This window comes from Anabaena sp. UHCC 0399 (genome assembly GCF_034931465.1).
Lineage (GTDB): Bacteria > Cyanobacteriota > Cyanobacteriia > Cyanobacteriales > Nostocaceae > Trichormus > Trichormus minutissimus.
In genome coordinates, this window is record NZ_JAYGGZ010000007.1 from 57,672 (window position 1) to 101,149 (window position 43,478).

At 41.8% G+C, this 43,478-nt stretch carries 31 protein-coding genes and 1 CRISPR repeat array (1 of these 32 only partly in view); of the genes, 16 read left to right on the forward strand and 15 right to left on the reverse strand.

The window, feature by feature from the left end; translation table 11 throughout:
• From VB693_RS05845 to pheT, 5 genes are all read left to right on the forward strand, one after another.
• Nucleotides 1–625 carry the 3' portion of a type IV pilus biogenesis protein PilM gene (locus tag VB693_RS05845; RefSeq protein ID WP_323265429.1) on the forward strand. The gene continues 485 nt to the left of window position 1, outside the view, so only the last 625 of its 1,110 coding nucleotides appear in the window; its start codon lies off the left edge, out of view; it ends in the stop codon at nucleotides 623–625.
• A gap of 4 nt (nucleotides 626–629) precedes the next feature.
• A complete protein-coding gene (locus VB693_RS05850; protein WP_323265430.1) occupies nucleotides 630–1,391 on the forward strand; it encodes a PilN domain-containing protein in 762 nt (253 codons plus the stop codon).
• Nucleotides 1,388–2,149 (forward strand): pilus assembly protein PilO, encoded by a 762-nt coding sequence (locus VB693_RS05855; RefSeq protein ID WP_323265431.1) that lies wholly within the window; start codon nucleotides 1,388–1,390, stop codon nucleotides 2,147–2,149. The genes VB693_RS05850 and VB693_RS05855 overlap by 4 nt, the downstream gene beginning before the upstream one ends.
• A gap of 192 nt (nucleotides 2,150–2,341) precedes the next feature.
• Nucleotides 2,342–4,768 carry an AMIN domain-containing protein gene (locus VB693_RS05860; protein ID WP_323265432.1) on the forward strand — a complete coding sequence of 809 codons (2,427 nt, stop codon included), beginning with the start codon at nucleotides 2,342–2,344 and terminating at the stop codon, nucleotides 4,766–4,768.
• Nucleotides 4,769–5,084: 316 nt separating this feature from the next.
• Complete coding sequence (gene pheT, locus VB693_RS05865; protein ID WP_323265433.1) at nucleotides 5,085–7,520, forward strand: phenylalanine--tRNA ligase subunit beta; 2,436 nt, start codon at nucleotides 5,085–5,087, stop codon at nucleotides 7,518–7,520.
• Between the two features lie 135 nt (nucleotides 7,521–7,655).
• Here pheT and VB693_RS05870 read toward each other — a convergent pair whose 3' ends face one another.
• Both VB693_RS05870 and VB693_RS05875 read right to left on the reverse strand, forming a co-directional pair.
• Nucleotides 7,656–7,907, reverse strand: a complete 252-nt coding sequence (locus VB693_RS05870) for a hypothetical protein (RefSeq protein WP_323265434.1) — start codon at nucleotides 7,905–7,907, stop codon at nucleotides 7,656–7,658.
• A 146-nt stretch (nucleotides 7,908–8,053) separates the two neighbouring features.
• Nucleotides 8,054–8,176: a hypothetical protein gene (locus VB693_RS05875; RefSeq protein WP_323265435.1), complete on the reverse strand. Its 123-nt coding sequence runs from the start codon at nucleotides 8,174–8,176 to the stop codon at nucleotides 8,054–8,056.
• Nucleotides 8,177–8,186: 10 nt separating this feature from the next.
• On the opposite strand from VB693_RS05875, the gene VB693_RS05880 reads away from it, so the two are divergent.
• Nucleotides 8,187–11,027 carry an NACHT domain-containing protein gene (locus tag VB693_RS05880; protein WP_323265436.1) on the forward strand — a complete coding sequence of 947 codons (2,841 nt, stop codon included), beginning with the start codon at nucleotides 8,187–8,189 and terminating at the stop codon, nucleotides 11,025–11,027.
• Nucleotides 11,028–11,220: 193 nt separating this feature from the next.
• Here VB693_RS05880 and VB693_RS05885 read toward each other — a convergent pair whose 3' ends face one another.
• Together VB693_RS05885 and VB693_RS05890 are read right to left on the reverse strand one after the other, a co-directional pair.
• The gene (locus tag VB693_RS05885) at nucleotides 11,221–11,589 is read right to left on the reverse strand and encodes a DUF5615 family PIN-like protein (RefSeq protein WP_323265437.1); all 369 of its coding nucleotides are present in this window, start codon (nucleotides 11,587–11,589) and stop codon (nucleotides 11,221–11,223) included.
• Nucleotides 11,586–11,816, reverse strand: coding sequence for a DUF433 domain-containing protein (locus VB693_RS05890; protein WP_322646418.1), 231 nt, complete (start codon nucleotides 11,814–11,816; stop codon nucleotides 11,586–11,588). The genes VB693_RS05885 and VB693_RS05890 overlap by 4 nt, the downstream gene beginning before the upstream one ends.
• Before the next feature lie 255 nt (nucleotides 11,817–12,071).
• Between VB693_RS05890 and VB693_RS05895 the strand changes: the two genes are divergently transcribed.
• Both VB693_RS05895 and VB693_RS05900 read left to right on the forward strand, forming a co-directional pair.
• Nucleotides 12,072–12,341 carry a YciI family protein gene (locus tag VB693_RS05895; RefSeq protein WP_237990939.1) on the forward strand — a complete coding sequence of 90 codons (270 nt, stop codon included), beginning with the start codon at nucleotides 12,072–12,074 and terminating at the stop codon, nucleotides 12,339–12,341.
• A gap of 269 nt (nucleotides 12,342–12,610) precedes the next feature.
• Nucleotides 12,611–13,012, forward strand: coding sequence for a hypothetical protein (locus VB693_RS05900; protein WP_323265438.1), 402 nt, complete (start codon nucleotides 12,611–12,613; stop codon nucleotides 13,010–13,012).
• Between the two features lie 85 nt (nucleotides 13,013–13,097).
• On the opposite strand, the gene VB693_RS05905 is transcribed toward VB693_RS05900, so the two are convergent.
• The gene (locus VB693_RS05905) at nucleotides 13,098–13,286 is read right to left on the reverse strand and encodes a hypothetical protein (RefSeq protein WP_190699821.1); all 189 of its coding nucleotides are present in this window, start codon (nucleotides 13,284–13,286) and stop codon (nucleotides 13,098–13,100) included.
• Between the two features lie 655 nt (nucleotides 13,287–13,941).
• On the opposite strand from VB693_RS05905, the gene VB693_RS05910 reads away from it, so the two are divergent.
• Together VB693_RS05910 and VB693_RS05915 are read left to right on the forward strand one after the other, a co-directional pair.
• Nucleotides 13,942–16,470, forward strand: coding sequence for a mannose-1-phosphate guanyltransferase (locus tag VB693_RS05910; protein WP_323265439.1), 2,529 nt, complete (start codon nucleotides 13,942–13,944; stop codon nucleotides 16,468–16,470).
• A 249-nt stretch (nucleotides 16,471–16,719) separates the two neighbouring features.
• Nucleotides 16,720–17,709 carry a hypothetical protein gene (locus tag VB693_RS05915; RefSeq protein WP_323265498.1) on the forward strand — a complete coding sequence of 330 codons (990 nt, stop codon included), beginning with the start codon at nucleotides 16,720–16,722 and terminating at the stop codon, nucleotides 17,707–17,709.
• 406 nt (nucleotides 17,710–18,115) lie between these two features.
• On the opposite strand, the gene VB693_RS05920 is transcribed toward VB693_RS05915, so the two are convergent.
• A complete protein-coding gene (locus VB693_RS05920) occupies nucleotides 18,116–18,601 on the reverse strand; it encodes an allophycocyanin (RefSeq protein ID WP_190699827.1) in 486 nt (161 codons plus the stop codon).
• A gap of 636 nt (nucleotides 18,602–19,237) precedes the next feature.
• A CRISPR array of direct repeats spans nucleotides 19,238–21,534; the repeat unit is 37 nt; unit sequence GTTTCAATCCCTGATAGGGAGTTAATGAAATTGCAAT.
• Nucleotides 21,535–21,768: 234 nt separating this feature from the next.
• Nucleotides 21,769–23,052: an ABC transporter ATP-binding protein gene (locus VB693_RS05925; protein WP_323265499.1), complete on the reverse strand. Its 1,284-nt coding sequence runs from the start codon at nucleotides 23,050–23,052 to the stop codon at nucleotides 21,769–21,771.
• 188 nt (nucleotides 23,053–23,240) lie between these two features.
• On the opposite strand from VB693_RS05925, the gene VB693_RS05930 reads away from it, so the two are divergent.
• Entirely contained in the window at nucleotides 23,241–24,455 is a 1,215-nt protein-coding gene (locus VB693_RS05930; RefSeq protein ID WP_323265440.1) for an FAD-dependent oxidoreductase, read from the forward strand.
• A 37-nt stretch (nucleotides 24,456–24,492) separates the two neighbouring features.
• Here VB693_RS05930 and VB693_RS05935 read toward each other — a convergent pair whose 3' ends face one another.
• On the reverse strand, nucleotides 24,493–25,323 hold the full coding sequence (locus VB693_RS05935) for a tetratricopeptide repeat protein (RefSeq protein WP_323265441.1): 831 nt from the start codon (nucleotides 25,321–25,323) through the stop codon (nucleotides 24,493–24,495).
• A gap of 450 nt (nucleotides 25,324–25,773) precedes the next feature.
• On the opposite strand from VB693_RS05935, the gene VB693_RS05940 reads away from it, so the two are divergent.
• On the forward strand, nucleotides 25,774–26,715 hold the full coding sequence (locus VB693_RS05940) for a GNAT family N-acetyltransferase (protein WP_323265442.1): 942 nt from the start codon (nucleotides 25,774–25,776) through the stop codon (nucleotides 26,713–26,715).
• Nucleotides 26,716–27,198: 483 nt separating this feature from the next.
• Here the strand turns inward: VB693_RS05940 and VB693_RS05945 are convergent, their stop codons facing one another.
• A complete protein-coding gene (locus VB693_RS05945) occupies nucleotides 27,199–27,369 on the reverse strand; it encodes a hypothetical protein (RefSeq protein ID WP_323265443.1) in 171 nt (56 codons plus the stop codon).
• 389 nt (nucleotides 27,370–27,758) lie between these two features.
• On the opposite strand from VB693_RS05945, the gene VB693_RS05950 reads away from it, so the two are divergent.
• Nucleotides 27,759–28,292: a single-stranded DNA-binding protein gene (locus VB693_RS05950; protein WP_323265444.1), complete on the forward strand. Its 534-nt coding sequence runs from the start codon at nucleotides 27,759–27,761 to the stop codon at nucleotides 28,290–28,292.
• A 295-nt stretch (nucleotides 28,293–28,587) separates the two neighbouring features.
• Here VB693_RS05950 and VB693_RS05955 read toward each other — a convergent pair whose 3' ends face one another.
• From VB693_RS05955 to VB693_RS05970, 4 genes are all read right to left on the reverse strand, one after another.
• Nucleotides 28,588–28,785, reverse strand: a complete 198-nt coding sequence (locus VB693_RS05955) for a hypothetical protein (RefSeq protein ID WP_190699839.1) — start codon at nucleotides 28,783–28,785, stop codon at nucleotides 28,588–28,590.
• 84 nt (nucleotides 28,786–28,869) lie between these two features.
• Nucleotides 28,870–29,097 (reverse strand): hypothetical protein, encoded by a 228-nt coding sequence (locus tag VB693_RS05960; protein WP_323265445.1) that lies wholly within the window; start codon nucleotides 29,095–29,097, stop codon nucleotides 28,870–28,872.
• A gap of 256 nt (nucleotides 29,098–29,353) precedes the next feature.
• Nucleotides 29,354–30,280 (reverse strand): N-acetylmuramic acid 6-phosphate etherase, encoded by a 927-nt coding sequence (gene murQ / locus VB693_RS05965; protein WP_190699844.1) that lies wholly within the window; start codon nucleotides 30,278–30,280, stop codon nucleotides 29,354–29,356.
• 263 nt (nucleotides 30,281–30,543) lie between these two features.
• Nucleotides 30,544–30,981, reverse strand: coding sequence for a DUF3110 domain-containing protein (locus VB693_RS05970; protein WP_323265446.1), 438 nt, complete (start codon nucleotides 30,979–30,981; stop codon nucleotides 30,544–30,546).
• A gap of 292 nt (nucleotides 30,982–31,273) precedes the next feature.
• Between VB693_RS05970 and VB693_RS05975 the strand changes: the two genes are divergently transcribed.
• Nucleotides 31,274–37,159: a translocation/assembly module TamB domain-containing protein gene (locus tag VB693_RS05975; protein WP_323265447.1), complete on the forward strand. Its 5,886-nt coding sequence runs from the start codon at nucleotides 31,274–31,276 to the stop codon at nucleotides 37,157–37,159.
• 68 nt (nucleotides 37,160–37,227) lie between these two features.
• Here the strand turns inward: VB693_RS05975 and VB693_RS05980 are convergent, their stop codons facing one another.
• Nucleotides 37,228–39,033: a ShlB/FhaC/HecB family hemolysin secretion/activation protein gene (locus VB693_RS05980; RefSeq protein ID WP_323265500.1), complete on the reverse strand. Its 1,806-nt coding sequence runs from the start codon at nucleotides 39,031–39,033 to the stop codon at nucleotides 37,228–37,230.
• A gap of 269 nt (nucleotides 39,034–39,302) precedes the next feature.
• Nucleotides 39,303–41,504, reverse strand: a complete 2,202-nt coding sequence (locus tag VB693_RS05985) for an HAD-IIB family hydrolase (RefSeq protein WP_323265448.1) — start codon at nucleotides 41,502–41,504, stop codon at nucleotides 39,303–39,305.
• Nucleotides 41,505–42,054: 550 nt separating this feature from the next.
• On the opposite strand from VB693_RS05985, the gene VB693_RS05990 reads away from it, so the two are divergent.
• Nucleotides 42,055–42,783, forward strand: coding sequence for a toll/interleukin-1 receptor domain-containing protein (locus VB693_RS05990; RefSeq protein ID WP_323265449.1), 729 nt, complete (start codon nucleotides 42,055–42,057; stop codon nucleotides 42,781–42,783).
• 38 nt (nucleotides 42,784–42,821) lie between these two features.
• Nucleotides 42,822–43,478 (forward strand): TIR domain-containing protein (locus VB693_RS05995; protein ID WP_323265450.1); only part of this gene is annotated, 657 nt, incomplete at its 3' end.

Below are 43,478 nucleotides of genomic sequence, written 5' to 3' on the forward strand. Positions count from 1 at the left end.
TACCTTTGAGCAGGCAGGATTGCAAATTAATGTTTTAGAGATTAACAGTTTTGCACTGATTCGGACAATTCGCGATCGCCATTTGCGCGAATTAAGTCCACAAGAAGCAGCCGTCTTAGTTGACATCGAGTTCGACAGTACAGAAATAGCGATCGTCGTTAATGGTATACCCCAATTTTCCCGGACTGTGCCTATTGGTACATACCAAATGCAAATGGCTTTAGCTAGAGCCATGAGCCTACCTACATCACGGGATATGGAACTGTTATATGAAATGAAAATTCCATTAACTCCCATAGACGGTGATAAAACTGGGGTGACAGAAGCTGACCCAGGGATGGCTGGGGTGTTGCGAATCTTGGGAGAACTCACCGATGAGCTACGCCGCTCTATAGATTTTTACCTAAATCAAAGTGAAAACTTAGAGGTGGCACAGATTTTCTTAGCTGGCCCTGGAGGTGGATTACAACAGTTAGATGAATTTTTTACACAAAGATTAAGTATACCTACTAGCCAAATAGATCCTATTGGGTCTTTGTTGTTGCAAGTTGATCAAGAGAAGTACCCCGCAACACAGCGTTCTGGTTTAGGAATAATCCTTGGTTTAGGAATGCGGGAGGTGTAATAAAATGTACAGTTTAGATATTAACTTTCTTAAAGATCGTCCAGCCTACCAGCCCAAACTTGATAAAAAGTCAGGAATTAAACTGCCAACTGGAAATTTAACACCAGTGTATATAGGGGTGGTTCTGGGTCTAGGTTGTCCTGTCTTGGTAGGTGCTGGGTTGTGGTTTTTGCAAGCCAAAACTAGTGAACTAGAACAAGCGATCGCCCAACTAGAAGAACAAAGTAAGAAATTAGACGCAGAAATCAGCAATATTAACCAAATCAAGGCACAGACATCCGCCGTTAAAGCGGAAACCCAAAGTCTAGTTACCGTCTTTGACCAAATTCGACCTTGGTCAGCCATGTTAGAAGATTTGCGCGATCGCATCCCCGCGACAGTGCAAATTGAAAATGTCAGGCAAATTCCCCCAGCCGCCGCAGTAGAAGGACAACCTTCTCCTAACCCCGCAGGTGGAATAGAAATCACCGGATTGGCTCGCTCTTTTGACAATGTGAACGACTTTTTATTAAGTCTGCAACAGTCGCGGTTCTTAAAGTCTTCCGCAAGCAGGATTATTACAGCTACTTTAGTAGATGCACCAGTACAAGCAACAGCTAGTAATGGTGTAACAATCAAACCACCCCAAGTAGTTAAATATACGATTCAATCGAGCCTCAGTGATGTTCCAGCTTCGGAATTGATTCGGGAATTAGAGCAAAAAGGCACAGTGGGACTAGTAACCCGAATTCGCAGTATGCAACAAACAGGAGTCATTACACGATGACGCTGAGTGAAGATTTAAATTTTGCCGAACACGCTGGAGAGCTAGATTCAGAGCCAACTTACCCTGTTGTTTTTGGTATCAGCTTTACACCCAAAATCATTGGTATTTTGGTGGGGGTCGTAGGTCTGGCAGGAGCTATGTATATGCTGCTCAATATGCTAATGCCCGCTTGGGACAGCTATCAGCAAAAGCAAGGACAAAATGACGAACTCCAAGGACAAATCCAGCAAAAGCAGGCTACTATCAAACAGATTGGTAAGGTTAAAGAAGAGCTAGCCCAAGCAAAACAGCAAAAACAACAGGTTTTAGCTTTATTTTCTGACGAGAAAACCTTAGATACCCTACTGTTGGATATAAATCGTTTAGTAGAGTCTGGTAGTTCTCCAACTCCTCTAAATGCAGTGAGAGCCAAACTACAAAAGTTTGTACCAACTACAGATAAACCAGAAATTGTTACCGATAGTTCCCTGGGAGCATCCGTCAACGGCAAGCTCAAACGCAGTAGCATTAATGTCGAAATCGTTGGTACTTATGAACAAACCCAATCTATTATTCGGAATATAGAGCGTTTACAGCCATTACTAATAGTTAAAGACTATCAATCAGCATTAGCAAATATACAAGCTACAGATCCATCTGGCAAACCTCTACGGAGGGTAGGGGCTGCACCAATTACTACATCTTTCCAATTACAAGCATTAATGCCGCTTAATTCAGAAGATGCAGCTGCTGCGGCTAAAGCAGCGACTAAGAAGTAATTCGTAATTCGTAATTCGTAATTATTTCTGATTTGTAGGTTGGGTTAAGCGCAGCGCAACCCAACATTTGTCAACATTTGCTTTGTATTGTTGGGTTTCCTTACGTCAAACGCCACTCGCCCCAAGACGGTGGTTTCCCAACCTACACTCTATTTTTCAATTTTGAATTGCTTATTAAGTGAGGAATGAACTGTGAAACAGTTTCACGGTAATAATTTTATTTTGGGTGCTGCTGCTTTATCTTTTCTGGCAGCACAACCAGTATCAGCACAAATTACACAAGTTAATGAAGTCAAGTTAGCTCCCGTCAATGGCGGAGTTAGCGTGACTCTCAAAACTTCTGCCGGCTCGCGTCCACAAGTTTTTACGACGAAACGAGGTAAGACTTTAGTTTCAGATATCATTAACACCCAATTGCGTTTAAGGCAAGGGAATAATTTCCGCCAAGAAAAACCGGTTCCGGGAATTGCTTCTGTTGAAGTTGTACAACTTGATGCTAATAGTATCCGCGTGATAGTGACTGGTGATAATGATGCCCCTGGTGGTCAACCTGTGGTCAGAAAATCAGATGCAATTACCCTCGGCTATACTCCATCAACAGGGACTACAGCATCAGCACCAATTACCCCTACACCACCGACATCGACAACACCACCTGGGGCTATTGTTGCTCAACCGGGTGCAGTTCCAAATGTGCTTGTACCCAACCCAGAAATCACAATTGATGGTAAACCAGCACAATCGGCTGGTGTCAGTCAACCTGTCAGCCAAGCCCCGCCATTCTTACCCAGAGCCGTCGCCCCACCAGTCGGGGATATTGCCGTTTCTGCTACTGATGCGTCCCCTAGCACCATAGATTTAGGTACTCAAGAACGTGTGCCTCGTTTAGTCTTGCGGGATGCGCCAGTCCGTGAGGTTTTATCGCTGCTAGCTCGTGCGGCTAATCTCAACTTGGCTTATATCGGTGATGGTGATGCTAAAGCTGCACCTGGAGGGCAAGGAATATCTCAAACAATCTCTTTAGATATAGAAAATGAGCCTGTGCAAGATGTGTTTAACTATGTCTTGCGCCTGAGTGGTTTAGAAGCTAACCGCAGCAATAGGACTATTTTTGTTGGGCCGAAACTGCCTAATTCAACGCGGGACGTAGTTATGCGTAGCTTGCGGCTCAATCAAGTAAATGTCGGAGTTGCTTTAAACTTTTTAGTTGGCTTGGGGGCTGAAACTGCCGTCAGTAGGGAACGCCAAGTAACTAACGTAAATGCTGTACCTGTGGGTACTGGAGTTGCTCCTATTACCCAAACACAGACGACCACAGAAACTAGAGTTGAGACTCAAAGGATTGATTTTAAAGACTCTAGTCCATTACTTCGAGGTTTACAAGCATTAGGTGATGAGCGTACCAATGCGCTGACCTTGATTGGACCTCCTAGGTTAGTTGAGATGGCGATGAATCAATTAACTCAGCTTGATATTCGTCGTCGTCAAGCGGTAGTGAATGTCAAAATTATCGATGTTAACCTGACAGGAAATCAAGATTACAACGCCAGTTTTTCTTTCGGTATTGGTAATAATTACTTCTCTACGGATAGTGGTGCAGCATCTCTAAATTTTGGCGGTTCTAGACCAGCGACTAGTGCGGAAGTGAGGAATAGTGTAACTGGGACACCAGTGGTTGCAAATCCCGTTACAGGTCAGCCTTTCCTTGATCCAAATAGTAGTGTATCCATTCCAGGAACTACTCCAGGTACGGTAGTAGTAGACCAAAATGGTAATATTACTAGAGTACAAAACTCTGGTTCGGGAAACTTTTATAGACCTACCGCACCTACTGGAAATCCATTAGAGCCAGGTTTTTCTGAGATCACACCAGCAACTGATAATGTTATTACGAGAAATGCTGATGGGACATCAACCATCACACAAGGCACTCTTGGTACAGCTACTACATCTTTGCCAAGTTTGTACCAGTTTCCTAAGCGTCTTCTTGCTAGTTTGCAAGCTCAGGTTACAAATGGTAACGCCAAGATTTTGACTGACCCAACTTTAATTGTGCAAGAAGGTCAAACCGCTAATGTCAAACTTACCCAGGAAGTAGTAGGAAACATCACGAGCGAAACTACTCGCGGTGATGGTACTTCTACACAAACAGTTACAGCTGAAAAAACAGATGTAGGTTTAACCTTGGCCGTCAAACTTGATCGGATTGATGACAATGGTTTTGTTTCTTTATCAGTAGCTCCTGTTGTCAAAGCACCCCAATCTTCGGCTGTACTCAACGTTTCAGGTAATAGTCAAACAATATTCTTGGTGTCTGAACGCTCTCTTAATTCTGGCTTGATTCGCTTGCGAGATGGGCAAACACTAATTCTCTCAGGTATTATTCAAGACCAAGACCGAACAAGTGTATCTAAGATTCCTATTTTGGGTGATCTTCCACTGATTGGTTCACTGTTTAGAAGTACAAACAGAACTAATGAACGCAGAGAGGTAATTGTGTTGCTGACACCTCAGATTATGGATGATTCGGAAAACTCTTCTTATGGCTATAATTACACCCCTAGCCCACAGGTGCGGCAAGTGCTTGAGCGTCGTGGTTTGGGTACGCCTAAACGATAATTCGTAATTCCAAAAAGTCAGATATGTCTAAATTTTGGGTTGATATCTGTTGGCTGATTTTGGCGAATTGGTATTAGGAAAAAAATGCAATCTACTAGATAAACCACAAGCTTTTAAGCTTTGTGGTATCTTTTTTTGATGTACAAACTCTTCAGTAGTGCTATTCGCCTCACTTTTGATTGATTGCAAATGCGATCGCCTGGTTTAATTGGAACTGCCTCCACACAACGTAGTAGGATGATGAACGGGAAAACCTCAAAACCACAGAGGCAACCTAGAATTAGAGCAAAAGACGAATTTTAAAACAAGCACACTCATGCGTATATCTCTGAATTGGCTGCGGGAACTAGTAGAGATAAAACTGAGCCACGAAGAATTGGCGGAAACCCTGACGATGGCTGGGTTTGAAGTCGAAGACATTGAAGACCGTCGCACTTGGGCAAACGGCGTTGTAGTGGGAAGAGTGCTTGAGCGTCAACCCCACCCCAACGCTGATAAATTGAGTGTTTGCCAGGTCGATGTCGGTACAGGTGAGACTTTAAATATTGTCTGTGGTGCTGCTAATGTGCGGGCAGATATCTATGTTCCAGTGGCGACTACAGGAACTTATTTACCAAACATCGATTTAAAAATCAAACCCGCCAAACTGCGCGGTGTCCCTTCTCAGGGGATGATTTGTTCTTTAAAAGAACTCGGTTTACCTACTGATTTAGACGGGATTCATATTTTCCCCCAAGAAAATCTCTCCGTGGGTAGTGATGTACGGCCATTGTTGGGTTTGGATGATGTAATTTTAGATGTCGCCGCCACAGCTAACCGTGCTGATGCTTTGAGTATGGTAGGGATAGCGCGGGAAGTAGCGGCTTTGACTGGCGCACAGTTGAGCATTCCTGCACCTGGGGAAGTATCTGTATTTCAAAATGCCGGGGCGTTAAGTTTAAAAATCGCTGACACCCAAGCTTGTCCGGCTTACATTGGTACAGTTATTGACCAGGTAAAAATTGCCACTTCCCCAGAATGGTTACAACAGCGTTTGCGGGCGGCGGGAGTGCGACCAATTAATAATATAGTTGATATTACTAACTATGTATTGTTGGAATGGGGACAACCACTACACGCTTTTGACAAAGAGCGTTTAAAATCTGTAGGTGGCACAGAAACCTTACAGATTGGTGTGCGCTTTGCTAACTCAGGGGAAACCCTCAAAACCCTAGATGGGCAAACTCGCAACCTCGCCACACAGAATCTATTAATTACTGCTAATGATAAACCCGTGGCTTTAGCTGGGGTCATGGGTGGGGAAGAAACAGAAGTTCATGACGGTACACAAAGCCTAGTTTTAGAAGCAGCGTTATTTGATTCCGTCGCCATTCGCCGTTCCTCCCGCAGTGTAGGCTTGAGAAGTGAAGCTTCGGGAAGGTATGAACGCGGTGTCAACCGTGCAGAATTAGAAGTAGCTTGTCGCCGGGCTTTATCCCTCATCGCTGAATTAGCTGGGGGTGTCATTGTCCATCAAGAAATTGCGGATACTCGTCCTGACCCTTCTACCTGGAGTCATTCGATTTCACTGCGTTTAGACAAAGTGAATGATGTGCTAGGGCCAGTGATTTTAGGTGAAGACACGGGGGAACTAGTAGCAGAAGATGTAGAAAGAATCCTGACGGCGTTGGGTTGTCAGCTAACTGCGACGGAAGAGAAAAGTTGGAATGTTACCGTTCCGCCTTATCGTTACCGTGACTTAGAGAGGGAAATTGATTTAATTGAAGAAGTTGCTCGTCTCTATGGTTACGATCGCTTCTGTGATACTTTACCGGATAAGGCAGAAGCTGGTTATTTACCCTTAGACCAAGAATTAACTCGCAAGTTACGCGCGGCGTTGCGGGCGGAAGGTTTGACGGAATTGATTCAATATTCCTTAGTCAAGCCAGGGAATAGCAGACAAATCGTTTTAAGTAACCCTTTATTTGCTGAATATTCCGCTTTGCGTACCGATTTACTGTCTGGGTTAATAGACGCGTTTCAATACAACCTCGAACAAGGTAACGGTTCTCTCAACGGTTTTGAAATTGGGCGAATTTTCTGGCAAGAAGAAGAAGGTTTGTTAGAAAAAGATGCGATCGCTGGCATCATGGGAGGAGATAGGACTATCGGCAAATGGTCAAAAGGTGGAAAAGAACAACCTATGACCTGGTTTGAAGCCAAAGGGATTTTAGAAAGCGTCTTCCAGGAACTAGGAATACAAGTAGAATATCAGCCCGATTGCCGTGATGCACGCCTCCACCCAGGACGCACCGCTTCTTTATGGATTAGGGGAACTAGTTTAGGTGTGTTTGGACAACTCCATCCCCAACTCCGGCGCGACAAAGATTTACCCGAATCTGTCTACCTATTCCAGTTAGATTTAAATGTGCTATTGGATGCCTTAGACCAAGATGAAATTCTCATCCCAGCATTCAAAGCATATTCTACCTATCCAGCGAGCGATCGCGATATCGCTTTCTTTGCACCGGTGAAAATCTCCGTCGCCGACATTGAAAAAGCTATCACCAAAGCTGGTACAGGTTTATTGGAATCTGTAGAAATGTTTGACGAATATCGTGGCGAAAACGTCCCCCAAGGACAACGCAGTTTAGCCTTTCGTCTAGTATATCGGGCAGGCGATCGTACTCTTACTGATACGGAAGTTGAGCCGGTTCACAACAAAGTCCGCGAAGCCTTGGTAGAGAAATTCGGCGTTAACCTCAGAAGTTAAAAGCAACCCCTCTCCAAACCTCTCCCCTGCAAGGAGAGAGGCTTTGATTCTTGCTCCCCTTCCCTGTCTCCGACACGCTGCGCGAATGTAGGGAAGGGGTTGGGGGTTAGGTCTCAGAGAAAGTTGCACACAGCGTTACTTATTACCCTTTCCTTTCTCATCCTCCAAACCTTTAACCCGTTGCAGCACTGGAAAACATTGATTAATCAGCCAAATCAACACCTCAATTGCTGATTCACCTTGTTGAATGCGACTTTTAGCTTGGACACTCAGGAGTAGGGTTTGCAAAACCAGCAATAAAGCAATGATTTTTCTCGCTTTGTTCTTTGTCGAGAGGAATTTTTTAACAGCTTGCGTAGACAATTGTTTAGATGAGTGGGTGGACATTGTTAAACCTTCCTGCGTGTTGATAATTCAACAAATATCCGTTTCACCTAATCGTTAGCTAGAAGCCAGTCAATGCGGATAAATGCGAGTATGAATCTGCACCCTAAAATTTTTCTACAACTGGCTAAAAATAAGAACCCTGGCGATTAGAAATCGCGGCTATACAAACAAAGTCCGCCGTCGCGGACTTCATACAACCCGCGTAGGCGGGTTTCGTCTGTGTAGCCGCGAATTCCATTCGCTCGGTGTAAAATATGGCTACGCAACACAACCGCACTAATGAATCAACCGCGTAGACCGAAAGGTTTTCTTGCTAGTAAGGAAGGCTTGGAAAAACTCCAAACAAAAAAGCGTGAAAAACGTTTTACTTATGAAAACATCAGAAAAGAAGCAAAAGTAACTCTTGATCAGGTCAAGCGACTATTTAACCCAAAATGGGGATACAAAATTGGCTCAGAAGCTATCGAGTTAATTGCTGCTGTTCTTGACTTGCAGCCAGAGGAAATTATTGGTGTTGAGGTATGGAATTCATCAGCTAGCGATACTGAGTTAGAAACTGCACAGATTAACTGGCGTGAAGTTTGCACCGCCATGCTGGAAAGTCAGCAAGAAGCTGCAAGACTTAGACGCAAAGCGACAGAACAAGGTTTTGAAATTAACGTTTATGTTCCCTTGGGACTGGTGGAACGCAAACAGCAGCAACGCCGACAGCTAAATGAACAGCGAGACAGAGAAAATGTCTATGAATTAACCCAAGAAGTCATAGTCAAAACCTATGAACATGACGCATTTCTACAAGAAGTAATTACACAACAGCCAAGCGAAAATAATAAACATATTGCTATCATCGGTGAACCAGGAGCAGGTAAAACTACTTTATTGAGTACCATTGCTTTCTTTATTAAAGACAAAACTCAAGATTTACCCATCTGTATTTCTCTCGCCAATTTACAGGGAAGAACTATTGAGGAATATTTACTCAAACAATGGCTGACTGAAGCAATGAGATTAGTTAAATCTGATGTTGTCGTCACGCCAGAAATTGAACATCAATTACTTGCTTGTTTTGGTAAAGAGAGAGTTTGGCTACTGTTAGATGGTGTAGATGAAATGGGTGAAAATTCACCTGCGGAAGCCTTAGCCAAACTTAATCGAGAACTGACAGCATCTTTGACACAGGCGCGAGTGGTTTTAACTTGTCGTTTAAATGTTTGGGATGCCCAGGTTAATAATACACTCACAGGATTTGATACTTATAAAACTCAAGAGTTTAAACTAGAACAAATTGATGAATTTATTCAACAGTGGTTTGAGCGTGCTGGTGATTTACAAAAAGGGAAGACATTACAGGCAAAATTAAAAGAAACTAAACATGAAAATATTCGTAAATTAGTAACAAATCCTCTGCGTTTGTCGCTGTTATGTCAGGCATTTGATTTAGATAAGCAGGGAGAATTACCAGAAACGAAAGCCGCACTTTACCAGAGGTTTACCCGCTATTTTTATGAATGGAAATCAAAGTTATTTCCTGAGTTATGTAACTCTGATAATTTAAAGGATGAATTACACTGTGCTTTAAGCAAATTAGCTTTTGCAGGAATTAACAGTAGTGCAATTTTTCGCTTGCGGCGGAGTTCAGCACATAAAGAAATGGGTGAGAGATTATTTAAATTAGCTTGTGATGTTGGTTGGTTGAATTTAGTAGATAGATTAGCGGAAACTGATGAAGAAGTTTATGCTTTCTTTCATCCTAATTTTCAAGAATATTTTGCAGCTTTAAAAGTAGATTATTGGCATGAATTTCTGAATCATGTTCCCCACAACCCAGCACAGGGAACTTACCGCATTTTTGAACCACAGTGGAGGCAACCTATATTATTATGGTTAGGAAGAAATGATATTCAAAAAGAACATAAGGATTGTTTTTTGAACCATTTAATCGAATTTAATGATCAATATGGAATACTGGATTTTTATTCATCACAAGCCCATAAATTAGCTGAATCTGGGTTGAATGAATTTCCAGAATCTAGCCTTAATGAAGAAATTTTAGATATAATTGATGAAGATGGAACTCCCATATATGCTCGTCGTTTTGATACAATACCTCAATGGGTTGTGTATCTGGGAGAGCCTGTAGATTTCCGAGAGAGTTACTATAAAATATACCAGTGGCTAGATAACAATTTAGTAGAAGAAATTAGCAAAGATTTAGACTTTAATTGGGAAAGAGACTTTAGTGGAGAATTGAAAGTAAAATTCATATCAAATGAGCAATATGTCTCAGAGATAGTAAAAATATTTGGTCAAAGAGATGAAAAATGGAAAAAGTTCTTGCATAAAATTGATTGTTCAGGCTTAGATATTCTGGATGCTTTAATACAAAAATTATCACTTATTCATAACAGTATAGATGAATTATTATCAGAATTAATAAATATACTAAAAACTAATGTTAACTATATAACTGGCTTTGCGGTAATTGAAAGTTTACAACAAATTCTTCAACAAGAAAATAGGAAAGAATACTTTTCACTCATAGTAGAAAATTTAAGTCATTATGTTGCTAACAAGCATCTTGATCCATACGATTTCTGTTTTAGAATAGTTAAAGTGTGTGCCTACAATCTGAATTACATAGAGTTTTATACAGCATGGCATAAGCACCAAAATAAAAAAATAAATTTAACCCAACACAACTTACCCCAATGCTTGCAAGCTACAACTAATAATGACCCTCGCCTTAGCCAAAACATTCACTTAATCTGTATCGACACTAGTAAATTCATCGATCCTGATAACCCAGCCAGCAAAATTTACACTGCAATTTTCAAAGCTGGCTGTCCTAAATGTCCAGATGGTACGCCGAAAACAATGGCGGAACTCCAAACCTATTGGGATTTGCTAGAAACTGATAAGCGGGTGGTTTTAGTGTTTCACTCAGGCGCAACTAATAATAAAGGTGAGGAGAGATACAGCAATGTGTTTCTCAACGCCATCAGCAAATTTGAAGGTAAGATTTGTTTGATTAGCGACCCCATACCAGACTACAACACCCTCAAAGTCTTTACACACAGCCAGTCAGTTGATGAAATTTTAGAATGGTTGGGTTGTAGTTGATTATCTTTGTGCGTTATTCACAACAGTTTGAACATTTATTATAAATGCGTACTTATTCGCTGCAATTGCGTGAGCATTTACAATAGTTGGTTGAACTTTAGTAACAACAGCTTGAGTCTTTGTATCTAATGCTTGTGCATTTTTGGCTTAGATGTATCTTGATACAAAGTGAACAACCTTTTAAAGCTGCCCGTTATTTACGAATTGGTAAAATACGCACCCTCGATTGAGCTTTGTCAATAGTGACCAATGCGCCTGACACTAGTAAGGACTCAAACTGATTTAAAGCTGAAATGACTATATTTTCGATACTGTTCGGCAAAATATCCTGAGCGCGAACTTGAATTACACTTGGGGTATCAGCACCCGTTGCAGCTAATAAAGTACCAAAGTCTAAATCGTGAGTAAAGACAATATAACCATTAGTTCTCGCCCACTCCATAATCATTGCATCTTTCTCACAGGGGTCGCCAATGCTAGACCAGTGGACAGATGAAATATCGTACTTATCAAAAATCGCAACCCAATCAGGGGAAAGGTTCATATCAATCAAAATTCTCATGCACTTCTGAGAGGTACTTCAATTTCTTCAACTCGCCATGCAGCATAGGCAAGTGCCTCATAAATATCAGCTTCTTCAAGGTAGGGATATGCTTTAAGGATATCGCTATTGCTGTGTCCAGATGCCATTAAGCCAACTATAGTACCAACAGTGACGCGCATTCCCCGAATGCAGGGTTTACCACCCATGACTTCTGGATTACGGGTAATTCTAGTAAGATTTTGCATGGTTGTTGCCTCGCTATGTGCGCTTATTGAATTGAGAACCTAGAGATAAATACGCCAATCTTTTCCATTATCTGACCTTTCTCATGAAGTGGTAAAACCTTGATGTTGCTCTCAACCAACACATGAAGCAAAACTTATAATCCAAATCCTATACTATATAACAGCACAACTCAGATTCATAACCATGAGTTTCTCTGCCCAAATGCCATTTTCTTCTAAGATGACAACAGGTAGTTAATCAATCTAAAATTCATCATGCCCAAATATGTGATGTGGGGTTCTTACTGCGAAGACGTTTTGGAAAAACGCGCACCTTACCGTGAAGCACACTTAGACGGTTTAGCCAAACAAAAAGAATCTGGTGTACTAATTACGATTGGCCCTACTAAAGATGTCACCAAAGTTTTTGGTCTTTACGAGGCTGAAGATGAAGCCACTGTGCGCCAGCTAATCGAAAATGACCCCTACTGGCAAAATGGTATTTGGACTGAATACTCTGTCAAAGAGTGGATTCAAGCTTTTTAGGTTTATCACACACATAATACTTGGTACATTAAAAATCTGATAATGTGCCAGTTTTATTATTGTCTACTACGAGAATATTTTTTAAAGAAATATAAAAGATTACGGCTTATAGTAGATGCTATTGCTATTTTATTAATGCCATTATGCAATAGTGACATTAACAAAATAGTTGCAGTTGTCTACACCAAAAATAACAACATCTACTACATCTGCAACAGCAAAAATTGCTATTTTGTCATTAGTGTAGATGTTTTCACAACGTGAACCCTATGAAAAAAATCCTCAAACGTGCATTTCTACCCAGCCTCATGGCTGCAAGTTTAGCCAGTGTTACCTTGCTACAAGCACAACCGGCTGCTGCTGATAACAAAGTCGTAGAAGATGCCTTAATTGGTGCTGGTGCTAGTGCAGTAACTGGAATTTTTACCAGGTGCGGTTCTGTAGCAAACAATGCTATTAAGGGTGCAGTGGCTGGTGCAGCTGTGAACGGTGCTAATGGCTTGAGAAGCAATCGCAGAAACCGTAATTTGGGTCAAGATGCGGTTGTAGGTGCTGGTGCTAGTACAGTAGCTGGGGCGGTAATTGGTGGTTGCAGAAGACCAGGAAATAATGCTATCAATGGTGCAGCCGCAGGTACAGCCGTTCATATTTATCGCAATAGAAAAAGATAATTTTTTTTGAATCTCAAACAATCTAGAACCCCGGTTTTTTCAATAAACCGGGGTTCTGTAGTAGAAATATTCTCACTTCTCTAATCTAACCCTTCAAAGCTTTCCTGAAGTTACTCCGATAAGATTTATTGGCAACAAATAAAACCGGCCATAACAAAGATAAACCAATACGATTGGGTAGAGATTTGGAAAAATTAGTCCGTGTAAAACCAGTCCAAAATTTCCAAGCACCACCTGCATAAACCACAATTAAAGCAAAAATAAATAGATTCATCGCCATCAACTCCATTAGTTAGTGACAAAATTCAAGATAAGTATTACTACATGATGTAGGCATTTCATAACTAACATCAATACACCAATATTTAAACTCTGAGTTAGTTCATCATACCTCTGCCCTTGAAATTGTAGATGATTCTAACCATCATAGCTATTTACGGGTTAACCAGAAATTATATCTACTGCCACGATAGAACAACACAAAGATAGCAAATTCAGGTATAAAAGATATACAGAGTATTATTTAATTTCTATATTACTTTTTCCTTCTTCCTGGTTGTCTCTCAAGGTTCTCATAGCTAACATAATGAAACTTGAGCAGTAGGAACATCTTGAGGACTTACGCATGAAAACGCAAAATCAAGGATTGGGCAAGGGGTACAGGGGTATAGGGATGTAAGGGTGTAGGTGTTTAAAAACCTTACAGCCTTACAGCCTTACACCCGCAAATTGCCAAAATTATCGTTGTATAAGTTCTGATATTTTGGTAGCAAGTGTTTGATTGGCATAAACACTTATACTGATTTCTCACTAGATGTCTCTAGCGGAAGTTCCTCAACAATCAGTGTTTGTAGGAGACTGGAGAAAAACACAATATACTCTCACAGGTTTGCAACCAACATATGGCTGTAAAAGGTTAAGGAGGATTTATGCGTGCAGTGCTGATGGCAGGCGGTTCGGGAACGCGACTTCGCCCGTTAACTTGTGATCTACCAAAACCGATGGTGCCGATACTGAATCGACCCATTGCTGAACATATTATCAATTTACTCAAAAGACATCAAATTACGGAAGTGATTGCAACTTTGCATTATTTACCTGATGTCTTGCGGGATTATTTTCAAGATGGCAGTGATTTTGGCGTACAAATGACCTACGCTGTGGAGGAAGACCAACCGTTGGGAACAGCAGGCTGCGTCAAAAATATCGCCGAACTTTTGGATGAAACTTTTTTAGTGATTAGCGGTGATAGTATCACAGATTTTGATTTAACAGCTGCGATCGCTTTTCACAAACAAAAACAATCGAAAGCCACGTTAATTTTAACTAGAGTTCCTAACCCCATTGAATTTGGGGTAGTCATCACCGATGAAACAGGTAAAATTAATCGCTTTTTAGAAAAACCCTCCTCTAGCGAAATCTTTTCGGATACCGTCAACACTGGGACTTATATTCTCGAACCAGAAGTTTTAGAATATCTGCCAGATCACACCGAATGCGACTTTTCTAAAGATTTATTCCCCTTGCTGCTGGCTAAAGATGAACCCATGTACGGTTACATTGCCCAAGGGTACTGGTGTGATGTCGGTCATTTAGATGCCTATCGGGAAGCCCAGTATGATGCTTTAGAACGGAAGGTAAAACTTGATTTTGCCTACAAACAAGAAATGTCTGATTTGTGGATAGGACAAAATACTTATATTGACCCCTCCGCCCATATCGAAACCCCAGCCTTGATTGGGAACAACTGCCGTATCGGTGCGAGAGTCCAAATTGAAGGGGGAACTATCATTGGGGATAACGTCACCGTTGGGGCTGATGCCAATCTCAAGCGTCCGATTGTCTGGAATGGCGCAATTATCGGTGATGAAGCTCAATTGAGTGCCTGCGTCATCTCCCGTGGGACTCGTGTAGACCGCCGCGCTCATGTCTTAGAAGCGGCTGTAGTTGGTTCTTTATCCACTATTGGGGAAGAAGCCCAAATTAGCCCCGGTGTCAGAGTTTGGCCGAGTAAGAAAATTGAATCAGGGGCAATTTTAAACATTAACTTGATTTGGGGTAGCACAGCCCAACGCAACTTATTTGGGCAACGGGGTGTGCAAGGATTGGCTAATATCGACATCACCCCAGAATTTGCCGTCAAGTTGGGTGCTGCTTATGGTTCTACCTTAAAGCCGAAATCTAAGGTGGCTGTCTCCCGCGACCAACGCAACGTCTCCCGCATGGTTACAAGGTCATTAATCGCGGGTTTGATGTCAGTGGGTGTAGATGTGCAGAACCTTGATGCTACAGCCATTCCCATTGCGCGGACAGTCATACCCACAATGAAGATTGCCGGTGGTATTCATGTCCGGGTACACCCCGATCGCCCAGACTACATCCTGATAGAATTCATGGATGGGAAGGGGATTAATATTTCCAAAGCCCTGGAAAAGAAAATTGAGGGGGCTTTCTTTAAAGAAGATATGCGCCGCGCCTTGGCTCATGAAATTGGGGATGTCGCTTACCCCAGTCAAGTCATTGACCTTTACTGCACAGCTTTTGAGAAGCTATTACACGTTTTCACCCTCCGCAATAGTCGGGCTAAAGTGGTGATTGATTACGTGTATGCGGTATCTGGGGCAGTTTTACCGCAAATGTTAGATAAATTTGGTGCTGATGCTGTTGTTCTCAACGCCAGTTTAAATAAAAATGCTGTAACTACCACTGACCGCGAAGCACTCCTGACTCAATTGGGTCATGTGGTGGAAGCCTTGAAAGCTAATTTTGGTGTGCAGGTATCAGCCAACGGCGAACAGCTAATTTTAGTAGATGAGTCAGGTTTTGCAATTCGGGGTGAACTTTTAACCGCCCTGATGGTAGATATGATCCTCACCTCTAACCCCAGAGGGACGGTAGTTGTGCCGGTGCATTCATCCAGTGCAGTGGAACAGGTGGCGCGTCGTCATGATGGGCGGGTAATTCGTACCAAAGCGAACCCAACCGCATTAATGGAAGCTTGCCAGAAAAATGCCAATGTGGTGCTAGGTGGTAGCGGTGATACGGGTTTTATCTTCCCACAGTTACATCCCGGCTTTGATTCCATGTTCTGCATCGCCAAAATTATTGAGATGTTGACCATTCAGGAGCGATCGCTGGCTACTGTCCGAGCAGAATTACCCCGTGTCATTCACAAAAACTATACCATTCGCTGTCCTTGGTCAGCTAAGGGTGCATTGATGCGTTACTTAGTGGAAACCCACCCTGCCCAAAACCTCGAACTCATCGATGGCGTGAAAATTCGCCAACCCTTCGAGGATAGTTGGCTGTTAGTTCTACCTGATGCGAGTGAACCGTTAGTGCATTTGTATGCCAACAGTAACGAACGCGATTGGGTGGATGAAATCGTCAGAGATTACCGTTCCCGCGTGCAAACCTTTGTAGAAAGACAGCAGGAATATCACCCGGCGGAAGTTTGAATATTTCCTAGTTGGGTAATTGCGATCGCCAAAGGCGATCGCAATTACCCATGTTTAAAGCGATTGGGAGATAACATTAGCAGATGGTTCGATAATTGATGCTGCCTTGAAAGTGCATTTGGGATTAGTTTGAATTTACAAAACAATCGTGATGTCTTTCAAATAGAACGCTTTTCTTTACAGACACCCGTGTTTATTGGTAGCGATCGCACTCATGTAAAATATTTGGTAGAGTCTAAAAATCAGCTAATGACCAGGTTTCCCTACGACCAGTTTGCCAAAGACTATCTTAAAGAATTATTACAACCATTAGGAGAAGTGGAAACAAGTCGGAAAGTTCCGGCAGAAATCAGAGAAATTGATATTTATTTTGCACCTACACCCCCATCAACCAGCGATACAATAAATTTAGGGTTATTAGGAAGGATTGCGGCTGAACCTGCATTAATTGAACCATTTAGAAATGCAGCTACAATTGCCGAAATCCGTAGTTGCATGAACAAATTATTTGATATCTTCGCTGAAATTAAGCGTCAAGGTAAAGTTGGTAAAAATCGGATTAATGAATCAGAATTACCCAGATTGTGGATTCTGTCACCAACGGCTTCTGAATCTATATTAGATGGTTTCAGAGCTAACCTAGATACGGAACACTGGGAGGGAGGAGTACATTTTTTAGCTGATTATTTGCGAACAGCAATTGTAGCAATTCATCAATTACCGTGTACTGAAGAAACATTATGGTTAAGAATTTTAGGTAAGGGTAGAGTCCAGCAGCAAGCCATAGATGAACTAGAAGCACTTCCCTCAGAGCATCCCTTACGTGCCAAAGCAATTGATTTATTATTGAGTTTAAAGACCACCTTAGAAGTAAATCAAAATGTAGACCAGGAGGATAGAGATTTAATTATGCGCTTATCACCTATTTACGAGCAAAAGCTGGCGGAAGCTAAACAACAAGGAATTCAAGAAGCACGTCAAGTTTACGAGCAGAGACTAACAGAAGCTAAACAACAAGGAATTCAAGAGGGAATTCAAGAGGGGATGCAAGAGGGGATTCAAGAAGGTACTAAAGCAGAACGCCGTAAAGTTATAGAAAATTTATTACAAGTTAGGTTTGGTGCTTTAGATGCTGAATTAAGAGAAATGATTGAACCTTTATTGGCTTTATCTCCAGAAGAATTTACGCCTTTATTACTACAACTATCGCGGGAAGAGTTATTAGATAGATTTATGTAAAAAAAACTCAGCCAATTCACATGGCTGATTCATGTGTCTATAAAAAGTTAGTAAAAAGATTTGCTAGAGTTTCATGTATTTGGTAACTCCTACATATCTATTACTAGATGAAGCATTATCAAAATCACATGAGACAAGACTTAAAGCTTCTCAATTTACTAACCTAATCCATCATATCTATTTGGATCTTTTTTCTCCTTTTTCTTATCAGGATCTTTTTTTGGTTTCTTCGCTTCTTTGTTACCTTTTTTTTCCTTAGACATTATGACTCTCCATTGTAGTAATAAATAAAGTAGCTATAAAGCAATTTACTTCTACTTTATTCAACATTTTGTAGAACTCTAGTCAGACTTTTATCCAACACAGTTAAATTACTCTAGCAGTTCCAGCAAGGTGATTCATTACCCTACTGGAGTCCTGCAATTAAGTAGTCGAAGTAACTGCCAACTTCGTTAGCGTCTTCTTCTGACATCATTGAGGTAGCAAAACTCTTCATCGCACGGATACCTTCAGCAACAGCTTCAATCGGAGTGCCGAGAGAACTATACATTTGACGAACACCACTGATGCCAATCTCTTGAATGGGAGTAGAGTCACCAGCAACGATACTGTAAGTAATCAAGCGTAGGTAGTAATCCATATCTCGCAGACAAGTTGCAGTCATTTCTTGTCCGTAAGCATTCCCACCGGGGGAAATAATATCTGGACGTTTTTGAAACAGTTGATTTCCAGATTGTTTAACAATACGCTCTCGGTTTTCCGTTAAAGTCTGAACAAGGCGCAGACGGCTTTCACCACTCTTAATAAAGCTTTTAATTGACCCTAATTCACCAGGGCTAAGATAGCGAGCTTCTATATCTGCACTAAGAATTGACTTGATAATTAGGCTCATTAAAAGACTCCTTAAAAAAAGAAATTACGTTTGGTTTGCTCTATGAGAATTCTAGGGGTGATTTAACTAGTAGACTAAGACAAAGCTACTATATTAAAGGTTGAAATTCTGATAGCTGATTCCTCTCAAATCTGCCTGCTTAAAAATTTTTTTACCTGGCTACATATACCTTAAAACCCTATTAAGCATCCATCTTGGCTGCCTTACAATGTGTAGCGTTTTCGCTGTTCTGTATCTATATCATAGCAGTTATATTCTCTTAAATAATTTATATAAGGGAAATACACCCATTTAGTATGATGAAATACTTAAGTTTGGGCTTTTTATAAATGTTTATATACTAAGTAAGTAGATGTGTGTAAATAAATATAATATTTTCTGTCATTGCAAACGCTTATCTCTATGACATCTTAGGTTTTGTCAGATGCGATTTATTGCGTCTCTACATAAAAAGAACCCAGATATTTTATGACTGCAACTATCGCGGGAAGAGTTATTAGATAGATTTTTTTAGCCAAAAAGATGATAAGGGGCGATCGCCTTTTAGTATGCTAAATATACTGAGAATTGACTTATATGAATGTATGATTTTATAGTCTAATGTCTTGGCTCGCTTTGCAGTGGCGGTAAGTCCTGGTTTTAATCCCTGATAGGGAGTTAATGAAATTGCAATTTTACCCTTAACTTCAAAATCGTGAGGTTCTTTGTTTCAATCCCTGATAGGGAGTTAATGAAATTGCAATTTTAATTGCCTGGTTTGAATCTTCCGCCAATTACAGTTTCAATCCCTGATAGGGAGTTAATGAAATTGCAATGCAGCAGATATAGCTGAGGCGTTCCCTGTGGTTAGTTTCAATCCCTGATAGGGAGTTAATGAAATTGCAATGATTGGTCATTTTTTTTATCCTTTAGAACGAGTAGTTTCAATCCCTGATAGGGAGTTAATGAAATTGCAATCAAGTGGAAGAAAATCGCATTGTCAACGCTTTTAAGTTTCAATCCCTGATAGGGAGTTAATGAAATTGCAATAGCCCAGATTATGGCTACTGTAGCAAGTATGGTAAACGTTTCAATCCCTGATAGGGAGTTAATGAAATTGCAATACTGGTGTAGTAGGTTGAGTAACTACATCAAGTGGCGTGTTTCAATCCCTGATAGGGAGTTAATGAAATTGCAATTTGGCGCAGGGCTTCCGTATACAAGAAATGGCGATCGCCAAGCTTCTGTTTCAATCCCTGATAGGGAGTTAATGAAATTGCAATTTTATAAAACTGCCTAAATGGCACAGAGAAATCTGTCTTAAGTTTCAATCCCTGATAGGGAGTTAATGAAATTGCAATCATTTGCTCGTACAGTTAAGAAAGATACTAAAAAGTTTCAATCCCTGATAGGGAGTTAATGAAATTGCAATCCAAGGGTAAAGTAAAAGCTTTTGCTGGGCGATCGCTGTTTCAATCCCTGATAGGGAGTTAATGAAATTGCAATAACCCAGAAGATTTGCTGCGAGTAATGTTGTTTGAGTTTCAATCCCTGATAGGGAGTTAATGAAATTGCAATAACCACTATTAATAGAGGAGTCAAAATCTGAGCCGGCTGGTTTCAATCCCTGATAGGGAGTTAATGAAATTGCAATCTGAGTTATGACTGATGTTTGTTCACCCCACTGTTTCAATCCCTGATAGGGAGTTAATGAAATTGCAATTGGTTTTCAACGACAGCACGATCGCTAAAACTGCCAGTTTCAATCCCTGATAGGGAGTTAATGAAATTGCAATCTTACAGCGCGGAATTATTAGGTGATGGCGTAGAGTTTCAATCCCTGATAGGGAGTTAATGAAATTGCAATGGCTAAAGGCATCATGTTCTAAATGGTGCGTATTCGTTTCAATCCCTGATAGGGAGTTAATGAAATTGCAATAGCGGCAGGCATTTGGCGAAGAAGTTCACTTGATCTGGTTTCAATCCCTGATAGGGAGTTAATGAAATTGCAATTGTAGAAGTACAAGTCGCAACAACTTCACTAATACCGTTTCAATCCCTGATAGGGAGTTAATGAAATTGCAATTTGACTTCGACACTAAGCACTTATGTCGAAGGTTCTGTTTCAATCCCTGATAGGGAGTTAATGAAATTGCAATTTTATCTTTACAGTATCCTCCACATCATAATGTAAGTTTCAATCCCTGATAGGGAGTTAATGAAATTGCAATTAATAAGCTATATTCAGCACCTCCGATCCCAACATGTTTCAATCCCTGATAGGGAGTTAATGAAATTGCAATGATGGGATTACCAAAGAATTACACAGAGATAGAATCGTTTCAATCCCTGATAGGGAGTTAATGAAATTGCAATTTCCTGTATAGTAATAGCATCCATATAAGTAGCAGAAGTTTCAATCCCTGATAGGGAGTTAATGAAATTGCAATCCAAGGCTTATAAAATACTGCCTCAGTTATTAATTGTTTCAATCCCTGATAGGGAGTTAATGAAATTGCAATGCTACCTTATTGGAACAGGAGCTAGCGGAGCTGTTTCAATCCCTGATAGGGAGTTAATGAAATTGCAATTTCTTGGTGTTGGACACCTAAGCCCTTTTTATTGCGAAAAAGTTTCAATCCCTGATAGGGAGTTAATGAAATTGCAATAGGTACGCAGGAAAAACAACTCGTGACCAATTGTTTCAATCCCTGATAGGGAGTTAATGAAATTGCAATGTGACTAGTGCGCTAGAGGGTATTGGGGCATCATTGCGTTTCAATCCCTGATAGGGAGTTAATGAAATTGCAATAGCAAGAGCATCACTAATACGTTGATTAACTGCTGTTTCAATCCCTGATAGGGAGTTAATGAAATTGCAATCTGATACTAATGAGTGTCCTAGCTACACATTTTTGTTTCAATCCCTGATAGGGAGTTAATGAAATTGCAATAGCGGCGACCTCAAATACTGTCTGTATTTAGTTTTCAAGGTTCGGTTGCGCGAATGGAGTAATCGTAGCATAAAAAATTTTGGTTGACTAGTATACAAATGCCTAAAACCCTTACTACATAAAGTGCGCGGCTATTTTGATCAATAAATTTGTCAAAAGCCTTACGCTACTGCAATTTCAGCCTGCGTTGTCAAAAGCCGATTTTGAACACCTACCCATTCGCGCATTTAGAGACTAGGGAAAAATAGCTAAGTCGGTGTTTGGGTCGAAAAAGTGAATTTTATCTGGGGTAAGCGACAACCAAAGTTGCTCACCTACACTGACTAATCGTTCTGGTGGAATTCGCACTTGCAGAGGATTAATGATGTGGGCGAATTTAGATTGCTCTTCAACTAGTGTTGCAGTAATAAAAGCATCGTTACCCAGGTTTTCTACTAAGTCTACTTGCACTTGTAAGTTTTTAGTAGCAGGTACGGCTAAGTTCAAGTGTTCTGGACGAATACCTAAAATTAGGGTTTGTCCATCATATTTTTGCAACGGATTAGCCCAAATTTCTGGAAGGGTAAGACGGAATTGAGCATGGGTAATTAACAGAGGCGCGTGAAATTCTACGGGAATAAAATTCATTGGTGGTGTACCAATAAATTCGGCGACAAAGCGGTTGTTTGGGTTGTTATAAAGCTCTAATGGAGAAGCGACTTGTTGAATTTGACCTTGATTCATGATGGCGATGCGATCGCCCATTGTCATCGCTTCAGTTTGGTCATGGGTGACGTAAATCGTCGTTGTCCCCAATTGTCGCTGTAATTTGACGATTTGAGCGCGGGTTTCTGCTCTTAACTTCGCATCTAGGTTAGAAAGCGGTTCATCCATTAAAAATACTTGAGGATTGCGTGCGATCGCTCTTCCTAATGCTACCCGTTGTCTTTGTCCCCCAGATAGCTGCTTTGGTAAGCGATGTAGCAACATTTCAATTTGCAATAACTCAGCCACACCCCGCACCTGTTGATCTACTTCTCGCTCTTTCTCCGATATATAACGTAATCCTTTGGGTAGCTTTTTTGTCGTCCCCACCAAGAGATTTTCTGCCCAATTTGGAAGTTGGGAGTGGTGATTTTCCCCATTTCCTAATTCCCGGCGACGTAACCCAAAGGCGATGTTGTCATACACGGTCATATGGGGATACAAAGCGTAATTTTGAAACACCATTGCAATGTCCCGTTCCTTGGGGGGTAAGTCATTCACCAAGCGATCGCCTACCCAAATATTACCGCCTGTCATTTCTTCTAAGCCAGCAATTAACCGCAATAGGGTACTTTTCCCGCAACCAGAAGGCCCCACCAATACCATAAATTCCCCATCAGGAATGGTGAGGTTAATCCGACGCAATACATTAATACTTCCTGCTTGTTCTGGTGGTATATCGTTTTTTTTGCCAGATTCGCTTGGTAATACCACACTTTCCCCTCGGCGGGGAGGAAAACTTTTATAAACGTTTTCTATAAAAACTTGTGCCACGGGTTTTAGTGATTGGTCAATAGTCATTAGTTATTAGTCAAGAGTTAGCATAGCAGTAAGCTAATTATGAATTACAAAAAACCGCCTGCATCCCAAGTCCCCAGAAGTTCTTCACTCCGTGACGCTAACGCGTAGCTTGCTTCTCCGGAGGAGTATAATTTTGAATTTTGAATTTGGAGGAAAGCAACATGACTAACCATGACATTGTAGACCTACAAACTACAGATTGTTGCATTGTTGGTGGTGGGCCTGCTGGAGCAGTTTTGGCATTGTTGTTGGCGCGTCAAGGAATTTCTGTGATGCTGTTGGAAGCACACAAAGATTTTGACCGAGATTTTCGCGGTGATACAATTCACCCCTCGGTAATGGAAATTATGGAGGAATTGGGGTTAAGCGATCGCTTGCTGCAATTGCCCCATGCTAAGATGCGCCAAATTAGAGTAAAAACCCCTGAAAATACCATTACACTGGCTGATTTTAGTCACCTGAAAACCCGCTATCCCTACATTACAATGTTGCCCCAGGTGAAATTTTTAGAATTTATCACCGAGGAAGCACAACAATATCCGAATTTTCAATTAGTCATGGGGGCAAATGTCCAAGAAGTAATTGTAGAGGACAGTGTAATTCAAGGTGTACGTTATCGGGGCGGCGGTGGTTGGCACGAAGTCCGCGCTATGCTGACAGTTGGTGCAGATGGTCGTCATTCCAAGTTACGACAGTTAGGCAATTTTGCCACGATTGAAACTTCACCACCAATGGATGTACTTTGGTTTCGCTTACCGCGTCAACCAGAAGACGGTGAGGGAGGAATGGGACGCTTTGCTTCCGGTCATATTGTAGCGATGCTTGACCGTGGTGATGAATGGCAAATAGCCTATGTTATTCCCAAGGGAGGCTATCAGAAGTTACGTGCTGAGGGTTTAGAGACATTAAAAACATCTGTTGTGGAAGTTGTCCCAGAATTAGCTAACCGAATTAATAATTTACACGACTGGTCACAAGTAGCGTTTCTTTCTGTGGAGTCTAGCCGTGTGCAACGCTGGTATCTTCCAGGATTGTTACTCATTGGTGATGCAGCTCATGTCATGTCACCAGTTGGGGGTGTGGGAATTAACTACGCCATTCAGGATGCTGTGGTGGCTGCAAATGTGTTAACTAAACCTCTGCAAAATCACCATGTAGAATTGAAAGACTTGGCAAAAGTGCAGCATCGGCGCGAATTACCCACACGCATTATTCAAGCATTTCAGACTTTGATCCAAAAACGAGTTTTTGCCCCCATCCTTTCATCTAATCGCTCCTTCCAACCCCCAGCCTGGTTACGCTTGCCGATTCTGCGCGATTTACCCGCCAGATTAATTGCTTTAGGGGTGTTTCCGGTTCATGTGAAACAGTTGTGAGTAGAAGCGTTTAGCCTGTGCTGAATCAAACTTCATTTTACGTCCTAATTTTTGAGCTATTGTTGATCTGCCTAATTTGATCTAATGCTGCTTGAGATTTAGCTGTGTCGCCTTGTTGCTGAAAAAGTTTAGCTGCTTTTTGTAAATCAGCGATCGCTTTTTTGACATCTCCTATTTTAGAGTAAGCAAGACCACGATTGTTATAGGAATCTGCATTATTAGGATTAATTTGTAAGGCTTGATTAAAATCTGCGATCGCTGCTTTTAAATCTCCTGTTTGTGCATACTTCACACCCCGATTATTGTAAGCATCTACATACTTAGGGTTAATTCGCAAGGCTTGGTTAAAATCTTCTATAGAGCCTTTTAAGTCTCCTGCTTTGTCGCGTGCTACGCCTCGGCTGTAGTAAGCATCATCATCATTAGGATTAATCTGTAAGGCTTGATTAAAATCCGCGATCGCTGCCTTTAAATCTCCTGATAACATGAGAGCTTTCCCGCGATTTTTATAAGCATCCGCATATTGAGGATTAATTTGTAAGGCTTGATTAAAATCTGCGATCGCTGCTTTTAAATCTCCTGATAATCCGCGAGCTATACCTCTATTTCTATACGCCTCAGCATATTGAGGATTAATTTGTAAGGCTTGGTTAAAATCTGCGATCGCTTCTGTTATTTTTCCTGCTGATGCACGCTCAATACCTCTTTGATTATAGAATTTCTCATCTTTATTGCTAACTTCTGATAGTCGTAATTCTGGCTTTTTTCCTAACTCTGGAGAATTTGACACATTTGCAGCATTTACCGACAAACCGTATATTGCTACTGCCAATCCTGTCGCTGCGATCGTCCAACTCAATCCTTTCATAAGCTTGTATCTCGTCAATTCTTAGTGGCAATGCTACCAATAGCAAGTCACATTATTTTGATGATAAAAATACACTTAAGCTAATTATCTGGTTTTTAGGTTAATAAAAGATTATTAATAGTTAAAAACTTAGCCATTATATTTTCCATACCACAAAGTTCTGAAATTTATTCATTCCACCAGACAAGATTGGCGTTAGAATTCAATTAAAATATAATACCTAAAGTAAAACTTTTATGTCCTAAAACTATTTCTCTATTACATATTACTATCTTCAAAAACTAGGTGCGATAGAGTGTTAGGATTATATATTGAAGTGATATGATGAGGTTTTCTATCGTTATTTAATAAAGAGAAAATATTTATTTATGAAAGAATAATTAAAATATTTTTATTACACACAGTAATTCTGAAACTTACACTCTTTTTGCCAAATCACATAGTTTTCCAATGCTAGAAATCAGCCCAAATCAAAAAGATACCCAATCTTTATATAATTTTGTCAACCTGAACAGTAAAACATCTCTCTTTTATGAGAAACTGACCTACCCCAATTTTCGTCCACGTCTCAGAAATATAGATACTGATCAATCTATAGTTGCAATAGGAGTAAATCAGGGTTCACAACCAGTTGGGCTGATTTTAGCTGAAACTTCTCATCATCAAAGAATTGGGGAAATTCTGTCATTATTTGTAATCCCAGAACATCGGGGATATGGACTAGGTAAAACTTTGCTCACTTACATAGAAGAAGAATTAGCTGAACATGGTTGTTCACAAGCTAATTTAGTTTATGTACCTAACTCTACAACTCCCTATTTAGAAAAAATCCTCAAGCAATGTCATTGGTCTACCCCTCAGTTACGGATGTTAGTTTGTTCTGCACCAATAATTAACATGAAGGATGCTTCTTGGTTAAAACTAGCTGATGCTTTACTTTCTGGATATAGCATATTTCCTTGGATGGAATTAACTACACAAGAAAAAGAATCAATTCAAACACAACAAGCAAATTCTAGATGGTATCCCGATATTCTCTCTCCCTGGACAGAACCAGAGATAATTGAACCGCTTAACAGCTTGGGGTTACGCTTTCAAAACCAAGTAGTAGGTTGGATGATTACACATCGAGTTGCTGTAGATACAATCAGATATACCAAACTTTTTGTCAGAGAAGATTTGCAACGCCTAGGTCGTGCTATACCCTTGTTAGCAAAAGCAATTCAGCTTCAATTAGTAACAGTAGCAGATACGAAAGCAGTGTTTACTATAGTTGCTGATAACACGCCTATGGTTAAATTTATGCACAAAAGAATATTTCCCCATCAGTTATCTATACGCCAATCTTGGGGAACTACAAAAGTATTTAATATAGCTAAATATAGCCAGTAAATTCAATTCGGAATCAAAAATATTTAATACCATTTTTTTGTGAAGCTGCATCTTATTCTGACCCCTCCTAACATCTGACTTTGCACATCATGTGGAAAAGCTAATGCGAAACCTAACCCCCCAACCCCCTTCCCTACTAGGGAAAGGGGAGAGATCAAAGCCTCTCTCCTTGCAGGGGAGAGGTTTGGAGAGGGGTTTTCCAGATACCGTGAAAAGTCAAATCCCAACATCCTCTGAATAAGGGCTACAGTATACACACACGACTTTTTAAACAACCTCTTAGTAAAGGGAAGTTTCAATATGTTTCGGATAAGATAATTTGCCAAAATAATAACGTCTCTACTCACCCATAACGTTAACCGAACTGTATTGGGGGAGGTTCTTTCTATGCTTATTCATATAAAAAAATTTAACCTTCTTTCTCAAGAAAAAGAAGGTTAAATTTTTTTCTAAAGCTGACTATCTTGAGTTAACTTCAATTACTTAAAATTTAAAAGTAACTTTAGCCTCAACATATGCACCTTTGTCTTCGCTATAACCACCTGAAACAGAAACTTCACCTTTTCCGCCCATGATTATTTCTAGTTCGAGGTCTGACAACTCTGCATATTCTAATTCAACTGGTTGCAAATCGGAAATTGTGATGTTAGCCATGATGGTTTTCCCCTTAAATGTATGTAGTAGTCAGAAGGAAATCAACTCTGTACAAATAATCTTCTGTTTGACTAATAAATTCAAGAGTTTATTTATTAGATATAGTGCCAAAATAGATGCAGTTATGAATTTATTGATAATTGTCTACTAACTTTTTTACCCAAATGCGTGAGGGTATTGAGTAAGAATACATCAATCAATGGTACAATTATACTACTCATGCAAGATCAATGCTCGTTTTAGTCAGGCGAAGGTGTCCAGTAGTGTTATGACTGCTGTGCAACGCCATCGCTTGGCTTTTATGCTAGGAATAAAGAACGATCGACAGTTTATAAATGAATTCATAATTACGAATTACGAATTACGAATTATTAAGTCAGGAGGATGGAATGAACAGCTGTGTGTTGATGGCGGAAATTATTCAAGAACCGCAATTACGCTATACATCAGATAACTTAGCAATCACAGAAATGCTGGTGCAGTTTCCCAATTCCCAGCGTTCAGAAGATGCGCCGGCGACTTTAAAAGTTGTAGGGTGGGGGAATTTAGCTACAGAAATTCAGCAAAACTATCACCAAGGCGATCGCGTGATCATAGCCGGACGTTTAGGGATGCACACGGTTGAGCGTCAAGAGGGTTTTAAAGAAAAACGTGCTGAGTTGACTGTACAACAAATTCAACCTTTAAGCGGTGATTTCACATCATCGCCAGCACCAGAGAGAACTCCATCGGCGACAGAAACACCACCACAACCACAACCAGCACCAAGTAACGTTCCTAGTTACGAGTCGCCACGTCCAACGGCTACCCCAGTTGCAAGTACCGTGAATGCTACTCCCCAGGTGAACACCTACGAACCTGTCACTCAACCTAGCAGCTATCAGCCTGTGGCCGAACCAGATCCAGATGATATTCCGTTTTAGGTATAAGGGATTGGGGACTGGTGAAAAGTTAAGTTGAATTGTCATAGAGCATTCGCGTCAGCGTCTTGTCTACAACACGCTGCGTGAATGCGCAGCGTCCCGCAGGGAAGCTAGAGAAGCGATCGCATGGACTCGTTTTTAGTTAGATTTTGGCAAATTATCTGATCCGAACCGTATTGGGAACATTTCGTGAACGTCGTTCCTCTGGTGTGATGCAGTTGGTCATACCATCTCAATGACCTGTAATTAAAAGTATCATCCTACCGATACATAAAATGCACAAGTTATAAATTGTTCAGAATGTACCCCGAAATGCAGCATAGGCAAGGGTAATGATAATTGGTAGGATGATAGAAAGAGTAATGATCAGTCCTGTCTTACCAAAACGAATTTCTTGCCCATCTGCTTTTAACAGAGCAATTACACCTGCGGTTGCCATAAAAACCCAAATGCTTCCAAAGATGATAAAGATAGTGAATGCTGAGTCATTCATAGTATTTTCTTAACTATGATTTCATCCCTTCATTCTAAGTCTAAGTTGCGACTTTACCTATACTATTGCTCCCAAAATTGATATTCAACTGCGATCAGATGATTTATCCTGCTTAACTTTTTTAATTAATTCCATGTAGATATTAATCTCATTCACTTCTACATCATGTTCAAGTCTAGTTACCTTCCATTTCTCCTTTCTTAAGTAAACTTCTTCTCCTATCCTGGGAAGAAATTGTAAATCATAGAACTTTTTGATAAAATCTTTTTGGTTTTCTTCCCATAAGATTATTTTGGCTGATTCTTGGCTCATTATTTATCCTTCTTTGTTAGTAAATGAAAGTCAGTAGATTGAGTTTATCTTACTAATTCAAATCAATAGCGTAGTTAAAGCCACATTATTTCCTAATGCTCATTAACCCTGTATTTTACACAATCTTAATCAGGTAATAATACCCAAGTTTTTATACTAACAATTGCTTTTGGTTACAGCTGAGTTTACTCATAAAAAAAGGCTAACTACCAAAATATAGTAGCAGCCGTGTGTAGAGTATTTCTCTAGAGAATGTTCAAGATGGCTGAGTACCTTTATAGCTGGCAACAGCATCTCTGAGATTACCTTGGTGTGTTGATAACAGCCGATCGCCATCTTCTTTGCTTAAACCAGTCCAGTGCATTAATAATGCCAGCTTGACCCACTTGCCGCTATGTTCTAACAAATAACCAGCCGCTTCCCGACTTAAACCTGTGAGGTCTTGTAAGATGCGTAAAGCGCGATCGCGTAATTTTTGATTTGTGACCGCTACATCTACCATGCGATTGCCGTAAACTTTGCCTAGTTTGACCATCACCCCAGTAGACAGAATATTTAAAGTTAGCTTGGTGACTGTACCAGCCTTGAGACGGGTAGAACCTGCCAACACCTCTGGCCCGGTTAATAACCGAATATCAATATCAGCCTCAAAACCGACCTGTTCTGCTGGTACACAGGCCATAAAAATTGTTAAAGCACCCCTTTGACGGGCAGCATTTAGCGCACCGTGGACAAAAGGAGTCGTCCCACCGGCAGTAATTCCCACCACTACATCTAAGAGAGTAATATGGCGTTGAGCGATCGCCGCATCACCATCTTCAGCCCGGTCTTCTAAATCCTCAGAACTACGTACCAACGCCCCAGCACCACCAGCAATAATCCCCTGTACCAACTCTGGGGGTGTACAAAAAGTTGGGGGACACTCAGCCGCATCTAACACCCCCAACCGACCACTTGTCCCCGCACCCACATAAAACAAGCGTCCACCCTGGCGCAACCGTGCGGCTGTCTCCTCAATGGCCTTAGCTATTTCCACCTTAGCCGCCGCCACCGCCGCCACTGCCTTATGGTCTTCACTATTAAATAACTCCACCAACTCTAAACCACTAAGTTGGTCTAAGTTCAGACTCAAAGGATTGACTTGTTCAGTCAATAAATGCCCGCGTTCCTGCAAATTTGTCATTTATGCTAGCCTGTATCTCTACTTCCGAATTATGTACCAATTGCTATTAACTGAAACTCAGTGCTGAATGATGGTAGCCTCACGGGTTTTTAAAGCGTCCTGAATCACAAGTTAGTTTATCCTTACTTACTAATGATTTACTTGCTACAAAACGCTTATTCGCTGTCTTCATAACTCAGCACTCCCCACTCCCCACTCCTAACTCCCCACTCCTAACTCCTAACTCAGCACTCAGCACTCAGCACTCCTAACTCAGCACTAAACTACAACAATCCTTCTAACTTGCGACGAATTTTTTCTAGTTCAGTCGGAGAAAATTCTGTTTCTTCTGCGGGTGGTACATCGTCAAAATCTAAGCTATCGTCGCCAGTCTGATCATATTGCCCATCAGGTTGCCAGTCGGTTTCTTCCAGGTTGATTTCTGGAGGAATGAAGTGACTCGGATCAGAGCTGTTTTCTGGGATAATTTCCCATTCATAGTCAGCATTTTCGCAAAACTCCTTAATTTCCTCTGCGTCCATTGCTTCGACAGTAGGCGTATGGAAATCTTGCGCTTCTAACATAAGGGCAAAGCGAAGAGCATCGTCTTGGGACTCAAACATGAAAATTTTATTGCGATCGCCCACACGCACAGTATGAATCCCCTCATTTTCCGTGTGAGCATTAAAAATCAACACAAAAACCCGCATTGGCGTAATCATCTTTCTTTATATTTTGATGTCTATCTATTCATTAAAGTTCTAGACCGTGTACCTGTGAAAGTCACAGCATTATTTCTCACTTTAATCCAAATTTTTCCCAAGTGTAGGGACATAAGGGTGTAAGAGTATAGGGGTGTAGGGGAGCAAATAAGCAAAACTAGTGAATAATCGATAATGATTACGAGTTCATCCTCATGTCAAAACCTGAGATTGGTTTGTATCTTGGTATAGTAATATGCCCATAGTGCTAGTAGTGTGCTTACCACATCCAGCAAAAAAGAAGTGAAACCAGATGAGTAAATCTTCCGATCAAGATCATCAATCCCGTAATACTGACCGCAAGCCTTTATGGTTACTGGTTCTAAAGCGTGGTGGTATAGCCCTAGGGAGTATTTTACTGCTGGGTTTAATCGGCGGTGCTTGGCGATTGTGGATTTTTGTCCAAAAAGAATTAACGCCGTTAGCAGAAAAAAGTCTCACCAGTACACTCAACCGTCCGGTAAAATTGGGCAAAGTCACACAATTCTCACTCACAGGAGTTAGTTTTGGTGCTTCTGCCATCCCCGCTACACCTACAGATCCGGATAAGGTGGAAGTCGATGCTGTGGAAGTAGCTTTTAACCCCTTGCTGTTAATTTTTAATCGCCAGCTAAAACTAGATGTTACCTTAGTGAACCCGGATGCTTACATTGAACAGGATAGCGAAGGACTGTGGATTACTACGACCCTTGCACCACCGGGAGCAGCAGGAGCGATTAAAACTGATTTAAATACACTACGCTTCCGTAATGGCAATTTGGTACTTTTACCGCAGAAGAAAGAGCTTGAGGGGGTAGGGGAAGGAGACAAGATAGACAAGGTAGATAATCCTTCGTCTCTTATAGCTTTTTCTCAAGTGTTGGGATCGGCTCAATTATTAGAAAACAATCAACTGGTGAAATTTGTAGTCCAAGGTCAGGCGGCTACTGGGGGTAAAATTTCTATTGCGGGGGATGTGCGTCCTAAGACGTTAGCCGCGAATCTGCAACTTCAAGCCGAAAAAATACCAGCTACCAATGTTACTAGTCTTGTAAAATTACCACTGGATTTACAAACAGGTCGAGTCAATGGTGATTTGCGAATCCAACTAGCACCAGAGCAGAAGCCTTTATTGTATGGTAGTGCTGACTTAGAAGGGGTAACGCTGCAAATTCCCCGAACACCACAACCATTCATTAATAGCCAAGGTAGTATCTATTTCCAGGGAACGGAAATTAAACTAGAGAATATGACCGCCAACTATGGCAAGATTCCTCTAATCGCCGCAGGAATTATCGACAGTAATAAAGGCTATAAGTTGGCTGGACGGATCAATGGGGTAAGTGTCGCTAATGCTCAAGAAACGTTAAATTTAAAATTGCCTGTACCTGTAGCTGGACAATTACAAGCGAAATTACAGATGGTAGGGGATATTACCAACCCTATTCTTTCAGGTACTGTCACCACTGTTAAAACTGCCCGCATTGATAAAATTAATTTTAAGCGCGTTAGTAGTAAGTTTGAATTTAATGCTAAGGATGCCTTAGTTAAGCTGGAAGATATTCAAGGCGAAACTACGGTAGGGGGTGAAATTAACGGTGGCGGTATCATCCAACTTGGAGAAAATCCCCAATTAAATTTAAATTTTGTAGCCAAGCAAGTTCCGGGAGATGCGATCGCTAAACTCTATAATCCTGATCTTGCTTTTAAAATTGGTACTGTGTCCGCTACAGGTAGTGTCACTGGTACACCTACCAATGCCCAAACATTTGTCAAATTTGCTGCCCCTGGGGCAATTTATCCTACCACTGGTGAAGTGATCGTGGGTGCAAATCGTAACTATAACTTCCGCAATGTGGTGGCGCGGGTAGCTGGTGGAACAGTACGAGGTAATGGTACTTTCGCCAATCAACGTTGGCAAGCGGTGGCTCAAGCTGCTGGTGTGAGCTTACAACCCTTTGTTGACCAAAATCAACTGCAAAATGTCTCTTTGGCAGGGGTAGAATTAAACGGTCGTTTTATTCTGGCTGGGACGGCTGAACCTTTCCAAATTGCTAGTATTCGTGCCGATGGGGCGGGAGTGCAAATTGGTGGTGGTAGAATTGCGATCGCGAATATCCAATTACAAGACCAAAATTTCGCCGCCCGTTTAGTGGCTAACAATGTCCGCCTGGGACGCATCCTCAAAAATTCTCCGCCAGCTTTAGCTAATCCCTTAGACGGCACATTCCAAATCGCCGGCAACAGAGAAAATTTTAGTCTCAAAACTCTTCAGGGTAATGGGGAAGCAAGGCTGCGGGTTAACGGCGGGACAATTACAGCAGCGAATATTCAACTCGCTAACGGTCGTTATCAAACCCAAGTCCAAGCTAATAACGTCCCTGTACAACGCTTGGCGGCTGTCCCCATTCAAGGTAATTTAACTGGTCAATTAGATGTTGCTGGGTCAGTCGAATCTTTCAGCCCCCAAACCATCCAAGCCAGTGGACAAGGAAGAATCAATGTCGGCAATGGCACAATTACCGCCGCGAATATTCAACTCGCTAACGGTCGCTATCAAACCCAACTCCAAGCCAATAATGTCCCCCTACAACGCTTGGCAAAAGTACCCCTACAAGGCGATTTAACTGGGCAATTAAATGTTGCTGGGGCAGTGGATGCCTTCAGCCCCAAAACCATCCAAGCCAATGGACAAGCCAGAATTAATGTCGGCAATGGCACAATTACAGCATCAAATATTCAACTAGCTAACGGTCGTTATCAGGCACAAGTCCAAGCGAATAATGTCCCTGTGCAACGCTTGGCAACTGTCCCGCCACAATTTCAAGGTAACTTAACTGGTCAATTGAGTGTAGGTGGGGGAGTCGATTCCTTTAGTCCCCAAAGCATCCAAGCTAGGGGTGAAGCACAACTAAATGTAGCAGGGGGTAATGTTGTATTCTCCAACATTCAACTAGCTAACGGTCGCTATCAAACAGCAGTTGCGGCGGCTGGTGTGCAGTTAAATCGGTTTAATCAACAACTGCGGGGACAATTTGGCGGACAGTTGCAATTAGCTGGTAATTTGGGTTCAGCGAGATTAGCTGATGTGCAGGCATCTGGTCAAGTACAATTATCCCAAGGCGTACCGGGAATTGAACGCCCCCTTACAGCCGCCTTGGCTTGGAATGGGGAAAGGTTGACAATTCAGCAAGCAAATGCTCCCGGTTTAAATATTAGTGGCGATATAGCAGCCAATGCCACCAGTCCAGGTATCCCGGAAATTACAGCCTTAAATCTCAACGTCCAAGCCCAAGATTTTGATCTGCAACAGTTACCTGTGACTCTACCCAATCAGGTAGCGGTGACAGGAAAGGTTGATTTTAACGGTCGCGTGACTGGGAAGTTACCATTGCCCAATGTAGCAGGGCAAATTGGCTTAAAAGATTTTGTCGTGCAGGGTATCGCCTTTGACCCACTGTTAACTGGGAATGTGCAGTCAGGGCAAGGACAGGGTTTAAATTTAGACTTGCGAGGAAATAGAGATCGCATTGCTTTAAATCTCAATGCCAATAATCGCCCCGAATCCTTCCTTGTACAATGGCAACAAGCGATCGCCCAAGGTCAAGTTAAGGGGGATAATTGGTCAGTGAAAGTTGCCAGCTTCCCCTTACAAATTTTGAATGTGTCACCGCCGCCAAGTCTCCGTTTGGGTGGGGGGAACGTCGCGGGATTATTAACGGGCGACGTACAATTTAATCAAAGCACATTTGCAACTACAGCTAATTTAGCGATCGCGAATCCCGAAATCGGCCGGATTAAAGGCGATCGCATCACTACTCAGTTCCGTTACAGTGATGATACAGTCAGCATTACTAGCAGTGAATTTATCAAAGGTGACAGTCGCTACGCCCTAGCTGGTAATTTTGCTAAAACCCCCAAAGGGCCAAGAGTGCAAGGTAAACTCAACGTCAGTCAAGGAAATATCCAAGACGTACTTACAGTAGCCCAAATTTTTGAATTCCAAGATTTCCAAAACAATGGTTCAGCAGCTAACTATGGCAAAGCCGAGGACTTAAATACCTACGCCCAAGGTTTACCGAATCGCCCGTTACTTGACCAGATCAAACGCTTTTATGAAATTGATGCTTTAAGAACTGGACAAGAAGAACAGCGTAATGCTTCGCCGATACCTGAGTTGGCAGACTTACAAGGAACTTTTAACGGAGAAGTTGCCCTAGATACTGACACCCCCAAAGGCTTATCAGTACAGTTTAATTTAAACGGACAGAACTTTACTTGGGGTAAAGAAACAGAAGAAAACCGTTTCTATCGTGCTGACCAAATCATTGCTCAAGGTAGTTTTGAAAATGGCGTTTTGCAAGTGCGACCTTTACGCATTGAATCAGAAAATAGTCTGGTAGCTTTTGCAGGAAACATTGGCGGTGCAGACCAATCTGGTCAATTACGAGTCAGTAACTTCCCATTACAGGTATTGAATAACTTTGTTAACCTACCCGTAGGCATTACAGGTAATCTTAGCGGTACAGCAGCCTTGGCAGGTAGTGTTGCCAACCCTCAAGCCAGAGGAGAATGGCAAATTACCGAAGGTACACTCAACCAGAAAGCAATAGAATCAGCCAACGCCAGTTTTAGCTATGCTAATGGACGCTTGAACTTTGGTAGTACCGTGTCTGTGGCTGGGCCACAACCCGTCAATATTAATGGCAGTATTCCTTATCAGTTGCCATTTGCGACTGTAGCACCAGACAATGACCAAATCAGCTTAGATGTGAAAGTTCAAAATGAGGGATTAGGAATATTAAACCTGTTAACCAACCAAATCGCCTTTGAAAAAGGTCAGGGGGAAATAGACTTAACAGTACGAGGAACTAGACAAAAGCCCATATTAAATGGCATTGCTACTATTCAAGATGCCACCGTTTCGGCTCAGGCTTTACCACAAAAGTTGAGAGGTGTTACAGGTAGAGTGCAGTTTGATTTTGACCGCATCCTCGTAGAAAGTCTGCAAGGCAGATTTAGCCGTGGTAAAGTAGAAGCCTCTGGGGAGATTCCGATTTTCAACAACGAACTGCCGATTAACAATCCCCTGAATGTTAACCTTGATCAGTTAGCCATGAACCTGAAAGGACTCTATCAAGGAGGGGCGAGTGGCAACTTACAGATTACTGGTTCAGCTTTAACCCCAGCTATCGGCGGTAAGATCAGTTTATATGATGGTCAGGTATTGTTAGCAGAGTCTACCGACACCGAGCAGAATAATAGTAATACTGGCATATCACTTACAAAACTGAACAAGCAAGATAAACAGGAAGTTAATGGAGCGGCTGCAACCGCACGGTTTAATGATTTAGAACTAGAATTAGGCAAAAACCTCCAGATTACCCGTCAACCAATTTTAAACTTCCGCGCCACAGGCAACCTTACAGTTAACGGTACTTTTGCCGACCCTATCCCTGTTGGTACAATCCAGTTAAAAGACGGTGGGGTAAACTTATTCACCACCCAGTTTAAACTAGCTAGCGGTTATAAACACACCGCCACCTTTAGAGCCAACCAACCCCGCGACCCCGATTTAGATGTACAGCTATTTGCGAAAGTCCTAGATGTACTCCAAAACAGCGACTTTAGTGGGGATAGGCTGAATCCTACCGGTTTAGCTGCATTGGAGTCTGTACGAGTGGAAGCCAATGTCAAAGGCCCCGCCAGCCGACTCAACGAAACCCTAGAATTAAAAAGCAGTCCATCCCGCAGTGAAAACGAAATTGTGGCTTTATTAGGTGGTGGATTCGTGAATCCCCAAGGAGGTGACAGTACCCTCGGTATCATCAACATCGCTGGTTCAGCAGTATTTAATAACTTTCAGTCAGCCTTCAGCCAAATCGGTGGGGCTTTTGGTTTAAGTGAACTGCGGATATTCCCCACCGTAATTTCTGATAACCCAGAAGCAGGTAAAAGTAGTTCATCTATCGAATTAGCAGCCGAAGCCGGCATTGATATTTCCACTAAGTTGTCTATTTCTAGCATCAAGATTTTGACGGCTAATGACCCCTTCCAATGGGGGATTAACTACCGCATTAACGATCAAATCCGGGTGCGTGCTTCCACTAATCTAGAAGATGATAGTCGCGCTGTAGTTGAGTATCAAACCCGGTTTTAATCTGGGATTCTTCTTTGTGTTCTCCGTGCCTCTGTGGTTAAAAATGTATCTAACCACAGAAGCAAGAATTAAAAATGATTATAAACCACAGAAAAATATAGCCCATTTTCTTGCCAAGTTCCATTCTGGGAGTCAACAGATACCAGAGGAATGCCCCAATCAAGACGCGCCCTCAAGCGATCGCCCTGTGACCACCTTAAGCCCAAACCCACCGAAGCTAAAGCATTAGGGTCAGGATTAGTACGAGAATTATTCCAAGCCACTCCAAAATCTGCAAAAGGTACAACCTGCAACACACCTCTAGATTGGGATAGACGCAAAATCGGTATTTGCACTTCTGCCGCAGCAAAAGCACCATTATCTGCCAGGAGAAAATCTTGGCGATAGCCCCGCACACTATCTAGTCCACCTATACCAAACTGTTCTATAGGTAACAGTGTTCGCGATGCTAATTGCGTATTAGCACGCACAATTAATAAACTATCTGGTGCTAATAGCCGCGCCCATTGTGCTTGTCCCTGCCAAGAAAAAAACCGACTATCGGGAGCATCGTTATTAACAGTGGCATCAAACGCACCTATACCGAGATTAAATTGCGATCGCAAAGCAATCACTTGGCGGCTATTGCGAGTCGTCCATTCTTGGAAAAAACGTAACGCAGATATGCGCGTGCGTCCCTCGTCATCAGCACCCAAGGAAGGAAAGGGTAGTCTTGCACCTTCTATATAAGTGGCTTCGCTTTCGCGCCGCGAAGCCGTCAATCCCAAGGCAAATTCTTGGGTGGGAGTTTGCATTAAGGGTTGGCGGAGTGTCAACTCATAGTAGCGAGAAGAGGATTCAATATCGAGAATATTAAAAGGTTCTTCAATTACATTGCTGGCTGAAGTCCCAAAACTCAAACTGAGTGTGCCGTTGCGGGGATTTATAGGTAATGTATAGCTAGTATCAAAGGTATTACTGCCATCGGTATTAGTATAGGCTAAACTCAAACCATCCCCTAAACCCAGTAAGTTAGCTTCATTGACTTGGATACGGCGACGAAAACTACCCACACTAGGCGAGCGGCCATTATCTAGGGCTAATTGAGTATTAAAGGTTCTAGCTTCCTTGACTTTAATTTGTAGTAAACTTGTCCCCGGAGTCGCCCCAGCTGACAAATCCGCCGACAAGTTGGCAATTAAGGGATTGAGTTGCAGCAGTTGCAATGCTTCTAATAACTTTTCTCGATTTAAAGGGGGAGAGGTGGCGATCGCTAAACGGCTACGCACATAATTAGGATTGAGTCGTTGTGTCCCACTAATCTGAATGTCTTCTAATCTCCCTTCCACCACCTGAATTGTAATCACACCAGATTTAATTGTTTGGGGTGGAATGTAAGCACCAGAAGTAATGTAACCCTTACTGACGTACAGTTCGGTAATTTTCGAGCGAGCCTGAAACAGTTCTGCCAAAGTGATTGTCCTGTTGGTAAACTCAGCAGTCACCTTGGCTAATTCTTCTGGGCTGAATACAGTGCTGCCTAAAACTTCAAACCTTTCTACAGTTATTGTTTGCGGAATATTCTCTGGTAATGGTTGCTGAGGTTGGGTATCTGGGATAGTCGGCTGGAGTAATTCAGCTGGTGGTGGTAAAGGCTGTAGTGGTTGGGGGGATGGCAAACTGGGAGATGTAGGTGGTTGGACATCCTGTGGTGGCGGGAATTGCTGCGACAAAATTTGTTCCTCCCCAACCTGAAGGGTATATACTTTTGTCGTGACGGCAGTTTTTTCAACAGCTTGAGCTTTCATCTCTGGCAAATCTGTGCTACTGAGTAGTACGAATATACTTAGAGTTAACCCAGATACCGTCAACTTTTGAGGGCATTGATACATCATGCTAGTAGAGTTTTTTGCCAACAACTTAGATGCTTGTACTGCCAAGGCTTCAAATGTGTATCTTACTTGACTTTTGGTGTCTAAGTGAAGTAACCAGCAAAACTTCATTGAAAGCGACGGCAAACTCCATCCCATTGTGGGTGGAGAGGGATATTCGCCCCGTGGCTTAGGGCATAGGGAAGTTCTTCCCCATGCCCAAATGGATTGGTAATTGGTAATTGCTAATTCGCTCGATTACCATTACCAATTACCAACCGTCCCAGAGATGATTAGACTAATACCATTTCTGGCTGAGTTGGAGACAAATTCCCAAAGAAGTCATAATGATCCAGTGCTTCCAAAATGCCCCAGGCATAATGTCCTTGAGCAAAGTAAATCTGGGCATAGCCCCGTAATTTTTGGATTTCTTTGCTGTAATTACCCACCACAACCGCTAGAGTATTACCCGCTAGCATTGTTTCATCATTGCCTGATGCCCCTGCAACTAAGAACCGTTTCACAGGTAAGCCCCATTTTAAGGCTATATAACGTAGGGCATCTCCTTTAGAAGCGCGGATGGGCAGCAAGTCAAGATACATATTATGGCTATAAACGCCTTTAACGGGGAGTTGCTGACGACGCAAATGGCGAATAATTTCTCGGTAGCTGGGCGAGATACTGGGATCAACAAAGTAGCTGATTTTAAACCTGGTTTGAGCCTCTGTTGACTGCAATTCTAATCCAGGGATGTTTTTCATAGCTTCCCGAATTGACTCTGGCTGCCAATTGTAACTAATGTGTTTTTGCCAACTGGTATCTGTGACAATCTGCGGGCCATAGTAGATTTCGCTACCAGTGGAAGTGATCAGTAAATCTGGCATGGGAAACCGCCATTCTTCCAGCATATTTAAGGTACTTTGAAGAGTGCGACCAGTGGCAATGCAGACACCAGTTGTTTGTCCTTCATTGCGGATGCGCCCAATCAACTTTTCTAAGGCTTCTTGATCACCTAGGAGTGTATTATCAATTTCTGTCACCAGAAAGCGATCGGCTGTTGGTAAGCGGTTGGTATCAGGTATATTCCAGCCTGGGTGTTCAGTGGCTGGAAATGCTACAAGGGGACTGAGTAAAGATTGTACTTTTTGTTGGGGGAATAGGCGCACTTTTTCTAGATATTGCTCAACGTGACTCTGCCAAGAGAAATGTTTACGGACATTAACTAAACCATTATTAGACCAGCGTTGCCATTGTTCGGCATCTGTCAAACTTCTTTGCAGTGCATTCTGGATGTCTTTAATATTCAGGGGATCAACCAGTAGCCCATTTTCGCAAGCTCCGATGATATCCCGTGGTCCGCCGTCTGAGGTGGCGATGATGGGTACACCGCAGGCTGTAGCTTCAATGAGAGTTAGCCCAAAGGGTTCGGTGAGGGCTGGATTGATAAAAACGCCGCGTGTTTTGGCGGTCAGCCGATATAAGTCGGGTACATCGTCGGAAGTATGATGTTTGGGATAGGCGATATGACCATAAAGATCATAGCGATCGATTAATTGGAAGATTTCCGTCAAAACTTGGCGGGGGCCTGATTCCATTGTGGTGATGTCGTCTCGATTTCCTAGCACAATCACCAAATTAGCTAGGTTACGCAGTTCGGGATCTTCCCCAAAGGCTTTGACTAGAGTAGCTACATTTTTACGCACAGCCGGACGGGAAATTGCCGTGATCATCGGCTTGTCGGGGTCTTGCAGAAATCGTTGTAATTTTTGGTAAATGGGTGGATTTTCCCAATTTTCCGATGCTGGGTAGAAACGTTCTAAAGTTACACCAGGAGGAATTACCACCATTCTTTGTGGTTGATAGCGGTCATAAACGCCGTATTGTTCTTCAACTTCTTGATGGGTACTAGCGATGACTAAAGCTGCACCACCGAGGGTAATTTCCTCTGCTTCAATGCGGGTACTGATGTGATAGTTTTCTTCGATGCTTTCTGGTTTAGTGCCATGCTCTAGTAATCGTTGCAGTTTCACACGTCCCAGAGAGTGACCTGTATGCACTAAGGGTGTACCTAACCAACCAGCTACTCGACTACCTACGTAGCCTGCATCAGCGTAGTGTGTATGAATTACGTTTGGTATTTTGCCGACTTTGCGAATGTGTCTGAGCAATTCATCTGCAAAGGTATCTAAATAAGGCCAGAGGACTTCTTTGCGGAGGTAACGCCGGGGGCCGCAGGCTAGGCGAATGATTTGGGCTTTATCGGAGAGAATTTCTACTGGTTGGGCATAGTCAGAACTCACTTTGGGGTCTTGCACCAACCGAGTTACTAGATCAACTCTTTCTACGTCGGGGTGTTTAGCTAATGTAGCGGCGAGTTCGACTACATATTTTGTTTGTCCACCGTTGTCAGCATCTCGTCCTAACTCTAGATTATGACCTCTAATTAAGCCATGAACACTGACTAGTATGATATACAACCCTGAGTTATGTGACATTTGTCTTCCTCTCTAGTTGACTTTATATAGTGCTAAGTAAGTTGGCGTAAATAGATCAGGCAAGAGGGCAGAGGATTTTATCCTAGTTTATTTGTCTGCATATAGTTTGCTTTGATCACGCCAACTTAACTTATGTTTAGGCTTTTTTAACTGCATGAATTTTGAGAATTACAGATGAGATATCCATGAAATTAGCAAGACTCTATACCTTCCCAAACATCTGACCCATCACAAAATTATTCCCTGATGAATACTTTGTCATTGGCAAATCAACATCATTGAAATGGATTTATTATTTAGGGCAATGGCTTTTGTTAAACCTCCAAATTGATAAAATATACCTTTGTATATGTTATCAGTAATAGACCTTGCGATCGCGTCTGTTTGTACTAAATACTCAGATATAATAGCGCAGGCGCAGATTTAGCAATCTATTCCAGTGCCATATTTAATACTTCAAGGTGAATTTATTCTGGTGAGATTATTAATTTTAAAAGTTTAAACTGTATATTCATATACAATAAATTCAAAGTTATTTATACCAGAATTTATGTCTAATACAGTCAAAGTATTTTTCTCTTACTCTCACAAAGATGAAGCATTGCGCGATGAATTAGCAACTCATCTGAGCATGATGAAACGTCAGGGAGTAATTGAGGCTTGGCATGACCGAGAAATCAGTGCTGGTAGGGAATGGGCAAATGCGATTGATGATAATCTAAACATTGCAGACATTATTTTACTGTTGGTGAGTGCTAACTTTTTGGCTTCAGATTACTGCTACGACAAAGAAATGATGCGAGCGATAGAACGTCATGAAGCAAGAGAGGCGCGTGTAATTCCCATTATTCTTAAACCGTCAGACTGGAGTAGTGCGCCGTTTAGTAAATTGCAAGCATTGCCCAAAAATGCTCAACCTGTGACAAAATGGGCAGATCAAGATGACGCTTTTTTGAATGTGGCTCAAGGGATTCGCCGGGTAGTTGAGGAGATTGCTAAATCAAGAACCTCTGCAACTACTGCTGCAACTACAACACCTGTAATACCCAGTCAGGCTGGATTAACAGATAGGCAACATCGGAGATTAGAGCAAGAACGGGATTCATTACAGCAACAATATGATATTGTTAGCGACAAACTGGCTATGCTAAAAAAAGCATTGTTGATTGAAACTGATCCGTCTACCAAGTTTAAATTAGAATCGCAAATTCAAGAAGCTAAAACGGAACACAATAGATTAGATCAGCAGCTTGACGAAATCGAGCAGAAGCTTGTGTAGTTTACTTTTAACCCAGTCTGTGTCTTGCCTTATTCTTTATGAATTCTATTGAAGTTTTTATTTCTTATCACCAACAAGATGAAGAACTGCGCCAAGAGTTAGAGAAGCATTTAGCATCTTTGCGGCAGGAAAACTTGATTGCTAGTTGGCATGATCGCAAAATCATTCCAGGACAAGAAATTAAGAGAGAAATTGATCAGCATCTCAACCAAGCTGGCTTAATACTACTGCTAATTAGTTCTGACTTTCTAGACTCTGAATATCATTGGACGGTGGAAGTGACACGAGCCTTACAGCAGAATGCAGCTAAGAAAGCTTGTGTGATTCCCGTGCTGCTGCGTCATGTGGATTTGGGAACTGGCCGCCTTACGGAACTATTACCACTCCCGAAAAATCGTAAACCGATTAAAAACTGGGCTGACAGAGATGAAGCATTTTTTGAAGTTGCTAAGGGGATTCGGGAAGCGATCGCGCCCTTAATGGCACAATTAGTTAGTAGCGATGAGTTACCCCAGAAAGAAACTACAAAGGCAGAGGAAGACCTGCAATATCGAGTTACCGAACTGCTAAATGAAGCAGATCGTTTATACGAGGATAAAAACTTCGAGGGAGCAATCCTCAAATACAAAGCAGTCCTAAGTCTTGACCTAAACTCTGTGTATGCTCACCATAGACTGGGGAATGCGCTGTCTGCA

Bases quoted from the DNA above. Each gene is read 5' to 3' on its own strand.
- VB693_RS05850 (WP_323265430.1), top strand. From the start codon at position 630: ATGTACAGTTTAGATATTAACTTTCTTAAAGATCGTCCAGCCTACCAG.
- VB693_RS05855 (WP_323265431.1), top strand. From the start codon at position 1,388: ATGACGCTGAGTGAAGATTTAAATTTTGCCGAACACGCTGGAGAGCTA.
- pheT (WP_323265433.1), top strand. From the start codon at position 5,085: ATGCGTATATCTCTGAATTGGCTGCGGGAACTAGTAGAGATAAAACTG.
- VB693_RS05870 (WP_323265434.1), bottom strand. From the start codon at position 7,907: ATGTCCACCCACTCATCTAAACAATTGTCTACGCAAGCTGTTAAAAAA.
- VB693_RS05880 (WP_323265436.1), top strand. From the start codon at position 8,187: ATGAATCAACCGCGTAGACCGAAAGGTTTTCTTGCTAGTAAGGAAGGC.
- VB693_RS05885 (WP_323265437.1), bottom strand. From the start codon at position 11,589: ATGAGAATTTTGATTGATATGAACCTTTCCCCTGATTGGGTTGCGATT.
- VB693_RS05890 (WP_322646418.1), bottom strand. From the start codon at position 11,816: ATGCAAAATCTTACTAGAATTACCCGTAATCCAGAAGTCATGGGTGGT.
- VB693_RS05895 (WP_237990939.1), top strand. From the start codon at position 12,072: ATGCCCAAATATGTGATGTGGGGTTCTTACTGCGAAGACGTTTTGGAA.
- VB693_RS05900 (WP_323265438.1), top strand. From the start codon at position 12,611: ATGAAAAAAATCCTCAAACGTGCATTTCTACCCAGCCTCATGGCTGCA.
- VB693_RS05905 (WP_190699821.1), bottom strand. From the start codon at position 13,286: ATGAATCTATTTATTTTTGCTTTAATTGTGGTTTATGCAGGTGGTGCT.
- VB693_RS05910 (WP_323265439.1), top strand. From the start codon at position 13,942: ATGCGTGCAGTGCTGATGGCAGGCGGTTCGGGAACGCGACTTCGCCCG.
- VB693_RS05915 (WP_323265498.1), top strand. From the start codon at position 16,720: ATGACCAGGTTTCCCTACGACCAGTTTGCCAAAGACTATCTTAAAGAA.
- VB693_RS05920 (WP_190699827.1), bottom strand. From the start codon at position 18,601: ATGAGCCTAATTATCAAGTCAATTCTTAGTGCAGATATAGAAGCTCGC.
- VB693_RS05930 (WP_323265440.1), top strand. From the start codon at position 23,241: ATGACTAACCATGACATTGTAGACCTACAAACTACAGATTGTTGCATT.
- VB693_RS05935 (WP_323265441.1), bottom strand. From the start codon at position 25,323: ATGAAAGGATTGAGTTGGACGATCGCAGCGACAGGATTGGCAGTAGCA.
- VB693_RS05940 (WP_323265442.1), top strand. From the start codon at position 25,774: ATGCTAGAAATCAGCCCAAATCAAAAAGATACCCAATCTTTATATAAT.
- VB693_RS05945 (WP_323265443.1), bottom strand. From the start codon at position 27,369: ATGGCTAACATCACAATTTCCGATTTGCAACCAGTTGAATTAGAATAT.
- VB693_RS05950 (WP_323265444.1), top strand. From the start codon at position 27,759: ATGAACAGCTGTGTGTTGATGGCGGAAATTATTCAAGAACCGCAATTA.
- VB693_RS05955 (WP_190699839.1), bottom strand. From the start codon at position 28,785: ATGAATGACTCAGCATTCACTATCTTTATCATCTTTGGAAGCATTTGG.
- VB693_RS05960 (WP_323265445.1), bottom strand. From the start codon at position 29,097: ATGAGCCAAGAATCAGCCAAAATAATCTTATGGGAAGAAAACCAAAAA.
- murQ (WP_190699844.1), bottom strand. From the start codon at position 30,280: ATGACAAATTTGCAGGAACGCGGGCATTTATTGACTGAACAAGTCAAT.
- VB693_RS05970 (WP_323265446.1), bottom strand. From the start codon at position 30,981: ATGATTACGCCAATGCGGGTTTTTGTGTTGATTTTTAATGCTCACACG.
- VB693_RS05975 (WP_323265447.1), top strand. From the start codon at position 31,274: ATGAGTAAATCTTCCGATCAAGATCATCAATCCCGTAATACTGACCGC.
- VB693_RS05980 (WP_323265500.1), bottom strand. From the start codon at position 39,033: ATGATGTATCAATGCCCTCAAAAGTTGACGGTATCTGGGTTAACTCTA.
- VB693_RS05985 (WP_323265448.1), bottom strand. From the start codon at position 41,504: ATGTCACATAACTCAGGGTTGTATATCATACTAGTCAGTGTTCATGGC.
- VB693_RS05990 (WP_323265449.1), top strand. From the start codon at position 42,055: ATGTCTAATACAGTCAAAGTATTTTTCTCTTACTCTCACAAAGATGAA.